Origin of the sequence: Aquirufa esocilacus (assembly GCF_042715595.1) — a bacterium.
Classification (GTDB): domain Bacteria; phylum Bacteroidota; class Bacteroidia; order Cytophagales; family Spirosomataceae; genus Aquirufa; species Aquirufa esocilacus.
In genome coordinates, this window is record NZ_JBBKXX010000002.1 from 288,357 (window position 1) to 346,027 (window position 57,671).

Here is a 57,671-nt window from a genome sequence, read left to right on the forward strand (position 1 = left end):
GTCAAACACAATCAGGAGATAATTTTGTTTATCTGGCAATTAGATCATTCTAAAAAACATTAGAACAATCAGATTCCCAAAACCCGATGGACCATGTCCCTCGGGTTTTTTTACACCCCCCTACTAAACTGCGGCGTGGCCTCCGCTGTCGCCAGCAGTTTTAGGTCAAAAGCCTTGCAGATATTGCGGATAAAATGCTTGCCTAAATCTGTGACGATGACGCCGTGTTCGCCCCAGGTGACGAGGTCATCGATGGCGAGTTCGTCGAGTTCGTGGAAGGTGTATTGGCGGAGGACTTCGAGGTCCTCTTTGTGGAAATGGGTCTTGCCTTGGCAGGCAATGTCGAGGATGTATTGGCGCATTTTTTGGTCCATCTGACTTAAAAAATAGCCCTTGAAAACGGCCAGTTCGCCGGCGTGGATTTGCTGGTAATATTCCTGAATCGTCTTCTTGTTTTGGGCAAAACCGTAGTAAATATCACTGATGCTCGAGACGCCTAAACCTAAAAGCAAACCTGTCTGCTGCACGGTATAGCCCATAAAGTTGCGGTGCAAGGTGCCCTCGTTATGCGCCTTAACCATCAAATCCGATGGAAGCGCGAAGTGATCCATCCCAATGTCCGTGTAACCGGCGGCGCGGAAAAGCTCCTTGCCTTTTTGGTATAACTGCATCTTCTCAGACGCCTCAGGTAAATCATTTTCGTCAAAAAGTCGCTGCGCCTTGCTCGTCCACGGCACATGTGCATAAGAATAAAACGCAATACGATCCGGCCGCATCGAAATCGCATCCTGAATGGTCTTTTCGATCCGCGGCAAGGTCTGCAAAGGCAGGCCATACACTAAATCCAAGTTCACAGACTCATACCCGATCTCCCGCGCCCACTGCACCACCTGTCTCACATTTTCCAAAGGCTGCACCCGATTAATCACCTCCTGAACCTGGGGATTACTGTCCTGCATCCCAAAACTCACGCGGTTAAATCCGAGCTCAAAAAGCGTTTGCAAATGCTCCCGTGTCGTATTATTTGGATGTCCCTCGAAACCGAATTCGTGGATCTTTGGCACAACTGAATCCGCTAAAATCCCCTGCAACATCCGCTGTAAATTCTGCGGCGAAAAGAACGTAGGCGTTCCGCCTCCGATATGTAATTCCCGAATAACGGGCTTCGCCGTCATCGATTTTCGATACAAATTCCACTCCTGTAACAGCACATCGATGTACTCCTCCTCCACGGAATGATTCGTCGTAATGCGCTTATTACAGCCACAAAAAGTGCAGAGTTTCTCGCAAAAAGGCAAGTGAATGTACACGCTAATCCCCTCCTGTTCATTGCTCTCCTCGAAACGACGCACGAACATCCGTTCCCAGTGTTCGCTGTCAATCGTCTCATCCCAAAACGGTACCGTCGGATAACTCGTGTAGCGCGGAATCGCTACGTTGTACTTGTTCAATAAATCTAAACTTACCGGTTGCATGGGGGCAAAGGTAGCTTTGAGAGGATTGTTGAAAAATGACGAATGTCAATTTTGCTAAAAGCAAAATTAAATGGTGAATGGTAAACGGTAAATGGTGAATGAGGGCGCCATTTACCATTCACCACTTACCATTTACCATTATTACTACTCTATTGACGAAGTCAACTTAAAAACCCACGCATACTGACACGGACTATTCCCCGGTGTAACCGCAGGAGGTGCGATACTTACAACTCCATTTTTAAACGTCGACTTAACTGTTACGTTAGATCCAACTAAAGTAACCAAAACTGGTTTTTTCACACCCGCCACCTGAAGCGCAGCCGTCGGGAATTCCGTCGTAATCAGATACAAATCGCTGCCCTTTTGAGTGAAGTATTGTTTGGTGGCGGGCGTGACCTTAGGAGCTTTGGCCCACTTACGAGTACCATAAATCCCCTCGCCATTCACCTTTAACCAAGACCCGATGTCCGTCAAACGCTGCTGCATAATCACCGGAATTCTGCCATCCGCAGTGGGCCCAATGTTCAGCAATAAATTGCCTCCGCGCGCGACCTTGTTAATCAACATGTGCACGAGCTGCTCGGAGCTGGAATAGTCCTCGAGATTTTCGTTTCGGTTATAGCCAAAAGATCCGGCGATGCCGCGGCATTCCTCCCAGGGTTTGGCAAAATCCAACCCATTCGCATCCCCATTATGTACTAAATCGTATTCCGTGGTGTAAAATCCACCGTGCTTACTGCGCGTTTCCTTGCCCCAGCGATCGTTCACGACTACACTTTCGCGCACCGGCGAATCGTTGTATAGCCAAGACAAAAACTCCGTGCTGCGCAACTTATCCGACGTGTAATCCCACTCGCCATCCGTCCAAACCAAATCCGGATGGTACGTATTCACTAAGTCCTTCATCTGCGGGAACATGTGCTGGTCGATGTACTCGTTCAGCGTCTCCTTTTTATACAAGGGATTGTACCACTCGAGAAGCGAATAGTAGTAACCCATTTTGATATTTTTGCTTTTGACAGATTTTGTCAAATCTCCTAATAAATCCCGGTGCGGACCCACATCGACCGCGTTCCAATTCCAAGATTGTTTTGATGGCCAAAGCGTAAAACCCTCATGGTGTTTCGACGTCAACACGACATATTTTGCTCCTGCATTTTCGAACAATTTTGCCCATTCATCTGGCTGAAAAAGCTCGGCTTTAAATTGATTCGTGAAGTCTTGGTATTTGACATTGGGCCCAAAAGCCTTGTTATGAAAATCCGTAAAGAATTGCTGCGTCTTATTCGGCTCTTGCCAGCGACGCCAGTACCATTCCGCATAGCGATCGTACACGCCCACTTTATCTCTTGCCGTCGGACTATAAGCCGGCACAGAATACAATCCCCAGTGAATGAATATGCCAAATTTCGCATCTTCAAACCAGCCCGGAACGGGGCGGCTGTCGATGGATTCCCAGTTGTTTTGGTAGGTTTTTTGGGCGAACGCGTTGCCAGCGAAAAGGCAAAACGCCAGAATTAAGAACTTGATTTTCATAAGGTTTAGATTTTATCGAGCCTAATTTAATTAAAATTGTTAATTTCAACCCCATGCAACAATGGATATGTAATCAGCCCGGAACCTTAAGTCTTCAAGAAGCAGAAATGCCTCTTCGTACACCCGGATTTTCCCTCCTTCGCGTACGCAACATCGGCATCTGCGGAACTGATATTCACGCCTTCGCTGGCAACCAACCTTTCTTTTCGTATCCCCGCATTTTAGGCCACGAACTGGCCGTAGAAATCGTTGAATCTGACACATTCTCCCCTGGCGAATTAGCGACGATTATCCCTTATTTTAATTGTGCTACTTGCGGGGCGTGCTTAATGGAACGGTCGAATTGCTGTGAAAACATACAGGTTTTTGGGGTACATACAGACGGCGGAATGCGCGAATATATTGTGGTGGAAGATCGCTACATTTTACCGGGGAATGGCCTTTCAGCAGATGAACTTGCCTTAGTAGAACCTTTATCGATTGCGGCACACGGACTTCGCCGCGCGGATCTAAAAGCAGGCGAAAAAGTCCTCGTGATGGGCGCCGGACCTATTGGTCTTTTCACGATTTTACTGGCTAAAATTCAGGGGGCATTAGTTGCAGTCGCGGAACCCAACGCCTCTCGTTTGCAATTTTGCTTGGAGAATTTAGGGGTTTCGGAAGCTTCCTCAGCGGCCTACAGCACCGTCATCGATGCCACCGGAAATCTAAACGCTATTGAATCCGGTTTCGCCAAAATGGCGCACGGCGGAAAATACGTTTTGATTGGATTACAAAAACAAGCGATCTCCTTTTCACATCCGGAATTTCATAAAAGAGAAGCCACTTTAATGAGTAGCCGAAACGCGACTTTGGAAGACTTCCACTACGTCATGAATTTATTCCGCGATGGTAAGATTCAGGCAGATAAATTCATCAGCCATCGCTTCACAAAAAATCAAGTTCCTGGTATTTTTACAAAAATGAACGAGCCAAATCAACAAGTAATCAAGGCGATGATTACTTTAGCGGAATGAAACCACTACTCCTATTCTGCCTACTTTTAGGCGCCTGTAAATCCCAAGAAGTGCTGCCCGAAAACTGCTACAAAGGGCGTCTTTCCCTGAAGGGTATTTGCAATAATTACGTGATTGAATTAGTCGAAGGATCGATAGACACATCGAAGCTCGAAGTAAAGTGGAAAAATCCGGATACAGGTAAAAACTATACCAATGCCTTCGCACTATCAAACCCCTGCGCCTTACCGGTTAGCCTAAAAGAAGGGGACGAATTCTTTTTCAAGTTAGATTCCACCCAGCTAACTGCAGAATGCGTTACGTGCAAAGCCTATAGCCCTACGCCTAGGAAATCTTTACCTATCTCAATCTGTCCCTAGTTGATTTTGAAATTCGTCACCTCATAGCCGATTTCTTCGTCCGCTATCATTTCTGAAAAGTCGAAGAAGACATTCGTAGGGTAGCCATAAGTTGGATTGAAATTCAATACTTTCTTCGCTGGATTTTTGTCGACGTTCGCCTTAATGACTTGCAATAATTCTGGAATAGTATACATCACACCGTAGCGTTCCGCGGCATTATAGGGCGCTCCATTCACACTCGCAATTTTGCCATTTTGAACGACAATTTGATGCGGCCCCACATATTCCAGGGGACAAAAGCAAACACGCTTAAAGGAAAATGAATAGTTAACAATCTTCTTTTCGTTCCAAAGATTCAGATTCGTCGTCGCGTCATCCAGCGGCTCCACGGTTTTGCAACCCAAGAAAGAAAGGCAAAATAAAAAAAGTAATTTCTTCATTACAGCGCTAGACGGGTAAACAGACCTACATTATCTTTCTCCATCTTCATCGGTCCATAGTAATCGAAATTCGCTCCTAGACCTACAGTGAATTTTCCTTTGGTAATACCCGCACGCAACATCAAGGCACTACGGGCGTGAGTTCCTTCGCTTAAACTAGCGACATGTAAAATCTGGGCTTTGGAATAAAAAGAAAGGTCCTTCGATATAGCCGGCTTAAATTCTACGATACCAATGGTAGAGATGGCACGCGATGGCTGTACATTCATATTGGGATTCAATAAAAATAACCACGTCCGATTCGCCTTAAAATACTGCAAACCCACCTGTGGCACTAAGCCTAATTTATAATGCCATTCCGCCCCAGCCGTCGCTCGAATATTCCCAAAAAGCTTGTACGTGAGGTTATTCACAATCACTAATTCCGTCTCTGAAGCGGTGTTATTATAATCCACCATCCCTGTGCTGAGATTAAAATAACTCAACTTCCCATCCGCTGAAACGGGTCGATTGATAACACCGATAAACTGAACTCGATTATTTCCAAAAGTCGCCTCCACCGGAAGTGGCGGAAGGGGAGCGTGGTCTTGACCAAACACAGCTACTGAACAGAAAAGTAAAATGGTGAATGGTAAATGGTGAATGGTGAATATACGTTTCATACAAAATAATAAAATACCCAGGCAACGATCCCGCCGATAGCTAACCAAAGCATCCCGTTCGTCCTCTTTTTCTTTAAAAATAATAACAAAATTAACCCCGTTACCGAGATAACAATCATAAAGATCGCAGAAAAGTCAATGACCCAAGACCAAGACTTCCCGGTATCACGCCCTTTGTGCAGGTCGTTAATAACGGCAATAATACCCATCTTCGTTTCTGTCAATTCGTATTTCCCATCCGCACGATTCACGAAGAAATCTGCCGTATATCCGGGTCCTTGGAAAGAGATCGAAATCTCTTCTTCATCGATTCTGAAATCGTTCAATTGTCCCTTAATACTATGGTTCGCGCGAAGTTGTTCTACTATTTCGAGTTTGGGGATTTTGGCGGTATCAGCCACCGAAACCCACTTACCATTCACAGAACCCTTCAGTTCAGAAACGACTGTACTTTCTGGAAACCAATCCACATGGTTCAGGGTCAAACCCGTCACCGAAAAGAACAACACAATAATGAAACTGAACATCGACAAATAGATGTGCAGCCACCTCGACCACGTCGCTAAATCTCTCATTTACTTTGCTTTATAGACTAATGAAGCGGCGGTCATTTCCTCGCCACCGGCTAAGGTTTGGCTTTTGGCCTTCCCATCAAACTTCATTTCTTGCTTAATCAACTGATACGTTCCGTGCTCGCGAGCCGCCTCGATAAACACGGTATATTTCCCCAAAGGTACATATTCCCCCGCATCATTCTTCCCATCCCAAACCAACGTATACTGCCCCGCCCCACGCGTCGCACCTGTCACCGAAGCCGCATCAAACTCCACTTCTCTTTTCGCCGCAAACCAAGAACGCAAATCCGGCAACCAACGTGGCTTATTATACCAAACTGCGATACGCTTCACCGGCTTATGTTTCTCATCCTCTATCCAAACCGCCACAAACGGACGACGCGCGCGCCCTTCGAAACGGGCTAATTCGAAATTGATATCTAAGCTTTGGCCTGCTGTCCACAACTTCTCTTTGACATTCACTAAACTGATCGCGGACTTCTCTACAGATGTCGCTGGCCAGTTCTCACTTCGATATTCCGCTCCCTCTTTGTCCACCAGTAAATACGATGCCTCCGGATACTGAGTAGCTAAATCAATAGAAGCCTCCACGCCCAACACGTTGAATGCAGTTGCCAAAGCCCCAGCCGTCACCGCATCCTCGTGCGCCACCGTCGCCGAAATCACTTCCGATGCCGGTTCCGCCGTCCGCGGATCCATAATGTGCGAATAATGCACCCCATCGATATCCGAACCTCTTCTATAATCGCCCGATGTCGCCACCGCTTGATTATTCACCTGGATATAACCTAAAACATCCGCGTTCTCTCCCGCATTTCGCGGATCAGATACGCCTATTTTCTCTGTCCAATCTCCTTTCACCACAAAATCACCCCCTATATTCACGACCACACCGGCCACTCCCTCCTCTTTCATCGCCTCTTCGGCTGCTTTCTCCATTACATAAGACTTTGTGAAGCTGTGCAATTTCAATTCTGTGTCCGTTAATCGCGTCGCTCCGTTTTCGTCTAGTGACCAATGCGCCTGATTCACTTCATTCACCGCCAACGCTAAGTCTGAAGCTGAAGGAGTTTCAGAAGCCCACATTTTGGCAATATGTTCCGACGCCGGATTCAAAGCTCCGTCCGTTTTCACATTCCATTCCTCGAAATGTTGTAACACCTCGCGCAATTCGGAAGAAATTTCGATGGACTCGCAACGCGTTTCGCTCCACGATTTAAACTCGGAAGAGGACATGGAAGACAATAATTCATTCAAGCGATTAATCTCGGCTAACACCTTCGATTCTGCGGTGGAAGCAGCGGCTTCTGACGAAGCGATAATCTTAAGATCTAATGAAGTACCTAAAACATTTTCAAAATGTGCGGTTAATAAACCGTTAGCTGTAGAAGCGCTGGGCGTTAAACTAAGAAGACTTAGGGCGATTGTATTGATCATAGGGTTTGTATTTAGACCACAATATTGAAAAATAAAGTGTTTATTGGAATGATTTTTGCGATAAAGCGTTGAGATTTGTAGATATAATCGGGGAAATAATGAAAATCGAGATTTGGAGTGATATCATGTGTCCGTTTTGCTACATAGGCAAAAGGCATTTGGAAAAAGCATTAGAAACGTTTCCTGGAAAGGATGAAGTGGAGATTGAATGGAAGAGCTTCCAATTAGACCCTACGATTCCGATGGAACTAGGCGAAGAAACGAGTGTCTATGATTATTTAGCCGCGCGCAAAGGCATCTCCTTAGAGCAAGTGAAGTTGATGCACGACCGCGTTTCGGACATGGCAGAAGCGGTAGGCTTACACTATGATTTTGATCAGGCCAAAGTCGCCAATTCCCTTAAATCCCACCACCTCATACAATACGCGAAAGACCAGGGCAAAGGCGATGCCATCGAGGAACGCTTATTTCAGGCCTATTTTATGGAGGGCAAAAACCTAGCGCAAGATGACGCGCTCATAGCATGTGGAGAGGCCGTAGGATTAGAACGCGCGGCAATTCTGAATGCCTTGCAAGACGAGAATTACGCGTACCGCGTGAAACAAGATATTCAAGAGGGAGAGAACTTGGGCGTGCGAGGCGTGCCATTCTTCGTTTTTGACAGAAAATACGGTATTTCCGGTGCGGAACCCATCGAAGTGTTTACCAAAACCTTATTGCAAACAGCCGCAGAATGAAAAAGCTCTTAACCGCCATACTCCTATTAATCACGATTGCAGCAAAAGCGCAGGATTCTACTTATGTCTCCGTCGAACTGAAAAATGGGAAAAGTGTATCGGGTCAATTGATCCATAAATCTGAGGCAGAAGTAACTGTCGCTACAAAGGATTTAGGCAAAGTCACGCTAGCCTGGTCCGCCATCAAGTCAATTAACCTGATTTCAAAGGAAGGGAAAGGCCAAAACACGCACCCCACCCGCTATTTCTTCGCTCCTTCAGCGATTCCTTTGAAAAAAGGAGACAAATATTACCAAAACGCTCTTTTCCTAGTCAATTCTTTCCAAGCGGGAATAACAGATCATTTCTCCATAGGAGGCGGATTAGTCGTCCCTTTTGCGCTTTTTATCACGCCTAAAATAGGCTACCAGGTAGCGGATAAAGTACACGTAGGTGGAGGAATTCTATTTGCCACTTCCTTGATAGGAGGATTGAATTTTGGGGTAGGAACAGTCTACGGATCTGTCACCTACGGGACAAAAGAAAGCAACCTAACCTTAAATACGGGATTAGGGGCGTACAATGAAAACACCGGTTTAGGTAGAGATGATTATAACTGGAAGTTTGCCAGCCATCCGATGTTCACTTTATCGGGTATGACACGCGTTTCGAATAAAGTCATGTTACTTACTGAGAACTGGTTTTTCTCTAACAAGACCGTGAATTATGACTCGAATGGTCAATTCTTAAATTCCTCAACAGCGTATAATGGGATTCTATCCGGAGGCGTAAGAATTTTACTAGAACGCTCCGCCCTCGACGTGGGGTTTTTAGTTCCTTCCAGCATCGAAAGTGGAGCGATCCCTTATTTGGCTTATAATATCAAATTCTAAAGACTCTTCAAGTACGCAATACTAATAGGTACAAATTGCTCCTCCTGATTACTTTCGTCTTCAATGAAGCAATGCTCGATACCATTCTTCTTCGCAAGTTTGATGATTGCTTTCCAATTTCCTTGACCCGTTCCCACCGGAACATCGTTTTCAGCTGGAGTCCCGCCAGTTAAATCGCCCGCCACGCCTTTGCGCAAATCTTTCACGTGCATTAGCTTAAAGCGCGTCGGGTATTTCTTCAATAATTTCTCTGGCATAGAAGCGCCGCCGCCGTGCATCGTCCACAACACATCCATTTCGAAAGAAACGTATTCCGGATTCGTGTTTTTGATGATGTAATCTAAAAGTGTTTCGTCTTTGCCAAAAGGCTGGAACTCATACCCATGATCATGGTAACAAAGGGTCAATCCATTTTCCTTGAATTGCTTTCCCGCTTTATTGAATAAGGCAACAGCCTTCTCCGCTTCTTCCAAAGTAAAGCCTCCGCGAACTTTGTGAGGAATCCAGGCACACATCACGAATTTCGCGCCTAATGTTTTTGCGTTAGCAATCGCCTCTGCCGGATTCTCTAACTGCTCATAACCCACGCCAGTAGATGGGACGCTGATTCCGCGATCCGCACACATTTGCTTGAATTCTGCTGGAGTCTGACCCTTTTGGGCCCCACCTTCGATTTCTGTGATGCCCATCGATTTAATTAGGTCGAGAGTCTTCGCTACATCTTTAGGGAATTGATTCCGGAAAGTATAGGCTTGAACACCAATCGGATAGGTGTATAATTTTTGCGCTTGCACAAAAGCTGGCAATGCCAAAAGGCAAACAATGAGTAGTTGTTTAATTTTCATATACATATAGGTTTTATGTAAAAATGACTTTTTTTTGTGAATAATTCGAGAAACTCAAAAAATATTTTCCCATGCCCATCACTTACATTCCCCAGCCCAAAATTAATGCTCAAGACTTCATCGACATCCTAGAAAAATCGACTTTGGGCTTGCGCCGTCCGCTAGCCGACAAGGAGGCAATGCAGCAGATGTTTGACCACGGAAATGTCTATGTGGGCGCTTACGATGGCGAAAAATTAGTGGGCCTAGCGCGCGTAATGACTGATTTTGTCTTTACTAGTTACTTGTCAGATCTGGCAATCGACGAAGACTACCAGCACAGAGGTATAGGAAAACAATTGATTATTGAGGTGAAAAATTTCATTCCTCGGGCTAAAGTTATCCTATTAGCTGCCCCTGCAGCGGAGGGTTATTATCCTAAAATTGGGATGAAAAATCATGGGCATTGCTACGTTTTAGACAGCGTCGACGAAATCAAATAGTTTGGGGATTTCTTTGATTTTTAAACATTCTGTGCGATTTTTCGGTTTGAAAGCCAAATAAACGTTTGGCAATCAGTATAAAACCCAAATTAATTCTATCATTTTTTAACCCAATTTTTGCAAAATTCATCGCTTATGAAAACAAAAATTACTAGCCTTTTGACACTAATATTAGTGTTCATGATGCAGGTATCGTTCGCCCAGAAAGCAACGAAAACTGTAACAGGTACGGTAGCAGATGAGAACGGCCAACCATTAGTGGGCGCAACTGTTATCGTAAATGGAACAAAAACGGGAACAAACACAGACAAGTCTGGAAAGTTCTCTATCGCGGCCGCGGATGGCCAATCTTTAACATTCAGCTTCGTAGGTTACAACAAATCTACGGTCGCTGTAACAAGTGCCACTTCATCTGTTCAAGTAGCCTTAACATCTGATACTACATTAGATGAAGTTATCGTGACGTCTTATAGCACGTCTACAAAACAATCTTTTACAGGTACGGCGAAAGTCGTAGATGCAAAAAACATCGAGCGTAAAAACTTCTCTAACATCTCTAAGGGATTAGCGGGTGAAGCAGCCGGTGTGACTGTCATCAACTCTTCTGGACAACCAGGTACTGCAGCGGCTATTCGTATCCGTGGTATCGGTACGGTTAACGGTAGCCGTGGTCCACTTTACGTGTTAGACGGTGTGCCTTTCGAGGGAAACATTAACTCGATTAACCCAGGTGATATCGAAAACACTACCATCTTAAAAGATGCAGCTGCAACAGCGATCTACGGTTCTCGTGGAGCAAATGGTGTGGTGGTTATCAACACTAAGAAAGGTTCTAAAACTGGTGAGGCTGTGATTGAGCTTGAACTAAAATCAGGTCAAAACATGAGCTTATTACCTCGTTACAGCACAATCAAGTCACCAGAACAATACATTGGTTTGACTTGGGAAGGCTTGTACAACAGAGGTGTGGCATTAGCTAATGCTAATCCTACGGCTTATGCAAACACAAACTTGTTTGCAAACATGCCTAACTACAACATGTGGACTGTTCCTGCGGCTCAATTAATTGACCCAGTGACAAGACAAGTTGTTCCTGGATCACAACGTCGTTATATTCCAGAAAACTGGGCTGATTACGGTTTCCAAAACTCGAATCGTAACGAAGCAAACTTGAAAATCTCTGGTGGAAATAGCAAAACACGTTATTTCGCTTCTTATGGTGCATTAGAAGATATCGGATATTCTGTAAACACAGATTACAAGCGTTATTCTACTCGTTTGAACTTGACACACAACCCTAAATCTTGGTTGAGCTCAACAACAAACATTGGTTATTCTTACGGTGTAACAAACAACCCAGGTCAATCATCTGACTCAGGTTCTGTATTCTGGTTTGTAGATAACTTGCCACCGATCTATCCTTTATTCTTACATGATAACACAACCTCACAATACGTACGTGATCCATACTACAATGGATACCAATACGATTACGGTGTAGGTCGTGGATTCGGTGCCTTAACAAACTCGATTGCTGATGCTAAATTAGGTATCCGTAACACGAAGTCACACGATGTGAATGCATCTACTTCATTGAATATTCAAATTACTCCAGGTTTGTCTTTAGAGAACAAATTAGGTCTACAGTATGCTAACTCTTCTTTGGATAACCAAAACAACCCTTTCTACGGTCCTAACGCAGGTCAAGGTGGTTATATCTACAAGCAGAAGACAGAAAATTTAAACTACAACTTGTTAAACTTATTACGTTACAAGAAGTCGTTTGATTTACACAACTTTGAAGCATTCGTAGCACACGAAAGCTATGCAACGGAAACGAAATACATGTGGGCTTCGATGTACAAGTTAGTAATGCCAGACGGTGTTGAATTCAACAACGCGGTTATCTCTAACCCTCCAGGGTCTTACTTGAATAACTATTCATTAGAATCATATTTCGGACAATTGAGCTATGACTATGATGGCAAATATTTCTTATCTGCTACGGTAAGACGTGACGGTTCATCTCGTTTCTTGAAAAACAAATGGGGTGATTTCGGTTCAGTAGGTGCTGCTTGGTTAGTATCGAAAGAAGCATTCATGGAAAATGTTCCAGTGATCAAAGACTTGAAGTTAAAAGCTTCTTATGGTCTAATTGGAGAGCAAGGTGGTATCGGTCTTTATCCTGGATATGACTTATTCCAAGTACAAAACTTGAACTCAAACATCTCTTTATCATTCGTTTCAAAGGGTAACCCAGATTTAACTTGGGAAATTTCGAAGCAAATGCAAGTAGGTGCTGAATTCAAATTAGGTAAGTACTTAGATGTTGCGATTGATTACTATACTAAGACGACAGACAACTTGATTTTCGATCGCCGTGTAGGACCTTCAGTAGGTTATGCATCTCTTCGTGTGAACGATGGTGCTTTACGCAACACTGGTCTTGAATTTGACATCACAGCTCACTTATTACAAACGAAGAAGAGCTACTTAGATTTCACTATCAATGGTGAGATGATCGAAAACCGTATGTTACGTTTACCAATCGACCCAGCAACGGGTAAAGAAAAAATCATCGATATCGACGGTTTATATGGTAGAGCAGTAGGTCACTCGATCTTCGATTTCTACACACGTGAGTACGCAGGAGTTAACCCAGAAACGGGTGTATCTGAGTGGAACGTATATTGGGCTGATGCAAATGGTGATAATGTTCGCCAAACTTCAGAAAACATCAAGTCTATGGCTGATTTCGAAGCAACGGCTACAGCTGAAACGTTGAAAACAGTAAAGGTTTCTCGTACGGCTACTTATGCGGATGGAACAACTAAGTTCATTAACAAGTCCCCATTCCCTAAAGTAAGAGGAGCGTTCACATTAAATGGAGGCTTAGGAAACTTTGACATCAGTGCACAATTCCTTTATAGCTTAGGCGGTTACGCTTATGATGGTGCTTATGCAGGATTAATGAACTCAGGTGGTGCTGCAGGTGGTAACAACTACCACACAGATATCTTAGCTCGTTGGACTGCAAAAGGACAAGCAACTGACGTACCTCGTTTATCTGCTGGACAAGATGCGAACGTAAGTTCAGGATCAACTCGTTTCATTACGAAATCAGATTTCTTAACGTTGAACAACATTCAAATCGGTTACAAGGTTCCTAGCAAATTCTTCCAAAACAGCCCAATTTCAGGTGTGTACCTTTGGGTGTCTGGAGATAACTTATTCTTAGCTTCTGCGAGAGATGGTTTCAACCCAAGCTCTGCTGAAACAGGAGGATCTGATACCTACCGTTATTCTCCATTGTCTACATTGACAGCTGGTTTACGCGTTAAGTTTTAATTTTTTAAACGAAATAGAAAGATGAAAACAGTATATAAATTTTTATTTGCGGCTGTCCTAATGGGAACAGTTAGTTGTAAAGAAGAATTTTTGCAGACGGAACCTACCGAATTGATTTCAGCGAATCAAATCGCAGAAGCGTCAGCATTAAATCCTGGTTTACAATCTGCGAACGTAGCAGGTATTTATGCAACGATGTATGGCGCGGGAACGGGCGGTACTTCTGGACACGATGACTTTGGTCATAAGTCTTACGATATGTATGGTGATTTACTTTCTGGTGACATGGCTTTAACTTCGGTTATCTATGGCTGGTTCAGAACAATCACAGAATTCCAAACAACAGTAGATTATACGCAACAAGATAACTACCAAGTATGGCGTTTCTACTACCGCCTTATCTTTGCTGCTAACACAGTAATCGATGGTTTAGGTGGTAGCGATGCGATCCCTGCAACAGCAGCAGGTCGTTGGTACATGGGTCAAGCGAAAGCAATGCGTGCTTTCTCTTATTTCTACTTAGCACAGTATTTCCAAAACGAATACAACCCATCTGAGAAGATTTTACCATTGTACAAAAACACAGTAGATCCTAACTTGCCTAAGAGCTCAGCTGCGGATGTATATGCGTTAATGGTGAAAGATTTAACGGATGCCCAGACTTTATTAGCGGACTTTAATCGCGCTAATAAATCTGAAGTAAACGCTTCAGTAGCGAAAGGTATGTTAGCGTATGTTCACGGTGCGATGGGTAACAACGCCGCGATGAAGTCTGTAACAGCTGACGTAATTGCTAACGGTGGCTTCAAAATCATGACGGCTGCAGAAGCAACAGGTGGTTTCAATAACCTAGGAACAAGCCAATGGATGTGGGGTGTAGACATCACAGTAGATTCAAAGTTAAACTTGATCTCTTGGTGGGGCCAAATGGACCTTTACACGTACTCATACGCTTGGGCGGGTGATATCAAAGGTATGGACAAAGGTCTTTATGACTTAATCCCAGCTAATGACATCAGAAAGGCACAATTCTCGGCTTCGAATAAATTAGCGCCGATCGGTAAGTTCTACCACCCGAACAAAGTAATCGGAGGTCAAAGAACAATCGACGCGGATTACATCTACATGCGTGTGGAAGAGATGTACTTGTTAAATGCAGAAGCTTGTGCTAAAACAGGTGACGAAGCAGGTGCAAGAAAGTCTTTAAAAGCAATCATGGCGCTACGTGTTCCTGATGCATCTTACATCGATGCATTAACTGGAAAAGCGTTACAAGATGAGATTTACTTACAGACTCGTATTGAGCTTTGGGGTGAAGGAAAGTCGTACTTATCATTGAAGCGTAACAAGGGAACTACAAACCGTGGATCAAACCACTTGAAGTTTGTAGCTACTCCAGTTCCTCACAACGATACACGTTTAACTTTCAAGATTCCAATCGAAGAAGTTCAAAACAACCCGAACTTGAACAAGTAATCAGGTTTAAAATGAAAAGCCGCTCCTTCTTTCGAGGGAGCGGCTTTTTTTATGTCAATACTTTTACTTCAGCTTGGTCGTATCTACGCGGCTAGGCGTATCTTGCCCAGAAATGATGCTGGTCGCGCTCTTGGCGATAGCCTTGATGATTTCTGTCATATTATCGAGGTCCAAAGTCTGTACCTCATCACTCGCCTTGTGGTAATTAGGCTCGCTGTCCATCTTAGACGTTGAAATCGTATGCGCTGGCACGCCTAATTCTGCTAGTGTGGCATTGTCAGAGCGGTAGAATAAGTTTTGATCTAAGTACGGATCTGGATAAAAAGTGAACTGGCTTCCTACTAAATTCTTCTTCAGAATTTCGCCCATCGACGACTTCTCGTAACCCGTGATATAGGCACTGTTTTTCCCCCATTTACTTTCTGTACCGATCATCTCAAGATTGAACATCGCCATCACTTGATCCGGATTAAATTGCTTCGAGAAATAGGCGCTACCATGTCCCCCACTTTCTTCTGCCGTGAAGGCTGCAAAGATCAAGGTGCGTTGGTTATTCCGCTTTTTAGCGTAGTATTTAGCAAGCATCATCACCGCCGTAGTTCCTGCCGCATCGTCGTTTGCGCCATTGTAGATGGAATCGCCTGCTACGGGTTTTCCTATGCCTAAATGGTCGTAGTGGCCAGAGAAAATCACGTATTCGTTCGGGCGGCTTTTGCCGGGAAGGATGCCCACGACGTTAGATAGTTGTAGTTTCTCTACTTGCTGCGTCGCGCTTACTTTAAACTTCGTAGGGATGGTATTCGCAACCACGAAAATAATCGTGGATTGATTTTCTCTCAGCGGACCTCTGCCGGAAAGGCGCGGGATGTATTTTGCAAAGCTCTCGTGTAAGAACGCGATCGTTGGTTTCTTTGCACTCATGATGCGGTAGGCATTTTGGCCAAAATTCTCACCTTCCTTAATGCTCGCCACTTCAAAACCCGATTTCTCATCGATTTGAATGTTCGCTTCTTTGGAAATAATAGCGACTGCTGGACACAAGGTTACATCGTCAACAATCGCTGTAAAATTAAGCACCTTCGACTGATACATCGGGAAACTCTGCAAATAAGACCCATTCGTCTTCTGCAAACCCGCTTTCTCGAATTCCGCGGAGATAAAGTTCGCCGCTTTTTCGATACCGGGAGTAAACGGTTTTCTGCCGGCCAACTCGTCAGAGGCTAAATAAGTTTCGATGCGCTCGGTTTCTGAGCGCGTAATGATTTTGTCAATTTTCTGCGCCTGAGCCAGTAAGGGCAGCGCTAAGAGTAAGAAGATTTTTTTCATCGGAAGATTTTATTCCGACAATATTACACAATTATCTACAGAAAAGGATTCCCCCATTTCTTGTTCGTGTAAACATCCTTTCCAGTTAAGGTCCGCAAAAAGGCAACCATGGAATTGATTTCGTCAGGAGTCATTTGGAGGTTTTGACCGATGTTGTTCGGCTTTAAACGCGCATCTAAATTCGTGTTACGGGGGTTAGCCGCAATCGTATTATAATGATTCAACACCTGGCGAATCGTAGCGGAAGCAGCGGTATGCATGAAAGGCGTGTTTGCTACACCGGCCGCATTTAAGATGTCACGTAAAGAAGGGGAACGCGTATTATTGAGGTCGTTTTGGTTGCTGCCAATCACTCCGATGAAACCATTATTACGAGAGTTTGGATCAATGTCAAATTCCGGCGCTTGGTGGCAACCTTGGCAGCCAAAACCACCGCCAATGCGTTCGCTAGCCGCATTAAAAATGGGAGGAGCTAGAAAGAGGTTCTTGCCCGCATTTTCTTGAGCGGTGAAATTAGGGAAAGGCGCGCCATCGTTGCCCACTTGTGCGCGGCCTGTGTCGTATTTAGAATCGAAGGATTGAATGCTGCGAATGAATTGGGCCAAAGCCGTTTGCATCCGCGCCTCCGTGATCGTCGCATCACCATAAGCGAGCGTAAATAATTCTTTGTAATAACCGATTCCATTCAGTTTTGTAATTAATGAGGTAATCGTGCCGCGTCCTGTTTGGCCACTAAAACCCATCTCTAAATGATCTACAATGGGCATCGTCGTCTGCGTCTCTAAGCTAGCCGCTCGTTCATTCCAGAAAAACTTAGCCTCATTCGCATAGCGTGTATTAATCAAGCGCATCGAATGCCGTTCCGTCCGCCCATTTTCCACGCCTAAACTGGAAATGGCGGTATCCCCAAAGGCAAACTCCTGCTTATGGCAGCTCGCACAGGCAATCGTATTATTGGTGCTCAGATTCTTGTCATAAAACAAGACACGACCTAGCGTGGCAGCCTTATCCGTGATCGCATTCGCCCCGGTATTATCTTTATTGACGTAGGTTGGCTTGCCTTGTGCAGAATAATTTTCAAGCGCCGAAGGATTGATGGAGAGGGCTTTTTGGATTTCGGTATACGGATCCGAGGTTACGGTATCCAGCGCATCCTTACAGCTGAATAATAAGATAGATAGAACAAGAGTGTATAAACGCATAGGTTTATTTTTTGTGAAGCTAGGAAAATTCACGTCTATAAACGGGTCAAGTAGACGTTTCGTAACATCTTGACGATGAATAGCCTAAGGTTGACTAATGTCAAAGTCTAAAGGGAGTAAGTCCGCCATCCCTATTTTGCCCATATCTCCCCGCATTTCAATGGAATAAGGGTTCATGATATCGCCCGTATTCGTTACTTGAATCAGGCCTTTCGGAATCAAAATAGTGTAAGGGTACGGAGCATCCATAAAGATGGGCCTCGACACCCGTTTTTTATTGAATACGATTTCCATGGGAATCCGCCATTCGAGGGTTCGCAAACCATCTGTAGTAATAGGCCCGGCTAATTCGGCTGCCTTAAAAGTGACGTGCCGTTCATTGTTTGGGTCAAAAAACAAGCCCCTCCGCAAGTTATTCAAGTATTCCGGCTTCAATAAAAACGCATTAAATCCTTCCTCTTCTACCCGATTATCCACTAAAGCCTTCAAGAAATGCTTCATCGATCCCTCATACGCCTCCACACGATTTCGTTGCCATCTCCGCTCCTGCTTCGCGTCCTCTGCCACCATTTTCTCAAAACTCGCCAAACCCTTATACGCCGTCAAGCTATTCGTCTTCTCAAAATTGTCCATAAAATACGTGATCTTATAGCCCAGCGTCTTGTTCACAATTTGCACAGGCTGTGAGGCTTTGGCAGTAAAAACGTCCTCGTCTTCGGAAAAATCAACTACCTCTCTATTCGTGATAAAGACCTCTTTTCGATTGAAACTTTCCCCTAAAAACCCTTTCTCAAAAGCCCTAAATTGCTTTTCCCAAATCTTGTCCTGCGAACCCACCACCCTCACTTCGTCCAAGGTTTTGTTATCTTCCTCTAAATTGAAATTCAATTCTGAGATTTTTGCGGGGAATTCCAGGGAAACTAGTTTAGGTAGATAACCCACCATCGAAGCGACTAAGCGATGTCGACCAGTCGGAATATTTTTCAATACATAGTGCCCGTTTGCATCCGCCTGTGTCCCTATGGTCGTTCCTTCGATGAAGACACTCGCGCCCGGAATGGAAACGTTTCCTTTCTCCACTACGGAACCAGTTAACTGATATTTTTGCTGTGCGAAGAGGAAAAAGGGGGCAAGAAGCAGGGGGAATAGCAGGCGCATCATTTATCTTTGACTAAATTTAAGCAAATAAATTCAAGAATGATTAACCGCCTATTTTGCGAGCCATTAACGCCTGAAAACAGTATCAAGCTGGATCTAAGTGCGAAGAATAAAGAGCTAAAACGCCGTATTTATTCTAAAATCGACGCTTTTTGTGCGTATATGGAAGAAAAATTAGGGGCCAAATACGGTGTAGGCGGCTACCTCGAACACCGCATCATCTACGAGGCACACGAGAATTTTGCGACGAACGCGGACGATTTCAGGAACATTCACTTAGGGGTTGATCTCTGGGCTCCAGCCGGAACACCCGTTTTCGCGCCGCTGGCTGGTATCGTGCACAGCTATCAGGTTAATCGCGGCTCCGGGAATTATGGGCCCACCATTATCCTCTACCACCCGGCAGAAAACATCTACAGTTTGTACGGACATCTAGGGATGGAAGATATGGCCGAGATAGATGAGGGAATGAATTTTGACGCAGGAGAACTGCTTTGCCACCTAGGCAACTCGGACGAAAATGGCGGCTGGCCTCCCCACCTACATTTTCAACTCATTCGCGATCTGCAAGGATTTAACGGCGATTATCCCGGGGTTTGTTCTAAGCGGGATGTAGCGTTTTATGCGGAAAATTGTCCGGATCCTTTGGGATTTAGTTAGGGTTCCCCTAAACGGTAATAGCCTGGTGAAAATCACCGGCTATTACATATTATTCTATCATTTTTTAAAACCTTAGAGTTAGGGCTTTTTAGTAGTAATTTCTACTACACCGTTTGCTCCTTTTTCCGCGTATTTTAATGTGGCTTTTTCGCCTTTCAAGACATTCATCGATTGGATGTTATTCGGGTTTAAATCGTTTAGATTTATCTCTGAGGTAATGACTCCGTCGATGACGATGAGGGGTTTGACTTTGTCTCCAGAAGATGGCTTCAAAACAACTCTAGCTTGATCTTTAGCGGCAATGTTTTTATTAGATCCTTTCACAGTCACAGTAATCTCGTTCCCGTTGTGCATTCCTTTCATCACGATGGAGCTTGAATCCAAGTGCCCGTGAAATGTAGCATCTGAAAAAGAAGGAATGGCCTTTAACGTTTCTGCTATAATAGGAAGTTTAGGTGAATCTGGCGCACCAGCGGGTGGCGGTGGAGGTGGCATATCACGTGTGGCTACAGAAAATACTTTCTTGCCTGTTTTAGGGTCAGAAAAAGTGGTCGAATCTGGTCGCATCGTAACCGTGTACTGTGTTGCCACTTCCTTTTTAGGCTTAGGCTTTTGAGCGCTTAATTGGATCGAGAATAAGACCAAAGTAATCGCCACTAGAGGCAATACGGCCACCTTTCTTAGGTAGGCGTATTTGGGGGTTTTGGAGGTTGTTAACATAATAATTCTTCGTTTAATGGATGAGTAATAGAATGAGTGACTCGGATTTAAAAAATGATTACCGTAATGGGTTTGTAAGAGCATTTTGGCAAAAGCATCCACCTCTCCGGTGCCCACCGCATCGCGGTCTGCGATAAATTCGTGAATGTTTTGCAATTCCTTTTGCATGATCCAGTTGAAAGGATTCATCCAAAAAATGGAACAAATTAGTTGAGAAAAAAGGCGATCCCAGGAGTGTTTTTCGCGAATGTGGGTGAGCTCGTGCTGTAGCATTTTTTGGCCATTTTCGTCTTCTATGGAGATTGATTTTTTCCAAAAAAGATTCGAGAAAAACGAGAACGGCGCCTCCTCTAAGTCTGTTTCGATGAAGGTAAAATCGCCCATCTGCTTTTTGGCATTCATCGCCTTCAATCGGAAAACTTTCAAAATAGAATAAGCTAAATAGCCCACAAATAAGGTACTAATGCTGGCAATTAAAAGGATTTCCCAAGCAATGCTTTCTTGCTGTACTTGTGAAGCGGGAAGCTGTGTCAAATAGATCAGTACCTGCTTCGCTCCTGCCGCCTGCTCCTCAGAAACAGTAAACATGGACATTTTAAAGAAAGGAATGACTAGACTTAGGGCCATCGACGCTAACAGATAGAATCGATTGTAAGCGTGATAAATCGTGTTCTTTAAAAACAGCGTGTAGTATCCGAAGAAAATCCCTGATAAAATCATCGACTTGAACAGGTAGATAAATAGTTCCATCTTATTCATCGCCTTTCGATTTTAAGTTTTGTAATAGGAGTTCTAAATCCTCAATCGACATCTGCTTTTTGTCCACTAAATAGGACACCACATTCGTGTAAGATCCATCGAAGAAAGATTCCGTTAGACCGGCCATGCGTTGGCCCGAATAATCGCGCTTTGAGACTTTCGCGGAATAGAGATTGTTCCGATTCGGATTAGAGATTTGGACAAAATCCTTCTCCACTAAAATCTTCAACAGCGTCGCTACCGTATTCGAGTGTGGCTTCGGCTCCGGCAACAGCTCGATGATGTCCTTCAAGAATCCGCCTTCCGACAAATTCCAAATGACCTGCATGACCTGCTCCTCTGCTTGGGTTAATTTCTTCATTCGTTTTGCTTTTCGTATGCTTTGCGTTCGAATCTGTTTTGCGTTTCGATGAGGCAAATGTATAACTAAATTTTTAGTTACAAAATATTTCTAACTATTTTTTTAGTTATTTTATTTTTACCAAGAAGCTGTTTAGATAGCGAAGGAATTCTGTGCACATTTGGAAATACAAAATTTAAACGTAACTTTAAAGTTACAATTTCAGATGGAGTCATTCCGACAGATAATTGCTTATAAAAACCATTTTGAGGATTTTCTTTTGGCATTGGATATACGAACCCAGAACAAAATCCATAAAATAATCAGTCTCCTGGAAACGATGGATAAAATTCCATCAAACTACTTAAGACACATTTCCGGTACGAAAGGACTGTATGAAGCGAGGGTTCAGTTAGGCAGTAACATATGGCGAATATTTTGTTTTTTCGACGAAGGGAATCTTGTCATCCTTTTGAATGGATTCACGAAAAAAACGGAAAGAACTCCAAGAGCTGAAATTGAAAAAGCTAAAATTTTAATGCGTACTTATTACGAAGAAAAAAATGGAAACTAAAACGTGGAAAAAAATAAAAGACTCGGTCTATGGCGAAATAGGGACCGAGCGTAGAGATGGTCTTGAGAGGGATTTTGAATCGTTCAAAATTGGTCTTCTATTACGTCAGGCAAGAGAACAAAAAAGAATGACTCAGGAACAATTAGGGACTATTATAAACAAAAAAAGGTCCTACATTTCTAGAGTAGAGAATGATGGAAGCAACGTCACAATGAAGACATTGTATGATATTGTGGAAAAGGGTTTAGGAGGAAAAGTCAAAATTTCTATCGAAATTTAATCCCACTATGGTACACGAAATCGCTACCTGCCTCTGGTTTGACAAGAATGCAAAAGAGGCTGCAGACTTTTATCAAAGCACTTTTTCAGGCTTTGAGCCCATCTCTCAAAACCCAATGGCGGTGAATTACCGTTTATTTGATAGACGTTTTATGCACCTAAATGGCGGACCGGGATACCCGATTAATCCGTCTATTTCCTTCTTCTTGAACCTAGAAGATGAGGAAGAAATCAAACGTGTTTGGACGAAATTAACGGAAAATGGTAAGGTGTTAATGGATCTAAATACCTATCCATGGAGTCCTTTGTATGGCTGGTGTGCGGATCAATTCGGGGTGAATTGGCAGATCATGAAGAACCACGAATCGCACGCAAAGCTGGCGCCTAATTTGATGTTTAATGGCGTCAATAATGGTAAGGCAAACGAAGCGATTGATTTCTATACGTCACTATTCCCTGATTCTGAAATACGGCACAAAGCGCTGTATGAAAAAGGAGAACATGACACAGAGGGTAATGTGAAATATTCACAATTTACACTGAACGGAAAGCCTTTCCATTTAATGGAGAGTTCGATGGAGCATCAGCACAACTTCAATGAGGGAGTATCCTTGATGGTGACAGTTGATACCCAAGAAGAAATTGACCACTTGTGGAACAATTTAGTGGCAGGAGGTTCGCCAGGAAGATGTGGATGGTTGAAAGATAAATATGGGGTTTCTTGGCAGATTGTGCCTGCGGTTTTGGGAAAATTAATGAGCAATCCAGAGACGGCACCTAAGGCGACTTATGCCTTTTTACAGATGTCTAAATTTGTGATTGCAGAGTTAGAGGCTGCCGTAAAATAGGCGACAAATAAAAAAGGGAACACTAAAAGCGCTCCCTTTTTTTAAACCCTTTTCAACAAAAATTCTATTATTTCTTCGCAGCGGCTTGCATAGCCGTATACTCATCAACAATCGCTTTAGTATCATAAAAGTGAACTTCTTGAGTCACTTTATCATTCTCCCATTTTAAGGCCTGGTGTACGTTCATCACAAGTTCCTTACCAGTAAACTTCCCTTTTACATGCCAAGTGCCCCAAAGGTTAGTCCAAGTTTCACCGTTATTCATTTTTAATGTCATCACACGAAGGAAGCTGAAGCGAGGATTATCCCAAAGTTGACCATTCGAAGTAAAGTCCGCCACATAAGCTTTCTTTCCTTTAATGTCTGGAATGGTATCCCCTGGATAATAAACCGCTATATTGTCTGCGATCTCATCCCACTTGTAAGTCGTGTCATTAGCAAAAGCTGCCTTGATTTGATTTTGAATAATTTGCGATTTCTCATCCGTAGAAGACATGGTGCCTCCTAAAGAATCTGCACTTGCTTCTGTAGTAGCAGCTGCATCTTGCTTTTGACCGCAAGAAAATAAGGCTGTAGCCACAGCCATAATCATGAATATTTTTTTCATTGTGTGTGTTTATTTAGTAGAAACGGCAACAGTGGTGATCATTGTGCCTGTCATTTGACGTTGTGATGGAATTTGTTTCATAAATGCCTCCGGGCTAATTCCTAATGCTTTCGGAATTGCAGCGGCATAACTTTCCATTGCTTCGTCCAATTTTGATAATTTTTCCAAACTTTGGATCGTGATATAATTCGCTGAAACTTCATCTGAAGAAGGGTAGAGCGTTTTGTAAAGAGACCAACCTGAAATATTTCCTATTTCAACTCTCGCCTCATGAACTTTCAAAACTTTTGCTTCAAATGCCTCATAAGCTGCTGCATCCCCCACTTTCATCATATCAAAAATTAAGAAATGACTTTTATTTGTTCCTTTAGCTGTACCGTTCACTCTTTTACCAATGGATTGACGGATAATGGTTTGGGTTTTGTTTGTAGCTGCAGATAATTTTGCGAAACCTGGATCTGCCTTTAACATGTCTGCAAATAATTCCATAGGATACGTATGTAACTTATCAAGATCTGTACCTCCATTCACGGTCATATAATCAAAATCAATACCCTCTGACTTAATACCATTGTAGGGAACATACATCATCCAATCAGAGATAATTCCTGCGGTTTTGCGTGCTTGGTGAATAGGCAACCATTGCTTTTCATTTGCGATAGCATCATCAATCGTTTTGCCTGGTTGTAATTTGTGAAACGCTACGATCGTGTAGCGATTTTGTGCGAAAGTCGCTGCAGATACCAGCAGGACTAAGGCTAGAGAGGTGAGTAGTTTTTTCATTTCTTTTAAGGTTATGTTTCCTCAAACCTAGAAACATTACCATTAAAAGAAATTACATCACTATTATCATTTGTTCCAAAATCCGTAAACGGAACAAATTCCTACCCTACTCCAACGATTGAATCCAAGTGCGGACTAATTCAACTCCCTCGTGATGAGTGAGTTGCCTGCCTAATTCTGGCATCATTACACCAGGGTCACGGGAAGCCATACGGTAGTGTAAAATGCTCTGTTCCGGCTTGCCAGGTACGATGTCATAACTCAGATTTCCAGAACCGCGGCCGGCAGCAACAGGGGATTTTAGAAAACCATAAGCGGTGCGATCTTTCGAATCCCAAGTTAAATAAAGGCCGGAAGAGCGGGCTGGGCCGGTGGGATTATGGCAGTGGGCACAATTGATATCGAGGTAGGCTTTTACGCGATCATCGAGCGAGGCAGCTGTGTTCGAATAGTTGACGAGGGCGGGAATGTGGTCTTTTGGCAAGCCCTTTAGGATGCCCGCCGTCTCCCAATGTTGCAATTGTTGGCCATCGTTTAGTTGGCGAACGGAGGGTCCGATGGGCGTCATTTCCCCTGATCTTTCGTGGCAACCCTTGCATTGGTTCATATTAGGCACCTGGTATTCGAAAGACTGTTTCATGCCGGATGCGTCTGTCCACACAACCATATCACTTCCGCCAGCTACTTCTAGCGTGGCATCGGTTTGTTCTTTGTTCCAAATATAGGGTAATGCCACCCAGCCTTTTGCTTCGTGCAATAAAACGCGGGTTTCCATCAAGCGACGCCCTTTCTTCGGGTTGCGTTCGTCGATGGGATAATAGAAGGTTTTGACGATGGCCGTGCCCACGGGGAATTGCAAAACGGAATCCGGATTATAGGCAACGGATTGGCCATCCGGGAGCTTGATGAAACGTAGTTTCGAGGCGTAGTCAGAAAATAAGGGGGAATTTAGGGCGTAGGGAACGACGCCATCAGCGGGGATTTGGTCCTTTAAGGTGCCTTTGAAAAAACCGTAATCAGACAGGTTTTCTCTGTAATTAGTTTCCGCCGAAATTAGGCCAATAAACGCCAACAACAAAACGCCTAGTATCCTCATTAGAACTTAATAGATTTCACGTGTTCTAAATCGCAATCAAACAAATCTTTCCCTTGCTTTAAACCTTTGAAATTATGCTCGGCATCGAGGAGCGCGGTGCTTTGATTCACATTATCGCGCACACAAATGGAATAGTCTAACGGATATTTCCCATCTGGACCCACTTTCGCTGGATTCAAAATCCCATCATAAACGACCGACGGAACGTGGCGACCAAAACGTAAAACGAAGCGGTACATTTTACCAAAACGGCTATCTGCAGGTACCCGTCTCGGTTTACGTTCAAAGGTATTGTGGTGAATCGAAACCGCCGTAGGATAGGGATCGTAATCCTTATCTTTGATGGCATTTTCTGTCATATAATACGAGATAACCGCGACACCGATTGTGGCATTATTGATGATTTGGTTCTCAAAAAACTCAACATTACTCGCCGCTAACACCATCATCCCAGTACCTTTAGGCACATTCCCTACAATATTTCCCTTAGGGGCAAAGTTCTTCAAATTATTATCCTTCACCAGGTTGTGGTGGACGCGAACGTGGCCACCCTTCTTTTGGACTAAATCAGGTAAATCAAACACCAAAATTCCGCCCGTATTCCCGATCGCTTTGTTGTTGTATACGTCCGCATAGAGAGAGTTTTCGATCTCGATACCCGCCACATTTTCATAGGCCTCCGAATTGCGTACAATGATATGTTTAGATTGCCCCACATAAATACCGGCGTCCGAAGCCCCGATTGCGATACACGAATCGATCAACACGTTCTCGCATAAGACAGGATAAAGAGCATAAGAGCCATTTGTAGCCTTAGGTCCACCCGTCCAAGCGGCCTTCAGGCGGCGAAACGTGATCCCTTTTACCTGCATGGTCTTGATCAAATCCCCTTTAGAATCCTCTGTCGTCATATCTTCGATAATGATGTTCTCACAGTTAGAGACTCTGATACCCTCGGCGCCTTGGTTTTGACCTTTAAAGCTTAAAATGGTTTTATCGATGCCCTTGCCGCGTAAGATAATGTTCTTTTTACCCTCTAATGACAAGGTTTTGGTTAGCTGAAAACGACCCGCCTCGATCTCAATCGTAGAACCATTTTCGGCTAAAATCAATCGTTTCTGTAAGTTTTTCTCGAAATCAGCTTGACCTAAAGCAGAAAAACAAAGGAATAAAAAGAGGTATTTCATAGCTGCTTACATTAATTGTTCTGTATCAATTTCCATAAAATCCTCCACCAACGGAATGAAAAATTCCTGCACAAAAGCGTCGTGTTGAGGATGAATCGAATAGGCTTGGTAAATTTCATTACTAGCAAACTCCATAGAGAAGCCGTACTTGAACTTGTTTTTAGAGCTGGTTTGTCGAGAGACTTCCATTTTTTCTACGCCCGAAATTTCCTCTAAGGCTTTTAAGGCAACAAAGAATTCGTGCTTCTGTGATTCGGAAACCGTTGCTTTGAAATTAAAAATACCTGCGTGTCGTAAACTCATTATTTCCCGTATTTATTGATTATGGCTATTTGTCCCGCATGATAAGCGGTATGAGAGACAATTCTACCCAATGCCTCCGCTTTTGTTTTCGTCCCAAACTCTTTTGTGGTAATTACCTCAGACCAAACCGTGTCCGCTTGAGCCTGTAAAGTGCTGTGCAATACCTCAAACGATGACTCCACATAAGCTAACAAGGTGGGCAAATCTGTCCATTCTCCCGTATCGTGGCCAGATATGACCGTTTTAGCAGAAACTTGAACGGCCGCATTTCCGAATACATTCTTCGAGAATAACAACTCCACATCCCCTATATGGCGAATCAAGAATCCAATCGAATTAGGCGAATCCCCTAATTTCTTCCTTAGATCCGCCGAACTCAAGTTTTTCAGTTGATTCGAAAATCGTGTGCGAGCCTCGACCCATTGTGCGACAAAATGCGCGGTTGTTTCCATGGTGTAATATAGTGATTTCGTCGAATTCATGAGTAATTTATTAGTAAAAAGCACCTTTATCAAGTAAATTGAGGCAAATTCTAAACCTATGAAAAAAGTACTCTTCCTAATCCTTATGAGCATTACTATATCCCAGGCCCAAACCGCGCCTGCTCTCGAATATTTCTGTGACTTAAAAGTAAAATTAAATCCGGCCCTCATTGTAGGGGAAACTCCCCATGGCACACGCCGTATTATTCCCATCATAGGAGGAACTGTAGAGGGCCCTAAAATCAAGGGTGAAATCTTAAATGGGGGCGCAGATTGGCAAGTTTTACGGGCGGATGGAGTCACTGAATTAGAGGCCCATTATCAATTTAAAACGGATGATGGCACCTTAATTTACGTCAAAAATACAGGCATACGCGCTGCTACCCCTGAAATTGCCGCACGATTAGCTAAGGGCGAAAAGGTAGATGCGAATGAATATTATTTCCGGGCAACTCCGAAGTTCGAAGCGCCTAAAGGCAAATACGATTGGGTAAACAATAGTCTTTTCGTGTGTACAGGTGAACGCTTGCCGGATTACGTGTTGATTCGTGTTTGGAAAGTAATGTAATCCTTATGAAAGCGATACAAGTCCTGATAATTTTGATCTGTTTTCTGTGCAACATGCTCGATGGCATGGATGTGCTGATCATTTCATATACGGCTCCGGCGATAGCGAAAGCTTGGAGTATTTCCCCAGCGAATTTGGGGATTGTGTTTAGTTCCGGCCTCGTCGGTATGACGGTGGGGGCGATTTTTTTAGCTCCGTTGGCGGATCGTTTTGGGCGGAAGCCGTTGATGATTCTGGCTGCTGTGATTATGGGATCGTGCATTTATTTAACTTCCTATGCGACAGATGTAAACATTTTAATGATCTACCGCTTTATCAGTGGGCTGGGAATCGGAACGATGATGGCGAGTACGGCGGCAATTACAGCGGAATATGCACCTGCATCCACGCGCGATTTTTGGGTGAGTTCTGTGGTGGCGGGTTATCCCGTAGGTGCTGTGTTAACCGGCATTTCTTCCGCGAAAATTATCGCGGAAAGCGGCTGGGAGCACTTATTTGAATTAGCGGGTATGGCGACTTTTTTAGTAATCCCTATCTTGTTTTTCTTCCTGAAAGAATCGGATGAATTTAAGGCCAAAGCCAAGCCAGAAGACGCTAAAATTAGCGCACTATTTACACCTGATTTTAAGTGGAGTACCTGGCAGCTTTGGAGTGCCTTGTTCCTTTCCTTTACTACCCTGTATTTCTTGATGAACTGGATTCCGAAATTAGCCTCTAATGCCGGCCTATCGATGGAATTAGCCATTTATTCAGGTACCATCTTTAATCTGGGAGCCATCGTGGGTATTCCGATACAAGGTTATTTTTCCACCCGTTTTGGATTGAAAAAATCGATTGGAGTGTTGTTATTAATTACGGCGGTTTTGCTGGAGATTTTTGGGCAGTTTTCTGGATCTAATTTGATCCTCGTGGTCTTGTTTTTCCTCGGCTTCGGGGTGCAAGGTAGCTTCGTAGGCTTGTATGCGGTGGCTGCAAGAATGTATCCGACCGCCATTCGTTCAACCGGTATTGGTTGGGCCATCGGTATGGGTCGTTTGGGCGGTATTTTAGGCCCTATCTTAGGTGGCATTTTAGTGGGTCTAGGTTTAGGCATGGCAGATAGCTTCTTATTCTTTGCTTTACCGTCTTTACTCGCCGGAATTATTACCCTAAAAATTAGTTCCAAAACTATTTCGTAATGCGCAAACACAATTTCTTTCCTGGCCCTGCGACACTTCCCTTGGAGGTTATTCAAGAGGCAGCGGCTGGTCTTTTGGACTATAACTCGATGGGCGTTTCTATCGCTGAAATAAGCCATCGTTCACCCATTTTCACGGATTTATTAGACGAGGCAAATGCGCTCGTGAAAAAACTCTATCGCCTTTCGGATGATTGGGCTGTGCTTTGGTTACCCGGAGGGGCATCTAGTCAGCTGACCGTGGCACCGATGAATCTGACAGAACCCCAGGATAAGATTGCATTTGTAGACACGGGATTTTGGGCGGGACGTGCAATCGAGGCGGCAGCGAATGAGGCCAATGCCTTCTTTTTAGCTTCTTCGAAAGACACGAACTTTGACCGAATCCCTAAAATCACAGACGTTCAAGGTGCACGTTATTTACACGTCGTTTCGAATGAAACCATCGACGGAACGCAATACCACGATTTTCCGGAAGTCGATGTTCCTTTAGTCGCAGATATGACCTCTGATTTCTTGTCGAGACCCTTACCGATGGAGAAATTTGGGGTGATTTTCGCGTCTGCGCAGAAGAATTTTGGGATTGCGGGGATTACCTGTGTACTGGTGAATAAGGCCGTTTTACCGGAGAAAAATAGCCGCAAGGTTCCTAAGATATTTGATTATCATACGCACATCGCAGAAAATTCACTTTACCATACCATCCCGACTTATCCGGTTTATGTGGCGCTATTAATGCTTCGGTATATTGATAAACGAGGTGGACTAGCGGAAATACAACGTTTGAGTCAGCAAAAATCAGCCCTGATTTACAACGAAATCGACCGAAACCCGCTGCTGAAAGGCATCGTGGCTACGGAAGATCGCTCGGTGATGAACGCTTGCTTTACGAGTCAATCGCCTGAAATGGATCAGAAGATTAACTTGTTTTTAGAGCAAAATGACATAGTGGGAATTAAAGGTTTTCCTACCAAAGGAGGATTTAGAGCCTCCATCTATAACGGACAACCGCTAGCCAGCGTAGCTCATTTAGTGGATTTATTACAAAACTTGCCCCTATGAAAATAATCATCGCTGGTGGTGGAATTGGAGGTTTAGTGACCGCGATGCGTTTGCACCAGGCCGGGTTTGAAGTGAAGGTTTTCGAATCTGTAGGGGAGGTAAAACCGCTTGGAGTAGGAATTAATTTGTTACCTCATGCCGTGCGCGTTTTGACAAATATTGGATTGTTACCCAAAGTCTCAGCCATTGCGGTCGAGACTAAAGAATTAATTTATGCGAACCGTTTTGGGCAGTTTTTCTGGTCAGAACCGCGGGGAAAATTTGCCGGATATCGCTGGCCACAGTTTTCGATTCACCGCGGGAAATTCCAAGTAATGCTTTGGGAAGAAACCCTAAAAACCATCGGTGCGGAGAACTTGAAAACGAATTGCCATTTACATTCTTTTGAAGAAAAGGGGGACAAAATCACGGCCACATTTATCAACAAGGAAACGGGGCAGATCATAGCGGAAGAAGAGGGAGATATCTTGTTAGGTGCCGACGGAATCAATTCCGTTTTGCGTCAAAAATTATACCCCAACGAGGGAGGAGTCGTGTTTTCAGGCAATATCCTATACCGTGGAACGGCTAAGATAAAGCCTTATAAATCAGGCTCTTCCATGGCTATGATTGGGTCCAACAAGCAGAAAATGGTCATCTATCCCATAGGCGAACCGGACGCAGAGGGGAACCAAGTCATCAACTGGGTAGCAAACGTTCGCGAGCCGGATGGGGCAAAAATCACCGTGCGCGATTGGAATCGCAAAGTAGAAAAAGGGCCCTTATTAGCGCTTTACAAAGACTGGAAATTTGACTGGATTGATGTGCCGAAGATGATAGAAAAAACAGATGGCGGCATCTTTGAATTCCCCATGTCAGATAGAAATCCATTGGACAAATGGTCTTTCTCGCGCGTCACTTTATTAGGAGATGCGGCGCACCCGATGTACCCCATCGGATCGAATGGCGCATCGCAGGCGATTTTAGATGCGGACGCTTTGGCCTTAGCTTTATTAGCAGAAAAAGACATCATTCAAGCACTCGTTAATTACGACAAAGAACGCGTACCTGCCACGGCAAAAGTGGTCTTACAAAATCGCCAAAAAGGACCCGATTTCATTATGGATTTAATGGAAGAGCGTTTCCCTGATGGCTTTAGTGAAGACGAAATTCCGCACGAAGAACTAGCTCAAATTATGAATCAATATAAACAAGTAGCGGGTTTTGACATCCAAAGCCTCAACGCAAAAACGTAGAACTATGAAAAGACGACACTTTATTGCCTCGGCTGGCTTATTAGCGAGCACAGGTGTATCAGCTAAAGCAGCTGCGAAAAAGCCCTTATTACACCACGTATTTTTTTGGCTAAACAACCCTGCTTCCGAAGAGGATAAGCAGCAATTAATCAAAGGCTTAAAAGCGTTAAAAGGCATTCCATCCATCAAGGAAATCCACATCGGAACATTAGCTTCCACCGAAAAACGCGAAGTAGTGGATACGAGCTGGGATGTGTCAGAATTGATGTTCTTCGATGACGAAGCAGGCCAAAAAGTATACCAAGATCACCCTATCCACGTCGATTTCGTAAAGAATTATGCACACTTGTGGAAAAAAGTACTGGTCTATGATTCGGTTGATGCGTAGCTAAATTTGTTCCCAAATCCGTAAACGGAACAAAAGTGCCCCCACGTACTGACTTTGTATGATAAAATATCCCCTTTCTTTGGCAAAATTATTCACCCATTAAAAACCAAAGAAATGAAAAAAATCATTCTATTATTTGTACTAGCGGGAAGCATTTTCGCTTGTTCTAAAAAAGAGGACGGTGGAGCAGCATCTGCAAGCACTTCAACTGATCCTTCCGCAGTTTTAGCTGGAGTTGTTATCGATACTTCCGCTAACGTAGGTTTAGTGATGAAGGCAATTCGTGCGATTGAATCAGGTGATTCTGCGGCTTACCGTGCAACATATGCGCCAGATGTCGTATTTCACGACAATTTAGATTCCATGGGTCTTAATGAAAATATGACCATGTTTAAAACGATGGCAGAAAAAGGCATTAAGTTAAAAGTCGAGATGGGGCCAGTTTGGGAAAATCAATTCGATAAGCCTTCTAAGAAAAAAGGCTATACAAACTATGTCATGAGTAAGAGTACCTTTATCTTCACAAGAGGTGAAAAGCAAACGAAAATGGTCATTTTCGCAGTAGATGCGATCAAAGATGGCAAGCAAGTCGAAGAATGGTTACACTATGACAGAAGTGCTTTTGTTGAAATTTCAAAATAATTGATTTGTTGCAGCGTCCTGCGGACGCTGCAACATTTTTTTACTTCATTTCGCCGTACGGAATGGTGTTTACATACAGCGATAATTCCTTCGCTGCTTCTTTAAAAAGAATCCAACGTTCTTGATTCGCTAATAGCATAATAGAGATGTTATCCGTTTTCTCGTCTTTCGAGATATAATAATCTTTGCGCGTCTCACTATAGTAAGCTGACTTGTCTTCATTAGTCGTCTCTCGTGTTCTATTCAATAAATCATTGTTAAATCGGCGGAATTTTTCAGGGGTATCTAGGGTTAATGTAAACCAAAGATCCCTTGTACTCATAAAGGCCAAAGTCACCTCAAAGTGCTCTTTCCCGTCGTCTGTGGTCACTTTAGAATAGTTGACTTTGCAATTTCCATTGATGATACGGGCTTGAATTAGTTCTGTTTTCGGTTGTGCAAACGCGCTAAGTGTGAACACTAATAACAGGGTGAAGCTGAGTGTTAATTTTTTCATAGGGGTTTTATTATACGGCAAGGTAATAAAAATATTCGGCCGTCCTACTCACCCCTAGGACACCGGCGTCGGTTTCTTTTCGTACATTCGAATGAAACCTATTGAATATGAAAAAGTCGATCCTTGCATCCGCGCTATTTGTGCTTTCTTTTGTGGCACAAGCGCAATTCTCCCTACAAAACTTACAAGTAGAATACCAAAAGGCTCCACTCGGACTTGATGAAGCTCATCCCCGCTTTTCTTGGCAGATGAATTCTACTGCTCGCAATGCAAAACAATCAGCCTATCGAATTGTGGTGCAAGACGAAAGTGGACGCGCAGTTTGGGATTCTAAAAAGCAAAGCACGGACATCTCCTTAGGCATTCCATATGCTGGAGAAGCCCTACAAGCGAAAACGGCGTATCGCTGGACGCTGGAGGTTTGGGATTCCGCCAAAAAGAAATCGACACAGAACTCCCACTTCGAAACAGGCCTGATGAATCCGGGTTTTGATGCTTGGAAAGGAGCGGAATGGATCGGATCCAATGACCTGACATTCTATTCGCACTATTTATCCGTCTATAAGTTTCAATATGGGGTCCAAATCGATCAAGGAACGAAGGCGAGCTTTGTTTTTGGGGCAAATGACCCGCGATTACAAAACCGCAATCTGAATATTCAAGACGTGGCTAGCGGTCCTAATCAATCCTATATTAAGCTGGAATTAGATATTTCCGGGCTAACAAAAACCGATTCTGGCCAAGCTTCTTTCCACATTTACCGGGTAGGTTACGATAAAAAAGACCAGGAAGATCAACCGTTCAAAAGCTTTCCCATTCCTTTAGCTCTCATCAATGCAGCGAATCAATCTCAAAAACATACGGTGTTTGCGGAATGCAATTTTGGGGTGTTTGATTTTTACATCGATCAAGTAGACAAGGAACACAAGATTAATCCGACGGACAAAAATGCGAATATTTTTGCGCCCTCCGGCGTGAACCTTAACCCCATCGGTTTAGGCAATAATTTCATCAGTTTCCCCATGCTTTCGGAGATTGGATTTGCCACTGGAACTGGACATTCTGCCCGTTTCTCGGATGTGATTATTCGAAATTTTAGACTCCCTTCGAATCCGCTATTTGAGGCTTCTCAAAATCCAGGATTATGGAAAGAGCTCCCTTTTGATGGTAAGGCATTTAGCGTTTCCGGGAAATTCAGTGTGGCTAATCCAAGTCGCAATGCCGCACCGATGTTGCGCACAGAATTCGCTTCGGCAAAGGGGAAAACAATCAAAAGCGCCCGCATTTATGCAACGGCACGCGGCATTTATGAACTATACTTAAACGGCAAACGCGTTGGTGACGAGTTCTTCAATCCCGGTTTAACCCAATATAATAAGACGCATACCTACCAGGTTTTCGACGTGACGGCGCTGCTAAACAAAGGCCAAAATGCCTGGGGAGCGTGGTTAAGTGAGGGCTGGTGGAGCGGAAATATAACCTATAGTGGTGATAATTGGAATTATTTTGGTGATCGCCAATCCCTTGTAGCCACACTCGAAATTCGCTATACGGACGGGACGGAGCAGGTCATTCGGACGAATCCTTCGACCTGGAAATCATTCAGCGATGGCCCCATCCGCGTGGGAAGTTTCTTCCAAGGTGAAGTATATGATGCTCAGAAAAACGCAGCGATCGCAGGCTGGTCATCTACTCATTTCGATGATAAAAACTGGTCTCCAGCCACAAAAATCAGCTTAGAGGGAACAAGTTTCGCACTCGATTACCAAGGAATGAAGTTAGTGAATCACCTCGATGATCGTGTGACGGTGCAACAAGTGCTGCAGGCGAAATCAATAAATGAACCTAGAAAAGGCGTCTATGTCTATGATATGGGCCAAAACATGGTCGGATTTCCTAAAATCTTCATCAAAAACGGAAAGCCTGGACAGGTCATCACGATGCGTTTTGCCGAAGTTTTATACCCCGATTTAGCGGAATATGCCGGCCAAAAAGGGATGATTATGCTCGAGAATATCCGAGCGGCCTTAGCACAAGATATCCACATTTTGAAAGGCGGAGACGAATATATTCAACCGCGTTTTACGTTCCACGGCTACCGCTATGTAGAAATTACGGGAGTAGAAACAGCTCTTGAATTGCCTCAAGTAGCCGGAATCGTGCTTTCCTCCGTAAAAAACATTAGTTCCTCTTACGAAACTTCGGACCCAATGGTCAACAAATTATGGTCTAACATCACCTGGTCGATGCGCTCGAATTTCTTATCAATTCCGACGGACACCCCGGCGAGAAACGAGCGGATGGGCTGGAGCGGGGACATCAATGTCTTCTCTAAAACCGCGACGATGATGGCACCGGTAAACAATTTCATGCGCCGTCACTTGCTAGGCATGCGTGATGTGCAACGTGCCGATGGCCGGTTCACGGATGTGGCGCCGATGGGCGGCGGTTTTGGCGGAACCTTGTGGGGCAGCGCAGGAATCGTGATTCCGTGGGAAACCTATTTACAATATGGCGATAAGGCGATGCTGGCGGAGCATTATCCCGCGATGAAACGCTATATGACTTTCCTCGATTCGAAAGTCAAAGATGGCATTTTGAACGAGGGTCCACTAGGCGACTGGCTCAGTCCGGAGGGCAATAAAAATGACAATACCCTCTTCTGGATGGCCTACCAAGCGGCAGATTTAGCGATTGTTTCGAAAGCTGCCCGCGTTTTAGGTTTAACGGCAGAGGCAGATCAGTATTTGGCCCAAAGCGAAGCCAAAAAAGTCGATTTCAACGCGATTTACGTTGATAAAGCGACACATAAAACCATCAAATCTGGTGTAAAAACCGGCTTTATGGGCGCTCCAAACGACCGTGTCAGCACAGAGTCCACTGACAAAGGCCAGCTGATGGATACGCAGGCGTCTTATGCGATTCCTTTGGCATTAAACGTATTCAATGCTCAGAATACACCACGAGCGATCGAACATTTAGTTACAACCGTCACTAGATCGAACAAAGACGACCAAGGCGAAGTTCGTCCGCCCTTCTCCTTGATGACCGGATTCATCGGAACGGCCTCTATCTCAGAAGCACTTTCCGCGAATGGCAAACACGACATCGCCTACGGCCTATTGACTACGAAAACCTACCCCTCTTGGTTGTATTCGGTGGCAAATGGGGCGACGAGTATTTGGGAAAGACTGAACTCGTATACCATCGAAAACGGCTTCGGTGGGAACAACAGCATGAACTCCTTTAACCACTATTCGTTCGGGGCAGTGGCAGCGTGGATGTATACGCATTCGCTTGGAATTCAGCGTGACGAAACATCTCCAGGATACAAGCATTTCATATTGCAGCCTACTCCGGATCCTACGGGTAACATTACATTTGCCAAAGGCCACCTAGAAACCATGTACGGTAATATCAAAAGCGAGTGGTCGAAACAGGGAAATAAAACAACTTATCGTTTCTCTATACCGGCGAATACCTCCGCTCAGGTGAAATTACCTAAGGGCAAAATCGTAAATGTGGCAGTGAAAACAAACACCAACGCCGATCGAATTAGCTTCGAGCTAGGCGCTGGTGTGTATGAGTTTGTGGTGGAGTAGGTTACCTCAATCCAAAAATCTTCATCGAACGCATCGACCAAGGAGTTACGTCATCCGCGGCTGCCGTGACTCCTTCGGCTAATTTCAATCGCATAAACTTTGCACGCGTGGCTGGCAACGTGATGATATTATCGCCCTGCGTTCCTTTCACGTTCGCTTTCACTACCTTCCAATCTGAGCCATTCGTCGAGGCCTCCACGGTTAAATTACGTGGATAGGTGTGAGTGAATTCGGGCGTTTCCCCGGCCTTCGGTCTTTGGCCTTTCTTAAATCCAGAATTAGAGGTGAAATGGAATTCTGAGAAGGTGTATTCCGCTGGGAATTCTACTTGGAAGACCATATCTTTTTCCTGCGTTTTACCTGTCGACCAGCCCTCGTAATTGAAGGCACTTTTAGGAGATGCATTTCCCCCTACGCGAGTCGATGCGGTGTGGGAGGCATAGAATTTCCAGCTTTGGTCCGGAACAAATTCCACCGGTACTTGCTTCAGTAGTGACTCGAATTTATACATCCCCGTCTGCTTGTTTGTGTTCGCCCGAATGGCAGCTACTTGCGCAGGGCTTACGAATGACGCATCGTTCGACAAGCCATTTCGGATATACGAAACCACGTCTGAAATCCACTGATCAGACTGCTCTTTCATGGGTTGCATCAAACCGCCAGCATAAGTTTTACCCTCAATCGAGCCCTCAAGGCCATGCAATAGAACGCGAACCGCATATTCTGGATGTTGTTGGATACGGAATGATCCTGCCAAAGCCGGCGCTAACAATTTCCCATTCCCCATCGACTTCCCCATTCCATCATTGCCATGACACTGTGAACATAATTCTGCGAATACTAATTCGCCACGCTCCAAAATTCCTTTCTGTTCCTTGCTTATTTCTGGTGCATTAAAATTGCGCGATTTAGGTGGCGTAATAATTTGTTCCCCTATTAACTTCACTCCTGCCGATTTATTCGAAACCAAAGTCGTTTTGATAGAGGATTCATGATTAGGAACCATCAGAAATTTCTGCGTAAATATCGCCTGCATCACCACCTCATTATCCTTGTCTTTCAAGGCTTTATTGTATAAATCCGCTAGCCTTTTTTCGCCGGCTTTGTACAAGGTTTCTGAAGCCTTTAATGCTTGGATTCGAATACGCGGATTTGCATCCCCCGCTAAATGAGTGACCGTGGAAACTTTCAAAGCTCCTAAACCTTCCAAAGTCCAGATGGCGTGAATTCGACCATTCACATTGGTCCCCTTTAAGGCCATCGCCGTCAAAGCTGGCACCACTGATTTATCTTGGCGCTGCACCAAAACTTGTTGCGCCATATCTTGCCACCAGCCATTCGGGTGATTTAAATAGGTCACCAAAGTAGCCGATTTATCATCGTACATCCGCGGTTGTTTCGTATCTCGCTTGAAGCCCTCATGACTAACGCGCCAAATACGTCCCAAGCCCACCACTTTATCTAATTTATATTGCTCAATTTTCATCCTCAAGTAAGAACCCTTAGGCGTCCATTGTCCCTCCTGAATAATCCCGTGGTACATATCTACGATGTACATCGTTCCATCCGGAGCGGTAGCCATATCGATGGGACGGAACAAAGGATCCGTTGAGCGAATGAATTCGGATTTTTGATCTTGGTACACATTATGCAAAGTCGTCAAACCCTCCGTTTTCACGGGGTTAATTTGGCGGACAATGCGAGCCACTGGCTCTCCATAAAAAAGCTGACCGCGCAATGAGGCAGGCAAACGATCGCCACGGAAAATATCATTCCCGGCAGATCCGGTTACGCGATTTAGCGATCCATCAGGCTGGCGAATTTCGTCCATTCCGCCTTGCATATCTGACACTTTCACCGCAGCGCCGTAAGGGACTACGAAACCAGGAGCAAGTTCATTCGGTACTTCGAAGTTCCCATATTGAATCGGGAATTGGAAGTGGGATGGAACGCCAGAAGCGCCACCTTGAAAGTATAATTTTCCATCATCGTCTTGGGTAATTCCCCATTGGGCACGGTTTGCGCCCGTTTTTTCGCGGATGATTCCGCTAGGCGTTTCGCGGATACGGAAAGCATTATACGTAGAATAAAGCCAATTGTCCATCCCATAAAATAAGAAGGCTTGCTGGTGTTCGACGTTACCAGAACGGCCGTATTTGTTTGTGAAAAACTCTTTTTTATCGGCCTTGCCGTCGCCGTTTGTGTCCGTGTATTTGTAGATATTGTCTTGATCAGACTCCATCGTCAATACGCTGTTTTTCCCATAAGGCAAGACGAAACGCGGGAAGATTAATCCATCCACGAAGGCTGTTCCCGTCTCGTAAATCCCGTCATTATTTTTGTCTTCCCAGCGAGAAATTCGGCTGGTGGGTTCTAATTCGTTTTTGGAATCCGCATCTAACATATATGATCTCAATTCCAAAACATACATCCGCCCATTTCCATCAAACACAATTTCCGCAGGCTGCTGAATCTGTGGCTCCGCTAAAACCGGCTGCATTTGATAGCCGGAAGGTAGCAAAAACTTCTTCAACTGTTCATCGATGGTTAAGGGTTGCACCGGAGCTTTGGGCGCTAAATCAATCCCTTTCCAGTTCTCATCATTCGGGTCTACCCCATCCGGAATTTTCAATGTATCTACTGAAGTAATACGAGAAGAGGTAGAGTGAAAGGAGGCCAAAACAGCAAGCGTCAGCATCCCCGCCAAAGATAAAAGGGCTAATTTTTTCATAGGTTTAGATTTGCACACAAGGAATACAGAATTTCGCTGAATTACAATAGGTTAAGCGGAATTATCAGGGCAGGTCATCCTAAAATGCAGAAATCCTTATCTTAGCATTACGAACTATACCTCTATGAAAAAAATCTTCTTCCTACTACTCAGCTTCGCAGCTTTTTCAGAGGTTAAACTCCCGTCTTTAGTCAGCAACGGGATGGTGCTGCAACGCGATATGCCGGTGAAAATTTGGGGCTGGGCGAGTCCAGGCGAGAAAGTAAACGTAAGCTTTAAGGGGAAAAAACTGCGCACGTTAGCGGATGCTCAAGGAAACTGGGCTTGTACCTTACCAGCAACCCCTGCTGGTGGACCTTATGAAATTACGATCAATGAAAAGTCGGTGAAAGATGTCCTTTTCGGGGATGTGTGGCTATGCGCTGGACAATCCAATATGGTCATCAATATGGAGCGCGTGAAGGAGAAATACCCAGCTGATATTGCCTCCGCGAACAACTCACAGATTCGAAACTTCTTCATTCCCACGGCCATCTCCAAGGTAGATGTTCGCACCGATTTGCCAGCTAGTTCCTGGCTTCCGGTTACCCCAGAAAACGTACTACAAATGGGTGCGGTTTCGTATTTCTTTGCGCGTGATTTGTATGCAAAATACCAGGTACCCATCGGGATCATTAATTCAAGTGTGGGTGGAACTACCATCGAATCTTGGATCAGCGAAGCGGGATTAAAAGAGTTTCCGGCTTATGTGAAAGACACCACGCGAACGAGCTCGGCGCCGGCTGCACCTAGAAAATCCACAGACCGCGGCTTATCTGAAAAGTGGGCAAATCCTGCGTATGTTCCTAAAGGTTGGAAGCGCTTTTCGATCCCTGGTTTTTGGGAAGATCAGGGTTTACGAGATTTGAACGGCGTGGTTTGGTTCAGAAGAGAAATCGAGATTCCTTCTTCATTAGCGGGTTTGCCTGCCAAACTATTTATGGGCCGTATCGTCGATGCTGACCAGGTATTTGTAAACGGAGAGCAAGTGGGAAATATCACCTACCAATATCCGCCCCGCAGATATAACGTCAAAAGTGGTCTCCTAAAAGCTGGTAAAAACCTGATCGTTATTCGCGTCACCAACACGGCCGGTAAAGGTGGCTTCGTGCCGGATAAGCCATACGAACTGATTGTGGGAGACCAAACAGTCGATTTGCAAGGGGACTGGAATTACAAGGTAGGCGAAGTATTCCCTCCAATAGTGGAGAAGCCCGCTCCCTCTAATTTCACTCCTACCGCTTTGTACAACGCCATGATTGCCCCTTTTACCTCGTATTCCTTAAAGGGATTCGTTTGGTACCAAGGCGAAACCAATGTCTGGAAACCGGAGGTGTATCAACAGCTATTACCGGCTTTAGCCAAAGACTGGCGGACGCAATTTCAGCAGCCTGATATTCCCTTTTTATACGTGCAATTACCCGGCTTCCAAGACCGGACGATGCTACCAGCAGAAAGTAATATGGCCGTTCTGCGCGATGGACAATTAAAGAGTTTATCGATTCCGCGCAGTGGCATGGCGGTGACTTTGGATCTAGGCGAGTGGAATGACATTCATCCTTTGGCCAAAAAACCCATAGGCGAACGGCTTGCACTAGCTGCCCGCAAATTAGCCTACGGAGAGAACATCGTTTCATCCGGACCCATCTATGAATCCAACCAAATCGAGGAAAACCGCATCCGCATTCGTTTCCGAGAAACAGGAAGCGGGCTCTCCATTAATAAAACAGACGAAGACGAATTGATGCAATTTGCGATCGCCGGGAAAGACAAGAAATTCGTGTGGGCAAAAGCGATAATTGAACGGAATACGGTCGTGGTTTGGAGTGATGAAATTTTAGAACCGATGTACGTTCGCTATGGCTGGGCGGATAATCCCGAGGGCGCAAATTTAATCAATGCGGAAGGCTTGCCGGCTTCGCCATTTAGGACGGATAATTAATTGTATCATTCTGCTACAATAACTATCTTTGGCAAAATTATCCTACTCCCTACATGAAAAAGATCCTCGGATTACTCGCGATTTCGACTGTGGCATTCAGTCAACAGCAGTTTATTCAGCAGAAAAATGGCCCTACTTTAGGCTATGATCAGGCCAAAATCATTCAAAAAGACGGCCTATCATTCAAAGACCTGAATAAAAACGGGAAATTGGATGTGTACGAGGATTGGAGAAAACCGGAAGTCGAGCGGGCCAAAGATCTAGCGAAGCAATTAAGCGTAGAAGAAATCGCTGGTTTGATGTTGTACTCCGGACACCAAGCGGTTCCAGCAAGACCCGATGGCTATTTTGCGGGGACTTATGGCGGCAAGCCTTTTGACCCAAAGACCATGGATGCCTCGGATTTAACAGATCAACAGAAGAAATTTTTACAAGCAGACAATTTGCGTCACGTCTTATTGACGACGGTTTCGAGCCCAGAGGATGCGGCGAAATGGAACAATAAAATGCAAGCCTTTTGTGAATCAGTGGGCAAAGGAATTCCGGCTAATAACAGCACAGATCCGCGTCACGGAACTTCCGCGCGGGCAGAATTTAATGCAGCGGCCGGTGGACTTATTTCCATGTGGCCTTCATCTTTAGGAATGGCGGCGACGTTCAAGCCTGCCTTGATTCAACAATTCGGACGCATCGCGGCGGCAGAATACCGCGCTTTAGGGATTGCAACAGCCTTATCGCCCCAAGTAGACATCGCGACTGAACCAAGATGGGGTCGTTTTGATGGGACTTTTGGGGAAAGTCCAAAGCTTTCTGCGGCTATGGGGGAAGCGTATTGCAACGGATTTCAAGGAGACAACTGGGGTGGATTAAGCGTGAACGCGATGGTCAAACACTGGCCAGGCGGTGGCGCAGGCGAAGCGGGTCGCGACGCGCACTATGCGAACGGGAAGTTTGCGGTTTATCCAGGAAATAACTTTAACGAACACTTGATTCCGTTTACGGAAGGCGCGTTTAAACTAATAGGTAACACGAAGAAAGCCGCTGCCGTAATGCCCTACTATACGATCTCGTGGAACCAAACAAACGAAAACGTCGCAAACAACTACAATAAATACTTAGTGACGGACCTCTTGCGTAATAAATACGGCTACGATGGCGTCGTTTGCACAGACTGGTTAGTGACCGGCGATCACAAGGCGATGGACGTATTCATCGACGGCAAAGTATGGGGCGTAGAGAACTTAAATATGGCGGAACGTCATTATAAAGTATTGATGGCGGGGGCCGATCAGTTTGGGGGAAATAACGATATGAAACCGATCATCGATGCTTACGCGATGGGAGTGAAAGAGCATGGCGAGGCGAAGATGCGTGCGCGAATGGAACAATCTGCGGTACGTTTATTACGCAATATTTTCCAAGTGGGTTTATTCGAAAATCCGTACGTGAATCCAGCAGAAACAAAAGCGACGGTGGGTAAGCCGGAGTTTATGCAAGCGGGTTTCCAAGCACAATTGCAATCGATTGTGCTCTTGAAAAACAAGGCGAATTTGTTGCCTATTAAAGAGAAGAAAACGCTCTACATTCCGAAACGTTTCGTGGCAGCGTCCCGCCACTTTTTGGGCTTCCCGATTCCAGCTTCGAATGACTTCCCTATCAACATTGAACTGGTACAGAAATACTTTAACGTGACAGACGACGCGTCGAAAGCGGACATCGCTTTAGTGTGTATCGAGAATCCGAAAAGTGGTATCGGTTACGATAAAGAAGATGTGGCCAAAGGCGGTAACGGTTACCTGCCTATCTCACTTCAATACAACGATTACACGGCAAACGATGCGCGTGAGGTGAGTATTGCGGGTGGAGATCCTTTGGAAAACTTTACGAACAGAAGCTATAAAGGTAAAACGGTGAAGTCGCGTAACGTGACGGACATCCAATTAATCGAAGAGACCAAAGCGAAAATGAATGGCAAACCAGTCATCGTTTCTGTCAACGTGTCGAACCCGATGGTGTTCGCAGAATTTGAAGGAAAAGCGGATGCGATTCTAGCGAGTTTTGGCGTGCAAGACCAAGCGATCTTGGAAATATTAGCAGGAAAAGCAGAACCACAAGCCTTGTTACCGATGCAGATGCCAGCGAATATGAGCATCGTGGAAAAGCAAAAAGAAGACGTGCCATTTGATATGGAATGCCACTTAGACTCGGAAGGTCATCGCTATGACTTCGGTTTTGGAATGAACTGGAAAGGGGTGATTCAGGATGCACGAACGAAGATCTTCAAATAGGTAGTAGGTCAGGATTCATTTTTTTGTTTAAAAATTATTACTAATTTGGGTTTGCATACGCGGTAATTCGCGACCTGTTAACCCCATGAAAACAAACAAGATAGCTCCTGATGCTCCGGCGCTAACGCACGAGCGTTCGCTCAAGACTTTAGTTGAAAATCGGACTATTTATAACCTCGATCACTGCGAGTTGAATCTCTTTGAGACCTACCAGCAGTCGGCTTTGGTTCCCCTCGCTTTTAATGACTTAGTGGTGACGAGCATGTTGCGCGGGAAAAAGGTCATGCACCTTTTTGATGATCCGGCTTTCGATTATTTGCCTGGGGAATCCGTGATTATTCCAGCGAATGTGGAGATGAAAATCGACTTCCCAGAGGCTGAGATGAATAATCCCACCCAGTGTTTGGCCTTAGCGATTGACAATAAGAAGATCGTGGATACGCTGGATTTTTTGAATGAGCGTTATCCGAAAGAGGGATTGGCGAATTTTTGGCAACTAGATGACCGCAACTATTTCTTCTATAATAATCAGGATCTAGCACACACGATTAATAAGTTGATTCAGGTCTGCCAAAGCACGTCCATCACCAAGGATGTTCTCGCAGATCTCGCGATTCAAGAGCTATTAATTCACATCATTCAGACGCAATCCATTACATCCATCGAACGCGGAATCGAGGCAACGCCTAACCCCGTATTGAATAATATCTTGCTCTTAATTCGCGCAAACATTACACAAAAAATTAACTTAAAAGACATCGCAAAACAATCCGGAATGAGCCCGGCATCGATGTACCGAATGATCAAACGCGAGCTGGGAATTTCGCCAGTAGAATTGATTATTATGGAGCGAATTAAGCTGGCCAAGGCCTTGCTAAAAGACCAAAACATCTTTATCAAAAACGTGTGTTACGAGGCTGGTTTTGAAGATGCAAATTACTTCATTCGGGCCTTTAAACTACATGAAGGAGTGACTCCAAAACAGTACCAACAAATGAATCAGCTCAGGTAAGTTAAAGGCGTCAAATTAGCCCGCTCTTCATCCGTAAATAAGCGAGATTTTGTTATAAAGCGAAGCCCCATAGGTATTTCTAACGAAAAAGAAGAGCCACGACCGGATACTACATCAATGGTTAATTGCGTGTACTGCCAGTATTCTTGCTGGTCTTTACTCATCCAAAATTCCGTATTTTCAATCGTACCTAAACACACATCCGATTCCCCTATTTTGAAATCGCCTTTTTCAAAACACATGGGCTGAGATCCGTCGCAGCAACCACCACTTTGGTGAAACATCAACTCTCCAAAACGCTCCTTCAGCTGGTTCACAACCGCTATCGCTTCATCCGAAATAAGTACACGAGGTGTCATAGGCTATAAAAAAAGTCGCAGGGCGAAGATCACCCTGCGACAAATGTATTCAGAAATCAAATTAAAAGAACCCTAATTTTTTCTTATCATAAGAAACTAACATATTCTTCGTCTGACGGTAGTGACCTAACATCATCTTGTGTGTCTCTCGTCCGAAACCAGATTTCTTGTAGCCTCCGAATGGAGCGTGCGCTGGATAAGCATGGTAGCAGTTTACCCAAACACGGCCCGCTTGGATCGCACGTGGCACTTGATACAACTCGTGTGCATCACGTGTCCAAACACCCGCACCTAAACCATACAATGTGTCATTTGCGATTTCAATCGCTTCCTCTGTCGTTTTGAACGTAGCAACACAAACCACTGGTCCAAAGATCTCTTCTTGGAAGATACGCATCTTGTTATTTCCTTTGAATAACGTAGGCTGGATGTAATACCCATTCGCTAAATCGCCTGGTAATTTATGCACATCACCACCACACAATACTTCCGCTCCCTCTTCCACACCAAGTTTCAAATAGGACTGAATTTTCTCGTATTGATCGTTCGATGCTTGAGCGCCCATCATCGTGTTAGGATCTAACGGATCACCCATTTTGATCGCTTTTGTGCGCTCAACCACGCGAGCCATAAACTTATCGTAGATGCTCTCATGCACTAAAATACGTGATGGACACGTACAAACTTCGCCTTGATTTACGGCAAATAACACCGCGCCTTCTACGGCTTTGTCGAAGAAATCATCGTCTGCATCTGCGACCGATGGGAAGAAGATGTTAGGTGATTTACCTCCTAATTCCATGGTTACCGGAATCAAGTTTTCAGACGCATATTGCATAATTAAACGACCAGTCGTTGTCTCACCTGTGAAAGAAACTTTGGAGATGCGAGGCGATTGCGCTAATGGCTTTCCAGCCTCAGGACCAAAGCCCGTTACTACGTTTAAAACTCCTGCTGGAAGAATGTCTTGGATCAACTCTAGTAAACACATAATGGAAGTAGGTGTTTGCTCAGCTGGCTTAACCACCGTGCAACATCCCGCTGCTAAGGCAGGTGCGATTTTCCATGTTGCCATTAATAATGGGAAGTTCCAAGGAATGATTTGGCCTACTACACCGATAGGCTCGTGCAAGCAGATGCTTACCGTGTTTTCATCATGCTCTGAAATAGTTCCCTCTTCTGCGCGAAGACATCCAGCAAAATAACGGAAATGATCCACTACTAAAGGTAAATCCACGTTTACCGTTTCACGGATGGGCTTACCATTATCGATGGTTTCTACAGCGGCTAAATAAGCTAAGTTCGCTTCAATTTTATCAGCGATTTTTAATAAGATGGAAGAACGGTGATTCACCGATGATTTTCCCCAAGTCTCAAATGCTTTGTGAGCCGCATCTAAAGCTAACTCGATATCCTCTTTCCCAGAACGTGCCGCTTTCGCGATTAATTTCCCATCTACTGGGCTGTAATTTTCAAAATACTCTCCTTTTACAGGAGCTACGAATTTACCTCCAATGAAGTTGTCATAATGTGACTTAAAGGTGGGTCTTGCAGTTGACATAGTTTTATAATGATTAAGGTTAACAGATTTATTTCGTTTGAATACGAAGGCAAATCTATCCTTATCATTATAGTTCGAATAGCACTATTTCGTCAAATAATAGCACTTTGCAATCAGTGCCCTAATAAGTCCCCGTCATGTCTTCCTCTACGCAGATGATGTAATCTGCTTTTAAAAGATGCTCTGGGAGCAGGGAATCGATCTCTTTTTGAGAAACGGTGGCGATAGTTGCGATCTTGATATCTGCTTTTGAGCGCTTTAAATACCAGGAAATTCCCTCGTAATATTCCGAGTGATAGGAGCCATTATAGTGGATGAAAAGGAATCCTGGATTCCAATTTGTGAATATAAAATGGGCCATCGTCGCATCTTTCAAGGCCTGCGCTTTGGGCATATTAGGCGAAGTATGTTCGCCCATCATTTTCAACATTTTTTGATAGCCGGGAAGATTTGCATCGTATGCGATGGGCATGGGGGCGATCCATGATTTTTCCTCTGATGTCAAACTTGCTAAACTTTCAAACCCTCCACGCGAGACTTGACTCGCGTATTTTCGAGGCACATTGGTGGCGATGAAAGGCAGGTTTTTCTCTTTAGCTAAATTCACTAAAGGCGCATAATCGGTTTTGTAATTTTTCCAAAGTCTAGCCGACGTATCCAACCCTTTGGCTGTAATCTTCCCTTGCAAATAGTTGGTTAAAGCAGCCTGATTATCGCGTTCAAACATCTCCGCGCCTAACACCAATTGACGGTTTTCCGATAAGGCTTGCGTGATTTCTAATTCTAACCAATGGCTAATGGGGTTATTGTGCAACTCCCCTATCAACACCACATCCTGCTGATTCAGATGCTTGAGCATCTTCTCATAGGAAACCTTTTTGCCCTTTGCATTATATAATACGTAGGCCGGCTTATCGAAAGCCTGCAAAGAAAATGAAAGTGCAAGGAAGAGGGAGAGTAGCTTTATCATGAGATAAAGCTAAAAAATTCTGGCTTAAGCCTGCAAGGATTTGAACAATAAATCCCTCAAATAACGCGCGACAAATTCCGTCTTGTGCTTCTTCCCGGCGTCTGTCAATTTAGGCAGGTGCTGACTGAAAAACAGCTGTGAATGCGCGGTTTCGATTAGTGTGCTGCTCAATGAATGAGGAAATTCGTAGGCGGGATTGTGTGATTGAATCAATTCCGAGATACGCGCACAAAGATCTTTATAGGGCTTAAATACGGCATTCTCATTGATTTCTTTGACCTCCTTCACCAGGTAGACTTTGCTACTTTCGGTGATGACGATTTGGTGTAAATACTTTTTATTGTAATCCGACTGACCTTCACTCTCCTCTAACGGGTGCGTCAATAATTCAATCAGACGTTCTAGTTTAGCTTTTGAATTTGCCAAAGGTTGCAATTGAAACACCACCAAGTATTCCATATAAGACCAATACCAATTCAAGATGTACAATAACATCCGGTGTTTATTCTCAAAATAGCGGTAGATTGTTGCTTCTGTCGTGTTCATCTCCTTCGCTAACTTCTTGAAGGTAAAATGCTCAAAACCTAAGGTATGAATTAAGTCAATCGCATTTTTGACGATCTGTTTGCCTAATTCCGTACTTTCAGGATCTCGTAAATAGATTTTCTCGTTGACCTTAAAACTAAGTGAATAATCCATGGTTTACTTATTTGAACTCCCCAAAGTTAATAATAGAAATACTAACACAAAAGATATTTTAACAATTATTAATAATAGTATTACTATTATTTAAAAAAGTATTTTTAGTTTTGCATCAGAAAACGAATTGTTATGCAACAAATTAGTCCATTGAAACGAGTGCAAGCCCTGATAGGGGATCACAATAAGGAGGTCACTTCGATCTACTTGTTTTCCATTTTGGGCGGTATTGTCAATTTAAGTTTACCATTAGGTGTTCAAACCATCATTGGTTTAGTAATGGGGGCCACCATGGTTACTTCCATTTATGTGCTCATCTTTTTAGTCGTTTTGGGTGTATTTCTGATGGGTTTATTTCAAATCAACCAGATGAAAATCATTGAGTCGATTCAACAGAAAATATTTGCCAATTATGCCTATGCCTTTGCGGACAAGATCCCTCAATTGGATTTAAAGCAGATGGATAAATACCATATTCCGGAGAAAGTGAATCGATTTTTTGACACCTTAAATATTCAAAAAGGCTTTGCAAAGCTTTTATTGGATATACCGGTGGCGACGGTACAGATACTCTTTGGTATTATCCTTTTATCACTTTATCATCCGCTATTTATCATATTAGGGCTTATTTTGCTACTCTTATTAGGACTGATTTTATATTACACGTCCCAAAAAGGGATCGAAACCAGTATCGAGGAATCGAACTATAAATATGGTGTGGCAGGATTTTTTGGGGAAATCGCACGTACTATAAAGACCTTTAAATTTAGCCAAGGTTCTGACTTAAACTTAATCCGAACAGACGAAAATGTGAGCGGGTATTTAGAGGCTAGAACAAAGCATTTTCACGTGCTTTTATTTCAATACAAATCCCTTCTGTTTTTCAAAGTGGCCTTGACTACCTTGATGTTAACCTTAGGCTCCTATCTGTTAATTAATCAACAATTAAACGTAGGGGAATTCGTCGCGGCAGAAATCGTGATTATGCTAGTGATAGGAGCCGTGGAAAAGCTAATTACTAGCCTAGATAGCGCCTATGATGTAATAACGGGACTAGAGAAGTTAGCTAGTGTGACGGATAATCCATTAGAGACAAGTGGAGATTTAGAACTGAATACGCAGGTAGGATTAGAGATTGAAATGAAGAATTTCAGCTTTGAATTCGAAACAGGCAAGCCGGTTTTAAATTCTAGTAATTTGCACATCCAATCGGGCGAAAAGATTCAAGTAGTAGGTCCTGCAGGATCTGGTAAATCAATCTTGATGCGCGTTTTAACTGGAAATTATATCGATTTTAAAGGAACACTTTTGATCAATAAGGTTCCTATTAAAAACTATAATCTACAAAGCTTACGAAAACACATAGGGATATTACTTCAAAACCAGGAGGTTTTTGGTGGAACTGTTTGGGAAAACATTAGCTTAGGTAATAAAGAGATTAGCCCATCCTTAATATTAGCGACAGCAGATGCATTAGGGTTTGCAGATTTCTTGAATCACTTTTCGCTCGGTTTTGATTCAGAATTAGAGCCGCTAGGTAAGAAAACTCCCCAAACCATCGTAAAGAAAATAGTATTACTTCGCGCACTTTGCGGAGATAAGCGATTGCTACTATTGGAGAATCCTTGGAATGGTTTAGAACCTGAGATTGCAGATAGAATCCAAACTTATTTAAAAAACCAAGCCGCTACTGTAATTATAGCAACGAATGAGGATGTGCTTTTTGGCAAAAAAATAGAGATCAATAATGGAAAAGTTTAAGTCATTTAATCAGATTTATCTACGCGATAAAGGACCTGCGACGAAGCCTTGGTTAATCGGATTAGGCCTCATTATGCTGGGGGTACTTTTCCTGCCCTGGACCCAAAACATTCGTTCGAAAGGCCAGATCACCAGCCTTTATCAAGAGCAAAAACCACAAAAGATTTACAGCCCCATTGCAGGAAAAATCAGCCGTTGGTGGGTAAAGGAAGGGGACTTTGTAGAGCAAGGCGATACCCTAGCTAAGATCTCAGAGATCAAAGCAGAATATTTGGATCCGAAACTAATCTCCAGAACGCAAGAGCAGCTAGATGCGAAGAAAGGGACAGTCTCATATTACGAACAAAAGGTGAAATCCACAGAGGATCAGATCGCCAATTTGCGTTCATCAAAAGCTTTAAAGCAAGATCAATTAACAAACAAGATCACGGCTTTGCAGCAAAAATTAACCGGGGAAAAAGCGGAGTTTGAGGCTGCTTCGAATGAGTACAATTTAGTGAAAGACCAGTTTGAACGTAATCAAAAAATGTACAAAGAGGGATTGATTTCGCAGACACAATTTCAGCAGCGAAATGCATCCATGCAGAATTCCTTAGCGAAAAAAACCACTGCTGAAAATAAGGTAAACCAAACCCTCCAAGAAATTCAAAATACGAAAATTGAATTGCGGGGTGTCGACCAAGAATACAGTGAGAAAATGAACAAAGCGGAGGGAGAAAAATTCCAAAGTTTAGGTATGATCGAAACCGGGAAAGGGGATGTTGCAAAATTGGAAAATCAAGTCACAAGTTATACGATTCGAGATGGCATGTACTACATTTTAGCCCCCCAAAGTGGGCAGGTAATCAATGCGAAAAAGGCGGGTATTGGCGAAATTTTGAAAGACGGCGAAGAGCTATTAACCATTGTTCCGCAAAACACGAATTACGCGGTGGAGATGTATGTTCGACCTGTGGATTTACCTTTAATGTCTCCTGGACAGGATGTGCGCTTTATTTTTGACGGCTTTCCTGCTATCATATTTGCAGGGGGATGGCCGGATCAGAGCTTCGGAACCTTTGCTGGCAAGGTACGTGCTGTCGAAAATAACATCGATGAAAAAGGGATGTTCCGGGTGATTGTGGTGGAGAATCCGAAAGAGAAGAAGTGGCCAAAGCAAATCAAAATGGGTGCGGGTGCGCAAGGAATTGCCTTGTTAAATGATGTACCACTTTGGTACGAATTATGGCGAAATATCAATGGCTTCCCAGCGGATTTTTATACGGTAAAAAAGGATGAAAAATAGTCTTCTCTTCTTGTTTCTCAGCTTTGCTAGCTTTGCCCAAACGCCCATTTTATACCCCGAGGCGTTTCTAAAAATCGTGCAAACCTACCACCCACTCGCGAAGCAGGCGAGCATCGGTGTGCAAAAATCGGAAGCGCAAATCTTACAGGCCAGAGGCGGCTTCGATCCTGTTTTGAGTCATTACAGTGGGCAAAAAACCTTTGATGGGAAAAACTATTACGAATACAACGCCCCTGAATTAAGTATTCCTACGTGGTATGGTATCGAGTTAAGTACGGGGATGGAAAACCTAGGTGGTTCCCGCTTAAACCCGAACCAAACGTTAGGAGAAACCAGCTACATCGGCATCAGCATTCCATTAGCTAAAAACCTGCTAATGGATCAGCGCAGAGCTAGTTTACAACAAGCAAAGCTGATGAATCAGATGGCGCTACAACAACAAAGAAGCATCTTGAATGATCTATTTTCCGATGCCATGGCATCCTATTGGAATTGGGTAAAAAGCGTGCGCGTTTTAAAAATTGTAGACCAAAATCTGAAGATAGCCGAGGTCCGCGTTTCGTTCGTAAAACGCAGTGTGGAATTAGGCGAAAGACCAGCGGTCGATACGCTAGAGGCGACTACGCAAAAGCAATATTTTGACAACCTGTACCAAGCGAAATGGGTGGAGAGAGAGAACGCACGCTTATCTCTTTCGGTCTATTTATGGCAGGAGAACAACACGCCGCAGGAATTGTCAACCGAGGTGCAACCCGCCGAAGTAACGAATGAATTCGCTTGGATTGCAGACTTCGATTTAAACCTTAGCTCGCTCTTAGAAAAAGCCTATGCAAACCATCCAGATTTAAGCGCTTATCAATTCAAAATTGAGGGCTTACAAGTGGAGAAGAAATTGAAGTTCCAAAGTCTGCTGCCTAAACTCGATGTGAGTTATAATGCTTTGTCCAAAGGCCTCACTCCTAGCCTGGAGGTGCGTCCCTTATTCGAAAATAATTACCAATACGGGATCAAATTTGAAATGCCCTTACGCCTCTCGAAAGGCCGGGCTGATTACGCTTTGGCAAAACTAAAAATCCAAGAAGAGTCGCTTAATCTAGCACAGAAAAAGCAACAAATTCAGGTCAAAGTGAGTGCATATGTAAACCAAGTCGAGAGTTTGAAAAAGCAAATTCAGACGCAGGAGAAGGCATTAATAAACTACCAAGCACTCGTAAAAGCAGAGGAATCGCGCTTCGCCCAAGGGGAATCATCTCTCTTCTTAATCAATAGCCGGGAGACGAAAGCGATGGAGGCGGCAGAGAAATTAACCGAACTAAAAGCCTACCTGTTTAAAACGATCTATGCGCTGCAGGCGAGTGCCGGGGTATTAATTTAGGATTATTAGGCGTACCTTTGCGTCTTCTAAAATACCCCCTCTATAATGCTTACTTCTGCGAACCGCACGAAAATTATCTTAATACTTGGAATCTTGTCAGCCATTGGACCCTTGTCCATTGACATGTATTTACCGGCTTTCAAAAACATCGCCCTTGCCCTGAACTGCTCACAAGAGGAGATGGGTTATACGCTTTCCAGTTTCTTCTTCGGGATCTGTTTAGGACAATTAATTAGTGGCCCTTTATTAGATCATTTCGGTCGCAAAAACGTGCTCTATTTAGGTCTATCGATTTATGTTCTGAGTTCAATTGCTTGTGCTTTCGCTACATCAGTAGAAATGTTAGTCATTTTCCGATTGTTCCAAGCGCTCGGCGGAAGTGTGGGAATGGTCGCCCCTAACGCGGTTATTCGCGAAACATTTGAGGAAAAAGAGCGGCCTAAAGTGATGTCCTTAATGATCTTAATTTTAGGGGTGTCGCCAATTTTAGCGCCGTCTTTAGGTAGTTTATTGTTGACGGTTGCGAGTTGGAAAGCCATCTTTTTAGTCTTAGCCTTTATCCTATTAGTCATCATTTTCTTGATCAAATCTTGGTTGCCGGAGAAGACCAATCGCGAGCACGGTGGTCCGTTCCGAATCTCTACTATCTTACAAGCCTATAAGGCATTATTTAAGGAGAAAGAATACTTGGTTTTCGCTTTTACTGGCGCCATTGGTGCGGGTAGTATTTTTACCTATGTAGGTGGAGCTCCCCTCACTTTCTTGACGTATTATGGGGTGGATGAGTCCAAATTTGGTTTCATTTTTGCGATCGTAGCCTCCGGTATTATTTCCGCTAGTCAGTTAAATCGCGTCGTATTGAAAAAGTATTCGAGCTTACAGATTTTGAGAGTGACCTTACCCACGCAATTGGTGTTAGGCATTATATTAGCCACTTTAGCGAAATTAGATTTGCTCTCAATGGAAGTGAACATTGGTCTTTTATTCCTAATTATGGGTTGCCAAGGGTTCAATTTCCCTAACGTAGCGACCCTCGCGCTAAAACCTTTTCATAGGGGTGCCGGAACAGCTTCTGCGATGCTAGGCTCTATTCAAATGGCTTGGGGTGCCGTTTGTGCTACCTTAGTGGGTTTGCTTTTTGATGGCACACCATTCACGATGGCGATTATCATCGTGGGCTGTGCGGTGATAGCGAATACAATTTTATTCGGAATCGGGAGAAAGTACATTGCCCAATAAACCTTTTCTCTCAAAAAATCCATCATTCATCTCTACATTCGACCGTCAGGCAGAATAAATGCCCTATTCGCTTAAATGAATGTACCTTTGTGATACAATTAAATTGAAATCAATCTACCTAATGAAAAATATACTTGCTTCGGCGCTACTAGCGCTTCTATCCCTTTCCACTTTTGCACAAGGTCCACCCGCTGGAGCTGGCGCCCGCGGCCCGGGAGCTAATTTAAACCAAGGTCACGTCTTCGGAAAAGTCGTAGACGAAACGGGAAAACCGGTTGAATTTGCCTCGGTTGTATTATTAAAGACGACCGTAGATCCGGCAACCAAACAAGCGAAAGACATCTTAGTCAAAGCCCAAACAGCCGAATTGAATGGTGACTTTAACTTCAAGGAAATTCCGGTAAACGCGCGTTTAAAAATCAAAATCTCTTTCGTCGGCTATAAGAACTACGAAGCAACCGTTACTTTCGAAATGCCTAAATTGGAACCAGGTGTTCAGCCGGATATGATGAAGATGATGGCGGCATTTGAGAAAGATTTAGGGAACATTAAATTAGCCCAGGATTCAAAAGAATTAGAGAATGTCGTGGTGACGGGGACGAAGTCTTTGGTCGAAATGGACATCGATAAAAAATCCTTTAATGTAGCGCAAAACCTAGTAACAACTGGGGGAACCGCGATCGACGTGATGCGCAATATTCCATCCGTGCAAGTGGATATCGACGGAAACGTGAAAGTGCGAAATGCGAATCCAACTTTGTTTATTGACGGTCGTCCTACAAGTCTATCGATGGATCAAATCCCGGCGGACATCATTGAGAAAGTGGAAGTCATTACGAATCCATCTGCGAAATATGATGCGTCTGGAAGTATGGCAGGAATCATCAACATCGTGTTGAAGAAGAACAAAAAGAATGGTTATAATGGAATGGTGAATGTGGGTGCGGATCGTTTTGGAGGTTCCAATATCATGGGGAATTTCACCTACCAACAGAATAAATGGAACCTGACGGCAACCTTGATGAACATGCGGGTGCGCAATAATTCCATCGGGAATAGTGTGCGTACGAGTGATTTAGGCGGGATTTTATCTTCTGTCAGTCAAGAATCAGATAACAAGACACAAGGGGTGATGTTTTTCCCGCGTGTTTCAGCAGATTATGCAGCGAGCAATCGGACGACCTTGTCTTTAGGTGCTTTCTTTGGTGGTGGTGGTCAATTTAAGCCTACGGAGGACACTTATATTTCAAGTACCGTGAATGGTCTGACTACCTTAAGTCACCGCGTTTCTGAGAGCTCTCGCGAATTTAAGCCGTCTGGATTCCAAGCTGGATTCAAACATACTTACCCGAAAGCGGGGAGAGAATTGACAGGGGATTTGAACTACTTTGGCGGAACAAACAAAGGGGAAGGTATGTTCACGACGGATTACCTAAACAATAATTCGATCACAGGAACACAAATTCAGAAGAACCTAGGCACTGGAAAGAATGCCTTTATGACCGTTCAGTTAGATTACGTGACCCCGATTAAAAATGAAGGTACGATTGAAACGGGTTTACGTGCGCAGATCAATGATATCGCGAACGAAAATACCAATACCTTAAAGCCGGTTGGTTCAGATGTGTATAGAACGATTACGTCTGCTTCGACAAACTATGAAAGCTCAAACAATGTGTACGCGGCCTATTTCTCTATTTCAGGCAAGGCAAGCAAAACACTTTCGTACAAGATAGGATTACGTGGGGAGAGCTCAGAGTACGAGGGAAAATTGTTGAATACAAACCAAACCTTTAGCAATAAATACCCGCTTAGTTTGTTTCCATCGATCTTCTTGAAGAAAGATTTATCGAAGACCGATCAGTTACAATTGAGCATCACGCGTCGCGTAAATCGTCCTAATTTCTTCCAACTTATCCCGTTTGTGGACTACAGCGACAGCTTGAATATCCAACGCGGAAACGCGGACTTAGTTCCAGAATTCACGACATCTGGCGAGCTTTCCTACAGCAAATCACAGGGTGCTGCGACTTTCTTAGTGTCTGGTTATTACAAATACACAGACAATTTGATCACGCGTTATTTGAAGCAAGAGACGAATCCGATCAGTGGTAAACTGGATTTGATTAACACGTTTGTGAATGCGAACTCGAGCATTAACTATGGTTTAGAGTTCACGTACACAAACAAGTTGCAGACGTGGTGGGATTTGACGGCGAACGTGAATATGTATAATTCGAAAATCAATATATCGAACATCGATGCGACTCAGGTAAATGAGGCTTTATGGACGGTGTTTGGTAAGTTGAATAACACGTTTATTTTGCCCAAAAAATGGAGCATCCAATTGTCTGGCGATTACCAAGGCAAGACGAATGTGCCCGTCACACAGAACCAAGGAATGCAAGGCCCTCCAGGCATGCAATCACAAAGCTCTTCGCAGGGATATATTGAGCCCTTCTTTGGCATCGATTTAGCGATCAAAAAGTCATTCTTGAAAAATGATATGGCTTCTTTGACCTTAGCGTTTAATGACCTGACGCGTTCACGTGGAAACACCCGCGTTTCTTTCGGAGAGGGATTCTCGCAGACGTCCTACCGCCTATCGAATCCTCAAATGATTCGTCTTACGTTCTCGCTTCGTTTCGGTAAATTTGATATGAGCCAAATGAAAAAGAACAATTCTGGTGGCGGAATGGATGCCATGCAGATGCAGTAATAATAACAATAGAAAGGCCCGAAAATACCGGGCCTTTTTTTATTAACTAAACTGGAAAATCAGCGGGAACAAGAAGCTGACTATCGCCGCCCAAATGGCATAAATGGGTAGATAAATAGTCATTCCAAGCTCGACTTCTTCGATGGATTTGGAGCCTTTTAAAAATCCCCAAAGCCTCTTCGCTACCATCATCAGGTGTAACATAACTATTATGTTACTTCCTAACACGGCCAAACGATTAGGTGTAACCCCATATTCCAATAGTCGATAGCCGATAGCCGTCAAAGCAATCCCATTATCGAGAATGGCTAAAATTGCTAAGGCGAATAAGAAATACTGATGTACACGTGAAGCATTCGCTTTCGTTGCCTCTCCTAAAGAGAACAAAATCAAGGCCATCACTCCGATTAAAATCCCGTTAAACACCAATAAGAATTCCCGATCATTGTAAGGGTCTTTTCCAGTAGATATAATAGCTACTAAAAATAAGGCTAACGTGATTGTAACTAGCGGGGTAAAAATGCGCGCGATGACAGGAGAAATTTTACTGACAAGGCTGGTATTTTGACGAACTAAAAAGGTAGCAAAAAGAGGAACAGATGGCAAAGCAGAAAGGACTAAATACCGGAAATAAAAATCATCAATTTTAACTTGGATTAAGCCAAACAAGCTCAACGTAAGGCCTGTAAACAGCCCTCCGGCTAAAACTATCACCACCGTCATCACAAGTAAGTCCCCATGGTAACGTAAGAAATCCATTCGCTTCCCAGAATCTGAACCGGCAAAAATATAGCCTACTACTAGCCAACTTAACAGCGGAATATGTAAGCTTGTTAACAGCAAGGTGGTACTTTTTTCAGGTAATAAATTAATGAATACGGCTGAGGCAATCAAAATCAACAGCGGTCCTATTAATTCCCGCCAAGTCAACCCCTGTTTATACGCAAAATAG

At 43.9% G+C, this 57,671-nt stretch carries 53 protein-coding genes (2 of these 53 cut by a window edge); 27 read left to right on the forward strand and 26 right to left on the reverse strand.

The window, feature by feature from the left end; genetic code table 11:
- Positions 1–53: the 3' portion of an FISUMP domain-containing protein gene (locus tag SKC37_RS06725; protein WP_377980738.1), read on the forward strand. 6,463 nt of this gene lie to the left of the window's left edge; the window shows 53 of its 6,516 coding nt (coding positions 6,464–6,516); its start codon lies beyond the left edge, outside the window; its stop codon occupies positions 51–53.
- Between the two features lie 57 nt (positions 54–110).
- On the opposite strand, the gene hemN is transcribed toward SKC37_RS06725, so the two are convergent.
- Positions 111–1,475 (reverse strand): oxygen-independent coproporphyrinogen III oxidase, encoded by a 1,365-nt coding sequence (gene hemN / locus SKC37_RS06730; RefSeq protein WP_377980739.1) that lies wholly within the window; start codon positions 1,473–1,475, stop codon positions 111–113.
- A 144-nt stretch (positions 1,476–1,619) separates the two neighbouring features.
- Positions 1,620–3,014, reverse strand: coding sequence for an alpha-L-fucosidase (locus tag SKC37_RS06735; protein WP_377980740.1), 1,395 nt, complete (start codon positions 3,012–3,014; stop codon positions 1,620–1,622).
- 53 nt (positions 3,015–3,067) lie between these two features.
- Between SKC37_RS06735 and SKC37_RS06740 the strand changes: the two genes are divergently transcribed.
- Together SKC37_RS06740 and SKC37_RS06745 are read left to right on the forward strand one after the other, a co-directional pair.
- The gene (locus tag SKC37_RS06740) at positions 3,068–4,030 is read left to right on the forward strand and encodes a zinc-binding alcohol dehydrogenase family protein (RefSeq protein WP_377980741.1); all 963 of its coding nucleotides are present in this window, start codon (positions 3,068–3,070) and stop codon (positions 4,028–4,030) included.
- Positions 4,027–4,389, forward strand: coding sequence for a hypothetical protein (locus SKC37_RS06745; RefSeq protein WP_377980742.1), 363 nt, complete (start codon positions 4,027–4,029; stop codon positions 4,387–4,389). The genes SKC37_RS06740 and SKC37_RS06745 overlap by 4 nt, the downstream gene beginning before the upstream one ends.
- Here SKC37_RS06745 and SKC37_RS06750 read toward each other — a convergent pair.
- From SKC37_RS06750 to SKC37_RS06765, 4 genes are read right to left on the reverse strand one after another with little or no spacing between them, the layout of a single operon-like run.
- Positions 4,386–4,811, reverse strand: coding sequence for a DUF6174 domain-containing protein (locus SKC37_RS06750; RefSeq protein WP_377980743.1), 426 nt, complete (start codon positions 4,809–4,811; stop codon positions 4,386–4,388). The two genes, SKC37_RS06745 and SKC37_RS06750, sit on opposite strands and share 4 nt — an antisense overlap.
- Positions 4,811–5,473, reverse strand: a complete 663-nt coding sequence (locus SKC37_RS06755) for a hypothetical protein (protein ID WP_377980744.1) — start codon at positions 5,471–5,473, stop codon at positions 4,811–4,813. The genes SKC37_RS06750 and SKC37_RS06755 overlap by 1 nt, the downstream gene beginning before the upstream one ends.
- Positions 5,470–6,048, reverse strand: a complete 579-nt coding sequence (locus tag SKC37_RS06760; protein WP_377980745.1) for a PepSY-associated TM helix domain-containing protein — start codon at positions 6,046–6,048, stop codon at positions 5,470–5,472. Before SKC37_RS06760 ends, SKC37_RS06755 begins: the two co-directional genes overlap by 4 nt.
- Entirely contained in the window at positions 6,049–7,485 is a 1,437-nt protein-coding gene (locus SKC37_RS06765; RefSeq protein ID WP_377980746.1) for a DUF2271 domain-containing protein, read from the reverse strand.
- 98 nt (positions 7,486–7,583) lie between these two features.
- Between SKC37_RS06765 and SKC37_RS06770 the strand changes: the two genes are divergently transcribed.
- Together SKC37_RS06770 and SKC37_RS06775 are read left to right on the forward strand one after the other, a co-directional pair.
- Positions 7,584–8,222 (forward strand): DsbA family oxidoreductase, encoded by a 639-nt coding sequence (locus SKC37_RS06770; protein WP_377980747.1) that lies wholly within the window; start codon positions 7,584–7,586, stop codon positions 8,220–8,222.
- A complete protein-coding gene (locus SKC37_RS06775; RefSeq protein WP_377980748.1) occupies positions 8,219–9,094 on the forward strand; it encodes an LSm family protein in 876 nt (291 codons plus the stop codon). Before SKC37_RS06770 ends, SKC37_RS06775 begins: the two co-directional genes overlap by 4 nt.
- Here SKC37_RS06775 and SKC37_RS06780 read toward each other — a convergent pair.
- Positions 9,091–9,939 (reverse strand): sugar phosphate isomerase/epimerase family protein, encoded by an 849-nt coding sequence (locus tag SKC37_RS06780; protein WP_377980749.1) that lies wholly within the window; start codon positions 9,937–9,939, stop codon positions 9,091–9,093. The genes SKC37_RS06775 and SKC37_RS06780 overlap by 4 nt on opposite strands.
- Before the next feature lie 71 nt (positions 9,940–10,010).
- On the opposite strand from SKC37_RS06780, the gene SKC37_RS06785 reads away from it, so the two are divergent.
- From SKC37_RS06785 to SKC37_RS06795, 3 genes are all read left to right on the forward strand, one after another.
- On the forward strand, positions 10,011–10,421 hold the full coding sequence (locus SKC37_RS06785; protein WP_377980750.1) for a GNAT family N-acetyltransferase: 411 nt from the start codon (positions 10,011–10,013) through the stop codon (positions 10,419–10,421).
- 135 nt (positions 10,422–10,556) lie between these two features.
- On the forward strand, positions 10,557–13,769 hold the full coding sequence (locus tag SKC37_RS06790) for a SusC/RagA family TonB-linked outer membrane protein (protein ID WP_377980751.1): 3,213 nt from the start codon (positions 10,557–10,559) through the stop codon (positions 13,767–13,769).
- 60 nt (positions 13,770–13,829) lie between these two features.
- Entirely contained in the window at positions 13,830–15,245 is a 1,416-nt protein-coding gene (locus tag SKC37_RS06795) for a RagB/SusD family nutrient uptake outer membrane protein (protein ID WP_377980752.1), read from the forward strand.
- 63 nt (positions 15,246–15,308) lie between these two features.
- Here the strand turns inward: SKC37_RS06795 and SKC37_RS06800 are convergent, their stop codons facing one another.
- The 3 genes from SKC37_RS06800 to SKC37_RS06810 form a co-directional block, all read right to left on the reverse strand.
- Entirely contained in the window at positions 15,309–16,571 is a 1,263-nt protein-coding gene (locus SKC37_RS06800) for a M28 family peptidase (RefSeq protein WP_377980753.1), read from the reverse strand.
- Positions 16,572–16,606: 35 nt separating this feature from the next.
- A complete protein-coding gene (locus SKC37_RS06805; protein ID WP_377980754.1) occupies positions 16,607–17,773 on the reverse strand; it encodes a cytochrome-c peroxidase in 1,167 nt (388 codons plus the stop codon).
- Between the two features lie 84 nt (positions 17,774–17,857).
- Complete coding sequence (locus SKC37_RS06810) at positions 17,858–18,934, reverse strand: carboxypeptidase-like regulatory domain-containing protein (RefSeq protein WP_377980755.1); 1,077 nt, start codon at positions 18,932–18,934, stop codon at positions 17,858–17,860.
- Positions 18,935–18,970: 36 nt separating this feature from the next.
- Between SKC37_RS06810 and SKC37_RS06815 the strand changes: the two genes are divergently transcribed.
- Positions 18,971–19,591 carry a peptidoglycan DD-metalloendopeptidase family protein gene (locus tag SKC37_RS06815; RefSeq protein ID WP_377980756.1) on the forward strand — a complete coding sequence of 207 codons (621 nt, stop codon included), beginning with the start codon at positions 18,971–18,973 and terminating at the stop codon, positions 19,589–19,591.
- A 78-nt stretch (positions 19,592–19,669) separates the two neighbouring features.
- Here the strand turns inward: SKC37_RS06815 and SKC37_RS06820 are convergent, their stop codons facing one another.
- The 3 genes from SKC37_RS06820 to SKC37_RS06830 form a co-directional block, all read right to left on the reverse strand.
- Positions 19,670–21,070, reverse strand: a complete 1,401-nt coding sequence (locus tag SKC37_RS06820; RefSeq protein WP_377980757.1) for a M56 family metallopeptidase — start codon at positions 21,068–21,070, stop codon at positions 19,670–19,672.
- Positions 21,063–21,431, reverse strand: a complete 369-nt coding sequence (locus tag SKC37_RS06825) for a BlaI/MecI/CopY family transcriptional regulator (protein ID WP_130895575.1) — start codon at positions 21,429–21,431, stop codon at positions 21,063–21,065. Before SKC37_RS06825 ends, SKC37_RS06820 begins: the two co-directional genes overlap by 8 nt.
- A 77-nt stretch (positions 21,432–21,508) precedes the next feature.
- On the reverse strand, positions 21,509–21,697 hold the full coding sequence (locus SKC37_RS06830; RefSeq protein ID WP_377981077.1) for a hypothetical protein: 189 nt from the start codon (positions 21,695–21,697) through the stop codon (positions 21,509–21,511).
- On the opposite strand from SKC37_RS06830, the gene SKC37_RS06835 reads away from it, so the two are divergent.
- From SKC37_RS06835 to SKC37_RS06845, 3 genes are read left to right on the forward strand one after another with little or no spacing between them, the layout of a single operon-like run.
- Complete coding sequence (locus tag SKC37_RS06835; RefSeq protein ID WP_377980758.1) at positions 21,637–21,984, forward strand: type II toxin-antitoxin system RelE/ParE family toxin; 348 nt, start codon at positions 21,637–21,639, stop codon at positions 21,982–21,984. The genes SKC37_RS06830 and SKC37_RS06835 overlap by 61 nt on opposite strands.
- Positions 21,974–22,264: a helix-turn-helix domain-containing protein gene (locus tag SKC37_RS06840; RefSeq protein WP_377980759.1), complete on the forward strand. Its 291-nt coding sequence runs from the start codon at positions 21,974–21,976 to the stop codon at positions 22,262–22,264. Before SKC37_RS06835 ends, SKC37_RS06840 begins: the two co-directional genes overlap by 11 nt.
- Positions 22,265–22,271: 7 nt before the next feature.
- A complete protein-coding gene (locus SKC37_RS06845) occupies positions 22,272–23,111 on the forward strand; it encodes a VOC family protein (protein ID WP_377980760.1) in 840 nt (279 codons plus the stop codon).
- Positions 23,112–23,178: 67 nt separating this feature from the next.
- On the opposite strand, the gene SKC37_RS06850 is transcribed toward SKC37_RS06845, so the two are convergent.
- From SKC37_RS06850 to SKC37_RS06875, 6 genes are all read right to left on the reverse strand, one after another.
- Positions 23,179–23,718: a nuclear transport factor 2 family protein gene (locus SKC37_RS06850; protein ID WP_377980761.1), complete on the reverse strand. Its 540-nt coding sequence runs from the start codon at positions 23,716–23,718 to the stop codon at positions 23,179–23,181.
- A gap of 9 nt (positions 23,719–23,727) precedes the next feature.
- Complete coding sequence (locus SKC37_RS06855; protein ID WP_377980762.1) at positions 23,728–24,501, reverse strand: hypothetical protein; 774 nt, start codon at positions 24,499–24,501, stop codon at positions 23,728–23,730.
- Between the two features lie 106 nt (positions 24,502–24,607).
- The gene (locus SKC37_RS06860; RefSeq protein ID WP_377980763.1) at positions 24,608–25,597 is read right to left on the reverse strand and encodes an SO2930 family diheme c-type cytochrome; all 990 of its coding nucleotides are present in this window, start codon (positions 25,595–25,597) and stop codon (positions 24,608–24,610) included.
- Complete coding sequence (locus SKC37_RS06865; protein WP_377980764.1) at positions 25,597–26,784, reverse strand: parallel beta-helix domain-containing protein; 1,188 nt, start codon at positions 26,782–26,784, stop codon at positions 25,597–25,599. Before SKC37_RS06865 ends, SKC37_RS06860 begins: the two co-directional genes overlap by 1 nt.
- 6 nt (positions 26,785–26,790) lie before the next feature.
- Complete coding sequence (locus SKC37_RS06870) at positions 26,791–27,087, reverse strand: Dabb family protein (protein WP_377980765.1); 297 nt, start codon at positions 27,085–27,087, stop codon at positions 26,791–26,793.
- A complete protein-coding gene (locus SKC37_RS06875) occupies positions 27,087–27,539 on the reverse strand; it encodes a DinB family protein (protein WP_377980766.1) in 453 nt (150 codons plus the stop codon). The genes SKC37_RS06870 and SKC37_RS06875 overlap by 1 nt, the downstream gene beginning before the upstream one ends.
- 88 nt (positions 27,540–27,627) lie before the next feature.
- Between SKC37_RS06875 and SKC37_RS06880 the strand changes: the two genes are divergently transcribed.
- The 6 genes from SKC37_RS06880 (at position 27,628) to SKC37_RS06905 (ending at position 32,641) form a co-directional block, all read left to right on the forward strand.
- Positions 27,628–28,137 carry a DUF3237 domain-containing protein gene (locus tag SKC37_RS06880; protein ID WP_377980767.1) on the forward strand — a complete coding sequence of 170 codons (510 nt, stop codon included), beginning with the start codon at positions 27,628–27,630 and terminating at the stop codon, positions 28,135–28,137.
- A 5-nt stretch (positions 28,138–28,142) separates the two neighbouring features.
- On the forward strand, positions 28,143–29,315 hold the full coding sequence (locus SKC37_RS06885; RefSeq protein ID WP_377980768.1) for an MFS transporter: 1,173 nt from the start codon (positions 28,143–28,145) through the stop codon (positions 29,313–29,315).
- Entirely contained in the window at positions 29,315–30,376 is a 1,062-nt protein-coding gene (gene serC, locus SKC37_RS06890; protein ID WP_377980769.1) for a 3-phosphoserine/phosphohydroxythreonine transaminase, read from the forward strand. The genes SKC37_RS06885 and serC overlap by 1 nt, the downstream gene beginning before the upstream one ends.
- Positions 30,373–31,611, forward strand: a complete 1,239-nt coding sequence (locus SKC37_RS06895; RefSeq protein ID WP_377980770.1) for a flavin-dependent oxidoreductase — start codon at positions 30,373–30,375, stop codon at positions 31,609–31,611. Before serC ends, SKC37_RS06895 begins: the two co-directional genes overlap by 4 nt.
- A 4-nt stretch (positions 31,612–31,615) precedes the next feature.
- On the forward strand, positions 31,616–31,999 hold the full coding sequence (locus SKC37_RS06900) for a Dabb family protein (RefSeq protein ID WP_377980771.1): 384 nt from the start codon (positions 31,616–31,618) through the stop codon (positions 31,997–31,999).
- A 114-nt stretch (positions 32,000–32,113) separates the two neighbouring features.
- Complete coding sequence (locus SKC37_RS06905; protein WP_377980772.1) at positions 32,114–32,641, forward strand: nuclear transport factor 2 family protein; 528 nt, start codon at positions 32,114–32,116, stop codon at positions 32,639–32,641.
- Between the two features lie 40 nt (positions 32,642–32,681).
- Here the strand turns inward: SKC37_RS06905 and SKC37_RS06910 are convergent, their stop codons facing one another.
- Complete coding sequence (locus tag SKC37_RS06910) at positions 32,682–33,137, reverse strand: hypothetical protein (protein ID WP_377980773.1); 456 nt, start codon at positions 33,135–33,137, stop codon at positions 32,682–32,684.
- A gap of 107 nt (positions 33,138–33,244) precedes the next feature.
- Here SKC37_RS06910 and SKC37_RS06915 point away from each other — a divergent pair, with 107 nt between their 5' ends.
- Positions 33,245–36,739: a family 78 glycoside hydrolase catalytic domain gene (locus SKC37_RS06915; RefSeq protein WP_377980774.1), complete on the forward strand. Its 3,495-nt coding sequence runs from the start codon at positions 33,245–33,247 to the stop codon at positions 36,737–36,739.
- 1 nt (position 36,740) lies between these two features.
- Here SKC37_RS06915 and SKC37_RS06920 read toward each other — a convergent pair whose 3' ends face one another.
- The gene (locus SKC37_RS06920) at positions 36,741–39,470 is read right to left on the reverse strand and encodes a DUF7133 domain-containing protein (RefSeq protein ID WP_377980775.1); all 2,730 of its coding nucleotides are present in this window, start codon (positions 39,468–39,470) and stop codon (positions 36,741–36,743) included.
- A gap of 124 nt (positions 39,471–39,594) precedes the next feature.
- Between SKC37_RS06920 and SKC37_RS06925 the strand changes: the two genes are divergently transcribed.
- From SKC37_RS06925 to SKC37_RS06935, 3 genes are all read left to right on the forward strand, one after another.
- The gene (locus SKC37_RS06925; protein ID WP_377980776.1) at positions 39,595–41,451 is read left to right on the forward strand and encodes a sialate O-acetylesterase; all 1,857 of its coding nucleotides are present in this window, start codon (positions 39,595–39,597) and stop codon (positions 41,449–41,451) included.
- Positions 41,452–41,504: 53 nt separating this feature from the next.
- Positions 41,505–43,739, forward strand: coding sequence for a glycoside hydrolase family 3 protein (locus SKC37_RS06930; RefSeq protein ID WP_377980777.1), 2,235 nt, complete (start codon positions 41,505–41,507; stop codon positions 43,737–43,739).
- Positions 43,740–43,824: 85 nt separating this feature from the next.
- The gene (locus SKC37_RS06935; RefSeq protein WP_377980778.1) at positions 43,825–44,751 is read left to right on the forward strand and encodes an AraC family transcriptional regulator; all 927 of its coding nucleotides are present in this window, start codon (positions 43,825–43,827) and stop codon (positions 44,749–44,751) included.
- Here SKC37_RS06935 and SKC37_RS06940 read toward each other — a convergent pair.
- The 4 genes from SKC37_RS06940 to SKC37_RS06955 form a co-directional block, all read right to left on the reverse strand.
- Entirely contained in the window at positions 44,739–45,110 is a 372-nt protein-coding gene (locus SKC37_RS06940; protein ID WP_377980779.1) for a DUF779 domain-containing protein, read from the reverse strand. The two genes, SKC37_RS06935 and SKC37_RS06940, sit on opposite strands and share 13 nt — an antisense overlap.
- Positions 45,111–45,171: 61 nt before the next feature.
- The gene (locus SKC37_RS06945) at positions 45,172–46,671 is read right to left on the reverse strand and encodes an aldehyde dehydrogenase family protein (RefSeq protein ID WP_377980780.1); all 1,500 of its coding nucleotides are present in this window, start codon (positions 46,669–46,671) and stop codon (positions 45,172–45,174) included.
- 121 nt (positions 46,672–46,792) lie between these two features.
- Complete coding sequence (locus SKC37_RS06950) at positions 46,793–47,641, reverse strand: ChaN family lipoprotein (protein WP_377980781.1); 849 nt, start codon at positions 47,639–47,641, stop codon at positions 46,793–46,795.
- Between the two features lie 24 nt (positions 47,642–47,665).
- Positions 47,666–48,340, reverse strand: coding sequence for a TetR/AcrR family transcriptional regulator (locus tag SKC37_RS06955; RefSeq protein WP_377980782.1), 675 nt, complete (start codon positions 48,338–48,340; stop codon positions 47,666–47,668).
- A gap of 132 nt (positions 48,341–48,472) precedes the next feature.
- Here SKC37_RS06955 and SKC37_RS06960 point away from each other — a divergent pair, with 132 nt between their 5' ends.
- The 5 genes from SKC37_RS06960 to SKC37_RS06980 all read left to right on the forward strand — a co-directional run bounded on the left by SKC37_RS06960 (position 48,473) and on the right by SKC37_RS06980 (position 56,719).
- On the forward strand, positions 48,473–50,101 hold the full coding sequence (locus SKC37_RS06960; protein WP_377980783.1) for a peptidase domain-containing ABC transporter: 1,629 nt from the start codon (positions 48,473–48,475) through the stop codon (positions 50,099–50,101).
- A complete protein-coding gene (locus tag SKC37_RS06965; RefSeq protein ID WP_377980784.1) occupies positions 50,088–51,386 on the forward strand; it encodes an HlyD family secretion protein in 1,299 nt (432 codons plus the stop codon). Before SKC37_RS06960 ends, SKC37_RS06965 begins: the two co-directional genes overlap by 14 nt.
- Positions 51,376–52,761 (forward strand): TolC family protein, encoded by a 1,386-nt coding sequence (locus SKC37_RS06970; protein WP_377980785.1) that lies wholly within the window; start codon positions 51,376–51,378, stop codon positions 52,759–52,761. Before SKC37_RS06965 ends, SKC37_RS06970 begins: the two co-directional genes overlap by 11 nt.
- A gap of 45 nt (positions 52,762–52,806) precedes the next feature.
- Complete coding sequence (locus SKC37_RS06975; protein ID WP_377980786.1) at positions 52,807–54,000, forward strand: multidrug effflux MFS transporter; 1,194 nt, start codon at positions 52,807–52,809, stop codon at positions 53,998–54,000.
- A 121-nt stretch (positions 54,001–54,121) separates the two neighbouring features.
- Positions 54,122–56,719, forward strand: a complete 2,598-nt coding sequence (locus SKC37_RS06980) for a TonB-dependent receptor (protein ID WP_377980787.1) — start codon at positions 54,122–54,124, stop codon at positions 56,717–56,719.
- A 42-nt stretch (positions 56,720–56,761) separates the two neighbouring features.
- On the opposite strand, the gene SKC37_RS06985 is transcribed toward SKC37_RS06980, so the two are convergent.
- Positions 56,762–57,671, reverse strand: partial view of a hypothetical protein gene (locus SKC37_RS06985; RefSeq protein WP_377980788.1) — the 3' portion only. 314 nt of this gene lie beyond the right edge of the window; 910 of the gene's 1,224 nt are visible here — the last part of the coding sequence; its start codon lies off the right edge, out of view — the gene reads right to left on this strand; the stop codon is at positions 56,762–56,764.

Coding starts and splice junctions, on each gene's coding strand:
- hemN (WP_377980739.1), bottom strand. CDS start 1,475: ATGCAACCGGTAAGTTTAGATTTATTGAACAAGTACAACGTAGCGATT.
- SKC37_RS06735 (WP_377980740.1), bottom strand. CDS start 3,014: ATGAAAATCAAGTTCTTAATTCTGGCGTTTTGCCTTTTCGCTGGCAAC.
- SKC37_RS06740 (WP_377980741.1), top strand. CDS start 3,068: ATGCAACAATGGATATGTAATCAGCCCGGAACCTTAAGTCTTCAAGAA.
- SKC37_RS06745 (WP_377980742.1), top strand. CDS start 4,027: ATGAAACCACTACTCCTATTCTGCCTACTTTTAGGCGCCTGTAAATCC.
- SKC37_RS06750 (WP_377980743.1), bottom strand. CDS start 4,811: ATGAAGAAATTACTTTTTTTATTTTGCCTTTCTTTCTTGGGTTGCAAA.
- SKC37_RS06755 (WP_377980744.1), bottom strand. CDS start 5,473: ATGAAACGTATATTCACCATTCACCATTTACCATTCACCATTTTACTT.
- SKC37_RS06760 (WP_377980745.1), bottom strand. CDS start 6,048: ATGAGAGATTTAGCGACGTGGTCGAGGTGGCTGCACATCTATTTGTCG.
- SKC37_RS06765 (WP_377980746.1), bottom strand. CDS start 7,485: ATGATCAATACAATCGCCCTAAGTCTTCTTAGTTTAACGCCCAGCGCT.
- SKC37_RS06770 (WP_377980747.1), top strand. CDS start 7,584: ATGAAAATCGAGATTTGGAGTGATATCATGTGTCCGTTTTGCTACATA.
- SKC37_RS06775 (WP_377980748.1), top strand. CDS start 8,219: ATGAAAAAGCTCTTAACCGCCATACTCCTATTAATCACGATTGCAGCA.
- SKC37_RS06780 (WP_377980749.1), bottom strand. CDS start 9,939: ATGAAAATTAAACAACTACTCATTGTTTGCCTTTTGGCATTGCCAGCT.
- SKC37_RS06785 (WP_377980750.1), top strand. CDS start 10,011: ATGCCCATCACTTACATTCCCCAGCCCAAAATTAATGCTCAAGACTTC.
- SKC37_RS06790 (WP_377980751.1), top strand. CDS start 10,557: ATGAAAACAAAAATTACTAGCCTTTTGACACTAATATTAGTGTTCATG.
- SKC37_RS06795 (WP_377980752.1), top strand. CDS start 13,830: ATGGGAACAGTTAGTTGTAAAGAAGAATTTTTGCAGACGGAACCTACC.
- SKC37_RS06800 (WP_377980753.1), bottom strand. CDS start 16,571: ATGAAAAAAATCTTCTTACTCTTAGCGCTGCCCTTACTGGCTCAGGCG.
- SKC37_RS06805 (WP_377980754.1), bottom strand. CDS start 17,773: ATGCGTTTATACACTCTTGTTCTATCTATCTTATTATTCAGCTGTAAG.
- SKC37_RS06810 (WP_377980755.1), bottom strand. CDS start 18,934: ATGATGCGCCTGCTATTCCCCCTGCTTCTTGCCCCCTTTTTCCTCTTC.
- SKC37_RS06815 (WP_377980756.1), top strand. CDS start 18,971: ATGATTAACCGCCTATTTTGCGAGCCATTAACGCCTGAAAACAGTATC.
- SKC37_RS06820 (WP_377980757.1), bottom strand. CDS start 21,070: ATGAATAAGATGGAACTATTTATCTACCTGTTCAAGTCGATGATTTTA.
- SKC37_RS06825 (WP_130895575.1), bottom strand. CDS start 21,431: ATGAAGAAATTAACCCAAGCAGAGGAGCAGGTCATGCAGGTCATTTGG.
- SKC37_RS06835 (WP_377980758.1), top strand. CDS start 21,637: ATGGAGTCATTCCGACAGATAATTGCTTATAAAAACCATTTTGAGGAT.
- SKC37_RS06830 (WP_377981077.1), bottom strand. CDS start 21,697: ATGCCAAAAGAAAATCCTCAAAATGGTTTTTATAAGCAATTATCTGTC.
- SKC37_RS06840 (WP_377980759.1), top strand. CDS start 21,974: ATGGAAACTAAAACGTGGAAAAAAATAAAAGACTCGGTCTATGGCGAA.
- SKC37_RS06845 (WP_377980760.1), top strand. CDS start 22,272: ATGGTACACGAAATCGCTACCTGCCTCTGGTTTGACAAGAATGCAAAA.
- SKC37_RS06850 (WP_377980761.1), bottom strand. CDS start 23,718: ATGAAAAAAATATTCATGATTATGGCTGTGGCTACAGCCTTATTTTCT.
- SKC37_RS06855 (WP_377980762.1), bottom strand. CDS start 24,501: ATGAAAAAACTACTCACCTCTCTAGCCTTAGTCCTGCTGGTATCTGCA.
- SKC37_RS06860 (WP_377980763.1), bottom strand. CDS start 25,597: ATGAGGATACTAGGCGTTTTGTTGTTGGCGTTTATTGGCCTAATTTCG.
- SKC37_RS06865 (WP_377980764.1), bottom strand. CDS start 26,784: ATGAAATACCTCTTTTTATTCCTTTGTTTTTCTGCTTTAGGTCAAGCT.
- SKC37_RS06870 (WP_377980765.1), bottom strand. CDS start 27,087: ATGAGTTTACGACACGCAGGTATTTTTAATTTCAAAGCAACGGTTTCC.
- SKC37_RS06875 (WP_377980766.1), bottom strand. CDS start 27,539: ATGGAAACAACCGCGCATTTTGTCGCACAATGGGTCGAGGCTCGCACA.
- SKC37_RS06880 (WP_377980767.1), top strand. CDS start 27,628: ATGAAAAAAGTACTCTTCCTAATCCTTATGAGCATTACTATATCCCAG.
- SKC37_RS06885 (WP_377980768.1), top strand. CDS start 28,143: ATGAAAGCGATACAAGTCCTGATAATTTTGATCTGTTTTCTGTGCAAC.
- serC (WP_377980769.1), top strand. CDS start 29,315: ATGCGCAAACACAATTTCTTTCCTGGCCCTGCGACACTTCCCTTGGAG.
- SKC37_RS06895 (WP_377980770.1), top strand. CDS start 30,373: ATGAAAATAATCATCGCTGGTGGTGGAATTGGAGGTTTAGTGACCGCG.
- SKC37_RS06900 (WP_377980771.1), top strand. CDS start 31,616: ATGAAAAGACGACACTTTATTGCCTCGGCTGGCTTATTAGCGAGCACA.
- SKC37_RS06905 (WP_377980772.1), top strand. CDS start 32,114: ATGAAAAAAATCATTCTATTATTTGTACTAGCGGGAAGCATTTTCGCT.
- SKC37_RS06910 (WP_377980773.1), bottom strand. CDS start 33,137: ATGAAAAAATTAACACTCAGCTTCACCCTGTTATTAGTGTTCACACTT.
- SKC37_RS06915 (WP_377980774.1), top strand. CDS start 33,245: ATGAAAAAGTCGATCCTTGCATCCGCGCTATTTGTGCTTTCTTTTGTG.
- SKC37_RS06920 (WP_377980775.1), bottom strand. CDS start 39,470: ATGAAAAAATTAGCCCTTTTATCTTTGGCGGGGATGCTGACGCTTGCT.
- SKC37_RS06925 (WP_377980776.1), top strand. CDS start 39,595: ATGAAAAAAATCTTCTTCCTACTACTCAGCTTCGCAGCTTTTTCAGAG.
- SKC37_RS06930 (WP_377980777.1), top strand. CDS start 41,505: ATGAAAAAGATCCTCGGATTACTCGCGATTTCGACTGTGGCATTCAGT.
- SKC37_RS06935 (WP_377980778.1), top strand. CDS start 43,825: ATGAAAACAAACAAGATAGCTCCTGATGCTCCGGCGCTAACGCACGAG.
- SKC37_RS06940 (WP_377980779.1), bottom strand. CDS start 45,110: ATGACACCTCGTGTACTTATTTCGGATGAAGCGATAGCGGTTGTGAAC.
- SKC37_RS06945 (WP_377980780.1), bottom strand. CDS start 46,671: ATGTCAACTGCAAGACCCACCTTTAAGTCACATTATGACAACTTCATT.
- SKC37_RS06950 (WP_377980781.1), bottom strand. CDS start 47,641: ATGATAAAGCTACTCTCCCTCTTCCTTGCACTTTCATTTTCTTTGCAG.
- SKC37_RS06955 (WP_377980782.1), bottom strand. CDS start 48,340: ATGGATTATTCACTTAGTTTTAAGGTCAACGAGAAAATCTATTTACGA.
- SKC37_RS06960 (WP_377980783.1), top strand. CDS start 48,473: ATGCAACAAATTAGTCCATTGAAACGAGTGCAAGCCCTGATAGGGGAT.
- SKC37_RS06965 (WP_377980784.1), top strand. CDS start 50,088: ATGGAAAAGTTTAAGTCATTTAATCAGATTTATCTACGCGATAAAGGA.
- SKC37_RS06970 (WP_377980785.1), top strand. CDS start 51,376: ATGAAAAATAGTCTTCTCTTCTTGTTTCTCAGCTTTGCTAGCTTTGCC.
- SKC37_RS06975 (WP_377980786.1), top strand. CDS start 52,807: ATGCTTACTTCTGCGAACCGCACGAAAATTATCTTAATACTTGGAATC.
- SKC37_RS06980 (WP_377980787.1), top strand. CDS start 54,122: ATGAAAAATATACTTGCTTCGGCGCTACTAGCGCTTCTATCCCTTTCC.